The organism is Ruegeria sp. HKCCD7628, assembly GCF_057221005.1.
Window position 1 is genome coordinate 56,783 of the sequence record NZ_JBWVBA010000012.1, and the last position, 55,647, is coordinate 112,429.

Below are 55,647 nucleotides of genomic sequence, written 5' to 3' on the forward strand. Positions count from 1 at the left end.
CGCAGGCCCCAAATGTTTAGGACCCCGTCAGACCACCAGGCTTGATCCAGATGCTTTGATCAGTGCTATAAGCACATAACCGGACAATTGTTCGACGTATGCGTCGGTTCAGGATCGGAGGCGCTCCAAGTGCTCAACCAAAACGCTTCATTTTGGGGCCCTAACGGTCTTCTCTGCACTTTCCGGGGGCGTTTGATCCGGTTTTCGAGTCTGACCCTATTGGTCATCGGCGCATTTCTGGCGGCAATTTCGTACCCTCACTCTGCGCACGCCTGCCCGGTTTGCGTCACGTTACCAAACGCATCGCTTGCCGATCATTTGATCGGGGCCGAGATCATCGTATTGGCTGCTCCGTCCGCCGAAAATCCATTTAGTTTTGCCCCGGTGAAGCTGATCAAAGGGACCCAACAGCGCCTCGAACGAGCGCCCGAGATTCCGTTTCTCATCGACAGCACAACCCGGGCGGCCTTTCGCACTGATCCGCAAATGCGCATTCTCTTTACCTACGGAGCTGTCAACAAAGATGCCGCGGGCCGCAGTTTTTCGCGCAGTTGGAAGAGAATTTTCACACTGACCCCCGAAAGGGAGAAATTTCTGGAAAGCCTTGAAGCTGCGGCAAAAATTTGGAAACCTGACGACGTAAGTTCTCCGGAGCGTGCCGCGTTTTTTGTTCACCACATAACCTCCGATGACCCCGTACTGCGCGACACTGCGTTGATTGAGATGGATCGAGCGCCATATTCTGTAGTCCAGTCACTTCGCCCAAGGGTGCCAAAAGATCAGCTGCTGAACGAGTTTCGCAATATTTACCGTATCAGTTTTGTTCCTGTCTCGATTCGACTGTTGGGTCTGCAGACAGGAGATGCCGAGGCGGTTTCAGTCGTTAGGTCTCGGTACCCACGCGCATTGCGTTCCAGTGGAGGTTACGTATACGAATGGGCGCTGGCCGGAATTGAAGTCGATCGATCGCAAGCAGTGGAAGCCATCGATAATGCGCTGAAAATGAAGAACCGGAATTTGGAAAGCAAGCGCGGTCTTATTCGGGCATTAGCGGATGGCGGCACGGCTCTCCCAAGCCTTCGAGGCCAAATTGTTAAAGTCTTTTCCACTGAGTTGAATAGCAGCGGCGACTTGGCGTTGGATGTCGCTATCGTCGCTCGTAACTGGAATATCGCAGAATTGGATGATCAGCTTTTGGCGATGCTGGAGAACGAAGACACCGATCCAGTGACCCGATTTGTTATTGAAACCAATATCTCTTCAAACCAGTGAACCCCGAGGCTTTGGGGTGGCCAGAGAACCAGCAGCATCGCTTAAGCCTTACGGCTTAGCCAGTCCAAGACCCTCTGCGCCGTCGCCTGCCATGTGTGGTCAGACTGAGGGCAATGGCGGCCACAAAGCACGTTTTCGACGATCCCAGGGTCATGGGCGGGATCTGTTGCGAAGTCTCTGACTGAACGAAGATTTTATACCTAAACTGCCACTTGTACTGTCAGTTATGCAAATTGAGCGATCGGACAGATGCCTGACTCAAGTTGAGCTTTGTAAACCAAGTGCATCACTTCAATGTCGCCCACTGTAGCAGGCGCTGAAGCATAGGCCTTGATCGAAACGTCCGATTACTTGGAAACGACGATCCATTTGCCAAGCGCAGAGAAGGTTAGCTTTCCGCCCGATTAACTAGAATAGCAACGCGTCCTGGCGCAAAAAGTACCGGCGAGGTCTGCACCGCCGCGATTGTTTTTGGGGCTGCAGGATTTGGACAAGCCACCCCCCTGGCCATCAGGGATAAGACGCTGCCTTCCCCCTCGGGCAGCCGCAGGCGTTTTTGTGCTGTCTGGTGCATACAGTGTACCCGGCCTGTCCTCATGCATCGTCAAAGACTTGATCGACGGTCTGGATGAGATCGACCTGATCGACATTGCAATTCTGCCGGGCATGGCCTATTCCGCACTCCACCTGCTCTCTAAGGCGCTCTATCCCTTCGGAAGCGATCGCTGCGGCATGGAGGTGAGTGATTCCGGGAAGCTCGATGGGCATCTTATAACCCACACATGGAAGTTGATCGCGGAGAAAGGGCACGGACCGTTTGTGCCTGGCGTTATGTGTCGCGCAATCTTGCGGGAGCATGCCAACATCTATGTCGGTGCGCGCCCTTGCCTGGCATAGCTGCCAAGGCCGATAGTTGAACGCGCGATGGGAGATATGGAGATTCGAACCGGGTTGGTTGAATTGCCTGATCAACACGCTTTTGTTCCGCGACGCGCTGACAAGGCGGGCAGATACCTTGGGCAGCCAGATAGATCTGGAGATAAAATCTAGTATGGACAACTACCCAACCTTTTGGACGTTTCGTCGATGCCCTTACGCGATAAGAGCCCGGCTCGCACTTGCGAGTTCAAGTGTAAAAGTCGAGCTGCGCGAAGTTCTCTTGCGGGACAAACCAGAAGCTTTCTTGCAAACATCTCCGTCCGGCACAGTGCCCGCGCTTCGACTTCCAGACAAAGTCATAGATGAAAGCTTGGAAATCATGGTTTGGGCGCTCCAACAAAATGACCCGCAACGGCTTTTGGACATGCCCTCTGAAGGCTGGGACCTAATTTCGGCAAATGATGGCCCGTTCAAAACTGCACTGGATCACACAAAATACGCTACGCGTTATCCGGATCTAGACTTCAATGAGGAACGCAAGAAAGCGATGGGATACTTGCTCGACCTCAACGAACGGTTAGTTGGGCGGGCCTGGCTTTTTGGGGAGAGACCCACCCTGGCCGATGTAGCGCTTCTGCCATTTGTTCGCCAGTTTGCACATATAGACAGGGCTTGGTTTGATGCACAGAAGTGGCCAAGTTTAATCGCTTGGTTGGATCAGTTCCTAAACAGTGAAGCTTTTTTGCTGGTGATGAGAAAGTATGCAACTTGGTCAGAAGACGATGCGCCGATTTGGTTTAACGGCTGAATGCAACAAGTCATATTCGGCCCAAACTGGGCTTTGAGTGGGGTCTGGGTCGCCGCGATGCGGTATTCGCTGAAGCTGACATTCGCAGCAGGTATTGAGCTTCCCCAACTGAACTGGTCCACCACTATGCTTGCGCCATTTATAGCGGTAGCAAGAAGCTTTTCATAAATCGCATGATCCCTGTCCCCGGACCATCTCCACGGCGGGTTGAACTATCCCAGACGACTGCATCTTTTGGCGCTGTTTTGAGATTGTATCCACTTAAGAAAGTGTCCATCGTTGTAAGAGCGGCAAAAATGCTGAATCTTGTACTGCTACCCCAGGCGACCAGCTTGGGCATTGGAGCAGGTTTTTCCGCCTCAGATGAAGGCGTAAGACGCGCAGCCGCGGTGGTTCGAAGGATCAGGGTTCCTGGACCTTCTGCATAATAGTAGATCATACGCCCCAGTATCAGCGTCGAAAGACCCAGACTGGCAATGCGTCCCATTTTCAATGTTTCGCTCATTCCGACGAAATCTGAAAACCTTAAAATCACACGCTCACCAGGTTGAAGGGACCAAGAAACAAGTTCTGCAGGCTCGTCGACTTTCAGTTCCGCGTCAAATTCATCGGGTTTCTCTGCGCGGTTGCCCTCAATCCGATTCATCGCCCATGTACCGCTGGCAATGCGTGCGACAGGCATTCGAAACCCAAGCGGGCGGCGTCGGGCGGGCGGAGGCCCTTCCAACGTTACGCCCCAACGCGCTACAAAATACGCATCTTTTTCGGTAATGGGGATGCGGTAGTGCTGCCCATGGTTAGCCAAAACAGACGCTGAAGATGGGGGGTCATCTGGCAGAAACTGTGCATGCAGACTGGCGGCCCCGTTTGGCGCAAATATCACGCGCGAGAAAACAATAAGGAAAGTCTTGAGCAGAATAATGACACTGTACAACGTCAAAAGCAGCGATACGTTGCGCCAGGTTCTAAAGCCGCCTGTTACGGTCGATGTGGTTGTCGTGTGCGTGGTTAGATAAACCTGTTGGTAGTAGCTTTGAACCCGGGTTGAAGCATCTGACACGTCATCAGCCAGAGCGACATCGCTGGGGCAGTTTCGGGGCCTGTTCGGGTCAGACGATGCCAGAGTAATGCATCCCGCAAAATCGGTGGTGCCGTCTATCATTCCGGTCCGCGCATCCACCATCATCTGGTTGGCCCCTTCGACGATCCATTCCTTTGTCTTGCAGACAGGATCAAGTGGAAAGCACCAGCCCGGCTTTTCCAACAAGGGCAAAACCTCTTTGGGAAAGGCTGTATTCATCTGGTCTTTTACAGCTAGGGGTACACGAGCAAGGTCGTTCTTTGCGTCCCGTTCAACCGTCTTAAGGTTGAGACTCACACGTTTATGCACCGAAATCAGATACAGATCCGACCACTGATTGATAGCGCGTTCCAGCGGGTCCGCGCTTGGATAGCTACGGGACCAAGATTTGACGTACGGAACATGGCTGTCTTGCGCCATCGGCTCGTTTTCGATCACCCAGATAATTGCCCGGTTTTCTAACTCGGCCGTCCGGCGTTCAACATCGGCAACCATCTGTGGTTCGATCCACAAATTTACGAGCGCCCACCAAAACCCACCGAAAAAAACAAAAACAGCCAATGCAGGGCTCCAGAGTCGTAATGTCTTGCGACTGGCGGAGCGTAGATCCGATTTAGAAAGTGTTGTGACAAACTGCCAGTTGTCACGGACCATCATCCACAGCATTCGAACCAGCACCGATATCGTCAGGAACAACAGTGCGTTCACCGGTTTGGGTTGATAGCCAAAAAACATCATACCCAGCAAGCTGGTACCCGGCGCTGTACCGAAAAGTTGCGTAATCTGTGACCCAGCTACATCCAGAAACAGAATAGTGGTAAACCCTATGAATGACGTGGAAAGCAAATGACCGTGGCGCAGAAAAAGATAGGTGCATGCGGCAGCAAGAGCGGCATAAATCACGTGCGTGGTCATCTCAAATGCGCCGCCGGCCCCCATCGAATTGAACTGATAAATCAGCGACGACCACAACAAAAAGGCCGGAATTGGCCAAAGCGACAAACGCCCGAGCCGGATGACTAGGCCCGCGGAAACAAGCCCTGCCAACCCCAAAATACCAATGGCCGGATGCCCCCAACCACGCTGCTGATAAAGCGTTATTTGATCGGTAATCGTCGTCAGAACACCCGTCTTGCCAGTGGCCACCGGGTCCAGCACAAATGCATAGGACGCCAACATAGGGACCCAGCCAATAAACAGCAGGAACCAGAGGAGTTCTTGAAAAAACCGAGATTGTTGCGTTTCGATTTTGTTCAGCTCCTTGCAAAAGCGCTTCAAAAAATAATCGAATACATAAATTTCTAACGGCAACTATGGCGTCTGTGCTTAATTCTGACAAGATGGCATCCAAAGCACACTGAAAATGGCCTAGCTCACCGTGGGTTGGGCATTAAATACCCTGTTCTAAGGCCAAGTCTTGAATACCAGAGTCTGTGACGCCGCCCGTGCCTTCGATCAGAGCGTTGTTTACTTTGGCCCTATGGTTTGCATACGATTTCGATGAATTTTCCTGAAGTTTTTACGAAAGGTTTATTGTCATGACCGAGACGCTCAACTTGCACAAATTTGAACATCTTAGCCCTTTTCAGATCAAAGACGAACTCATCAAGCTGGCTCAGAAAGAGTCGCATCAGATGGCCCTGCCCTATCTGAATGCAGGGCGTGGGAATCCCAACTGGATCGCAACCAAAGCACGCGAGGCGTTCTTCCTGCTGGGCCAGTTTGCGATGACCGAGGCAAAACGGCACCGCAATGAACCTCAGGTCGGGTTGGCCGGAATGCCTCAAGGCAACGGTTCTTACGTGAGGTTGAAAGCCTATTGCGCCAATTCTTTGGAACAGAATGGACCTCCAGGTGCCGACACGCTGGCGGCAATGGTGGATTACGCCGCTGAAAAATTTGGTTTCACGCCTGACGACTTCGTCCTTGAACTAACCGATGGCATTGTGGGCGACCACTATCCAATGCCTGACCGATGCATGAAACACAACGAAGCCATTGTGCACGAATACATAATGTGGGCGATGTGCGCCGGGCATCGGCCCGAGGCAAAATTCGACATATATGCTGTCGAAGGTGGTACCGCCGCGATGTGCTATATTTTCAAGGCGCTTAAAAACCAGCGACTGCTTAACGCAGGCGATACAATAGCTTTGGGCACACCTATCTTTACGCCCTATTTGGAAATGCCGCTTTTGGAAGACTACGGGTTGAACGTGGTCGACATATCGTCAGAGGAAGAACACCATTTTCAGTTGACGGATGATCATCTGGAGCTCTTGGCCGACCCGAAGGTCAAGGCACTTTTCCTTGTCAATCCAGGCAACCCTTCGTCGGTTGCGATCAGCCCCGAGGTCATGGCCCGGCTGGTGCATTTCGTCAATACCCGACGTCCGGATCTGATTATCCTGACCGATGATGTCTATGGCACCTTCGTGCCAGACTTTCAGTCGGTGATGGGACATTTGCCGGAAAACACGATCGGCGTTTATTCTTTTTCGAAGTATTTTGGGTGTACCGGTTGGCGTCTCGGCGCAATCCTGGTGTCTGAAAACAACATCTTCGACAAAATGATCGCCCAAGCCCCAGCGGATACGCGTGCAGTCGTTGAAGCGCGATACGAAACGCTGACCCCTGATCCGTCCTCGTTCAAATTCATCGATCGAATTGTGGCGGACAGCCGAGATGTCGCGTTGAATCATACTGCGGGTTTGTCTCTGCCACAGCAAGTTATGATGACGCTGTTTTCACTTGTTGAACTAATGGACGAAGAGAAAAAATATCAGGCGTTTTGCTGGGGTATTCTCGATCACCGTTTCAATGAGCTGGTCGAAGGTTTGGGGATCGAGGTTTCTGACAATCCGCTTTTCGACAAGTATTACGGCATTATCGACTTTGAATTCTGGCTAAGGAAATATGTAGGTGAAGAGGTTGTGGAGTGGATTAAGGAGAACGTTCACCCTCTGGATATCTCATTCAAACTGGCGCAAGACCATGGGATTGTTCTGCTCAATGGGTCGGGCTTTGACGCACCAAACTGGTCGGCACGTGTCTCTTTTGCCAATCTAGATGACAGCGCCTATCGCCAGATCGGCCGGGCAGTTCGGGCGGTCGCGGTTGGCTATGTGCAAGCCTACCGCGCCGCGAAAGGCCTGCCACTTCACGGTTAGTTTGCGACTACGAACGCTTTGATCAGGGAACAAAGGCCACAACAAGCGGGCCCCAGAGCGTTAAAAAGATATTGGCGACCGCGTAAGTCATCGTAAACGCGGGGGTTGGCGTCGCGTTTCCGGTTTTTTCCAACAACGTCGCAAAGCCTGGGTTGCCTGAGCGGGATCCGGTTACGACCGCGCATGCCTCGACCGGGTTTTTTATGCCCAGAATAAAGTAGTTGATCGTGAACTGCACAATCATCGGCATCAAGGTGACGACCACACCCAGCAGGAGCAAGGTAATGCCGTATTGCTGGATGGCTTCCAGCGCCGGTTTGCCAGCATTCAAGCCAACAACGCCGACAAATACCGCCAGTCCAAAGCTCTGAAGGAAGTTTGCAGCGCCGTGGTTGATGCCACCAATCTTGGGTCGACGAATGCGCAGATAGCCAATGATCAATCCGGTCACAAGACAGCCAAGCCCCGACCCAAGTGCGACCTTCGTTCCAGCAATGACAAAGCTGATCTCACCAATCAGGTAACCGATGGCAACACCAATACCCAGAGCGATGAAGTTCGTAGCCGAGGCCGAGGGCGGCACGTAGCCTGCCAATTTGGCCACCCGGTTCAGGTCATCTTTGTGGCCAACGATGCTGATCTCGTCACCAGCGTGGAGTTCCGTATTGTGCAGTACCGGCACGTCATGACCCATACGCGTGATCTTTGAGATGTGAACTCCACGACGCTGATCGGCGGTCAATGCAGCCCTCAGTTCTGCCAGAGTTTTTCCTGTCAGTTTGCGATTGGTGATGATCACGTTGCGGCGTTCCGCCACGACAACCAATTCCGGTGGATATTCCCCGATTTCGCCGCTTGCGGTGTCTTCGAAACTGGTAAGTGAGGCGACAAGGCCCGAGACAACGATTACATCACCTGCCCCGACAACGGTTTCAGGTTCAGGCTCTACCGGAATTCCGTTCTGCATCAGCTTCTCGACAATCAGATCGCCGCCATACCGTTCCTCGATGGCCTTGACAGATTGCCCGGCAAGTTGCGCATCAGCAGTCACTTGATAGGCGCGCGCCTCAAACCGGTTCATTGGAAGAAACTCACCCTCCTCCAGTTTGCGACCGCCGCCGCTGAGTTTGCTGGCCAGTTTGATCGCTTCTTGCCGAAGATCGCAGCGCAGAATGATAGGAATGACGCTGACGGCCAGAATCGGCCCAATTGAACCAAAGATATAGGTAACCGAGTAGCCAACCGCGATATTGGTTTTTAGCTTTTCCGCTTCATCTGCCGCGAGCCCTAGCAAATCAATCGCGTTGCCCGCTGTGCCGATGATCGCCGACTGCGTCAGCCCTCCGGCAGCCAGTCCAGCCGCAAGCCCTTTGTCCAGCCCCGCCATGCGAGCCACGACGATCACGAAGAAAAGCCCCCAAGCCGTCATCATGAACGCCGCCAACAGTTTTGTCAGAGCCGAGCGGTTAAGGGCGGCAAAGAATTGCGGCCCGCCGTTATAGCCAACCATAAAAATAAACAGGGAAAAGAAGACGTTTTGCACATCAGTGCTTAGGGTAATGCCGCCGATCTGGCCTACAAAAACCGCGACCAGAAGGGTTCCGGCAATTCCGCCCAGTTCAAACTTTCCAACCCTGAATTTCCCAATGCCGTATCCTAGACCCAGGCAAAGGAAAAGCGCCATAATCGGAAACGCGCGGAGTTGTTCTGCTAAAATATCCATATCGAAATCCCCAGAGCTTCACACTGGTCAACTTAATTCAAGATACAGGGACTGATGATTTATAAAATACTAAATTTTGATTTCGACCACAGGCACAAGGTTACATGTGGCGCAGTGCTTAATTAACTGCGCCACGAGCTACAGACTTACCCCTTCGATCGGAAGGCCAGAAAAGCCATCACTGCAACGCCAGCGAGGATTAAGAAAACCTCACTGCCATGTGTGTGAAACGCGTGATCGGTGTGGGCCATCGCGGGCGTTGCGGCCAATGCGGCTAATGATGCGAGTCTTACAGATTTCATGCTTCGATCTCCTGTTTGCGTTGGTGAAGAAAGTCGCGGATGTCTAAAGTGGATTTATCATCCATAGAGACATAGATCAGCGACATATTGGTGCGCTCCTGCACCATCTGACCGGGGAAGGGCAGATAGCTCAGCTCGCGCGAGCCGAATGAAGGCGAGGCGGTGCCCACCTGCCATTCGGTCTTCAATTCGATGTCGATCAGTTTCAGCGCCTTGGCGCCGTCCTTGGACGGGCGTTCAAAGGGGACACCGGCCAGTTTCAGATAGCTGGTTTTGTCACCGGCCTGCAGGAAACCGTCAATGAATTGCGTGGCTAGAACCTGCAGGTCCGCTGCCTCATCCTCGTGATGCATGTGGCTGTGCAGGTGGTCGCCATGGGCGTGGTTGTGGCCATGCCCGTGATGGGCATGGTCATGATCGTGGTGGTAATTGTGTGGGTGATCATGTGGCATTCGACCACCTCCGCCCTTCAAATTCGCCGTGAGGGATGGCGACGGGTTTGTCGATGAACTTCTTATGCGCGCCCATCTTGCCGTTCGACACCAACGCGCCGAGAACATCCACGATCACGCGGGTGCCCATCAGGGCGGTGATATCGGATGTGTCATAAGGCGGTGAGACCTCGACCAGTTCCATGCCACAGATGCCTTCGGCAGCGATGCCCGAGGCAAGCGCCAGCGCTTCACGCGGAAGGAAACCGCCGGGTTCAGGCCAACCGGTGCCGGGGACAAAACCGCAGTCGATGCTGTCGATGTCGAAGGACATATAAACCATATCGACACCGTCCCACGCCATCTCCAACGCCATCTCGATGGTTTTGTCGACGCCCATCTTCTCCATATCGCCCATGGTGATGATGTTGGTCTCGCGCTCGCGGGCGACCTTGACGGCCTCACGCGGGACTTGCCAGCCGCCGATGCCGATCTGCACAAGGTTCTTGGCGGGCACATTGGGCAGGTTGGTGGAGTGAAACCACGGAGTCGTGTGCATCCTCTCATCCAAGTCTTTTTCCTGAATATCTGCGTGGCGGTCGAAGTGGACGATGCCGATTTTCTTCGAGGTGCATTCGGCGATCCCGCGCACACAGGGGAAGCCAATGGAATGGTCGCCCCCGATCATGATCGGCAGCGAGCCCGAGCTGAACACATGGCTGACCGCGCGGCTGATCTGGTCAAAGCTTTTCTCGATATTGGCCGGGATGGTGAACACGTCGCCCGCATCGCACAGGGTCATCTGTTCGCGCAGGTCGACCCCGATCTCGTAGTTGTAAGGCGTATATAGCGCCGAGATCTTGCGCACCCCCTGCGGCCCGAAGCGGGTTCCGGGGCGATAGGTGGTGCCGCCGTCAAACGGGATGCCCAGCACAGTGGCGTCATAGTCAGCAACCTCCAGCACGTCTTCGGCATAGGGGGCCTTGAGGAAGGTGTTGATGCCTGCGAAATGCGGCAACTCACCCCGTGCGAATGTGGGGATCGACTTGTCCTCGATGCTGTCAGCGCCGGTCAGGCCCATGCGCAGGGCCCAGCGGCGTTCCTCGTCCCAGCGGCCTTCGGGCAGGTCGGCCTCTTTCTGCATGGCCTTCCAGCCCGCCAGTTTGGTCAGGTCAGGGTGGTGTTGGCGCTTTTCGCGGCGTTCAAGATGAGTGCGCAGGTCCATCGGGTGATGGGACTGCGTGCGCTTTGGATCCGAAAACACGGTATGTCTCCCAAATCAGTGTCCCGCTGTCGGGCGGGGAATCTCCGGGCTTTGGTGAACGCAGCATGCGGAGCCCGGCGGCGCATGATGCGGTTGTTCAGGCCCCTGCCAATGAGGGGTACTGATCGAGAATGTCCTGATACGGCATGCCCTTGTTACGGGCGTCGAAATCATAGGTGATCGTGGCTCCGAACAGGCCCGGATCGTCCGGGTCCCAGCGGGGTTTGTCGAAGACCAGAACCCGGTCGCCCAGCTTGAACCCTTCTTGCAGGTCATGCGTGACCATGAAAACGGTCATGTTGGTTTCGTCCCGCAATTCCATCAGGAAATCATGCATTTGCAGGCGGGTGCCCGGATCAAGCGCACCGAAGGGTTCATCCAGCAGCAGGATGCGCGGCCGCGCCGTCATGGCCTGACCGATGGCCAACCTCTGCTGCATCCCGCCCGACAGCGCCGCCGGGAATTGATCGGCCACATGGTTCAGGCCGATCCGTTCCAGCATCGCGTCTGCACGCGCTGCGGCCTCGGTGCGTGCAGTCCCGCGCAAACGACCAAAAGGCTGTTCAAAGCTTTCGCCCGCGATCAGGTTGTCGCGCACGGTCATATGCGGAAAGACCGAGTATTTCTGAAACACCACGCCGCGTTCGCGGTTCGGCTCGACTGCCGTGTCGCCACCATCAATACTGATCTCGCCCTTATAAGGTCGCTCTTCAGCCAGCAGTATACGCAGGAAGGTGGACTTACCGCAGCCTGACGCGCCGACGATCGAGATGAACTCGCCTTCATCGACCGAGACACTGACCCGCTCCAGAATGGATCGGTCGCCGTAGCGTTGCCAGACATTGCGGACGGATACAAAACTCATAGTCCGGCCTCCATCCACGGGAATGCACGGCGCGAGGTGGTTTTCAGCGCCCAGTCGATCACGAAGGCCAGCAGGGTGATCCAGATGACGTAGGTCAGGATCACATCCATCGCCAGATAGCGGCGCACCAGAAAGATGCGATAGCCAAGGCCAGCGTTCGAGGCCACCGCCTCGGCCGCGATCAGGAACAGCCAGGCCGAACCTAAGGACAGACGCATATTCGAAATCAAGCGCGGCAGAATCTGCGGCAGCGCTACACGCAGAGCAATCACCGAGGTCGAGGCCCCAAGCGTTTGCGCCTTGACGATCTGTTCCTTTGGGATCTCCATCACGCGCTGCGCCAGATCGCGAGTCATAAAGGGGGTGATGCCGATGACGATCAGAACAACCTTGGACAGCTCGCCCAGCCCGAACACGATGAACAGGATCGGCAACAGGGCCAGCGGCGGCACCATCGAAATCACCGCAACAAAGCTGGACAGCAGCGACCGCGCATAGGGCAGCAAACCGATGGCCAGCCCAAATACCAAAGACAGCGCCGCCGAAATCCCGACCCCGCCCAGCAAACGCGCCAGACTGGCGAACGTGTCATTCCACAGCAGGATCTCTTTTGACCGGCGGTCAGGTTCCGTGAACAGCCGGTGCGCCGTGTCCAGAATGGTTGAGGGCGCGGGCAGCAGCTTGTCCTGCGGGTTCGCTGTCAGCCGGATATCCGAGGCAACCGCATAGGCCACAAACAGCACCACGAAGGGCAGCGCGGCCAGCAGCAACGCTCCGGGGCGTCCGGGTTTGTGATTGATCAGGCGCATGAGTGGGCGATCCTTGGCACGTCGGGGGATCGGGGCAGCCGCGCGGGCCGCCCCGAAGCTTGCTTACAGGTCGCCGTCAGCGGCCATCTGCATGTAGGTCGTGTCAAAGCGGAACTTGACGTTACCCGCGTCGCCCGTGGTCGTGCCATCGGGATAAGCGATGCCCACGAAATCAGCGCTGGGAGCGCCTTCGCCCAGAATGCCTTTGTCGAACAGGAATTCGGCGACATTGGTCATGGTCTCCGGCAGATCCCCGGCGCTAGCCTGTGCGACGGCGGCGGCCGGGTCAAAGAACATCTCAGTCGCGGCAAGCTGCGCCTTGTAGCCTTCCAGATCGGTGCCCGAGGCTTCGGCCATGGCGGTCAGAACCTCTTCGTCGCCCGCAGCCATCAGCGCCATGACCTCATACCAGGCGCCTGCCACGGCTTTGCCGAATGATGGGTTGGCTTCAAGCGTTTCAGTGTTGACCACCATCAGGTCCAGAATCTCACCGGGGATTTTCGAGCTGTCGAACAGGTTCACTGCATCAGGGTTGCTGCCCATGATTTCGGACACAAGCGGATTCCATGTCACCACTGCCTCGACATCAGGCGTGGCGAAGGCAGCGATCATGTCAGCGTCCGACGTGTTGATGACTGAGGCCAGATCAGATTCCTCAAGCCCCACGGAATCCAACCCCCGCGCCAGCAAGTAATGCGACACCGAAAGTTCCACCAGATTGACCGGCTTGCCTTTGAGGTCTTCCAGGCTGCCTGCGCCCTTCATGATCACCGCATCATTGCCGTTGGAATAGTCACCCACGATCAGCGCGGTCGTATCAACCCCGCCCCCTGAGGGGATCGACAGTGTGTCCATATTGGTGGCCGAGACACCGTCAAAGGCACCGGCGGTGTATTGGTTGATCGACTCGACATAATCGTTGAACTGCACGATCTCGACATCGATGCCGTATTTTTCGGCCCATTTGTCCATGATCCCGCTGTCTTCCAGATACCCCCAGGGCATCCAGCCTACATAGATTGACCATGCCAGCTTGAACTCGGTCTTTTCCTGTGCGGCCAGCGGCGCGGCCATAACACCCAAGGCAAGGGCGGTCGCGGACATCAGCTTAGTCATTTTCATGTCATTCCCCGTTGTCACGTCCCGCCAAAATCGTGGAGGGTTTCCGGACCGCTGGCGGAACAATGAGATCGGGCGCGGACGAAACCAGCGCAGTAACCTCCCGGGATTTTGGCCCGCCGTGTGCCTTGTCGGAGTTTGCCGACAAGGTGATGCTTCTTGGACCTGACCTGACGATGCCAGCGGAACCCTAAGCACCCTGCTCGTTCAAAATGCTCAGAGGTTTTGATCCTGACAACAAAGGTGCCATCGGTTTCTCGGATGCTGATCTGGTTGCTTAAAAATTAAACTAAATCCTGAACGCTTGCTGCATTGCAGGGCTCAACTGTACTTTGAGTTGGCGCGAGCCGAAGCATTACAGTTGCAAACTTAGACTACCCAGCAGCAAAATCATCGCGCACATCGGCGAGGCTGATTCTCAGCAAATTTGTTCTGAGCCTAGGCTGGATTCACAGCACAGAGTCCACAATACTCAAGTTGGATTATGCCGACGATGGTGAGTTGTGTCTGATTTGAGAAAATATGGTTTCAGCTGGATGGCTGCTCTGCTCATGATGACCTTCATGGCTGACGCAATGCCTGACGAAACGCTGGATTGGGCCGAGATGCCGGACCCAGCCGCGCAAGTCTTTGAAGACCCGTTTCGGATACTCGGCACTGAAGAATTTGACGATCTGGTTTTTGCAGTACGATTGCGCGGTAGACTGCAGCAAGAAATCGGCACCCCGGACGAGAGATTGAAGTGGCAGGAGCTTCTGGCAGAAACCGAAAACGCCTTGGCGGCGAAAGGCGTGGACATTGATTGGCTTCTGGATCAGCGTGAGGCTGTGACCGCACGGCGCGAGCGTGCTGCCACGGCTGGAAACCCCAAACTGGATGGTCGGTCCTTCACTGTATCAGGGTATGCTATCCCCGCTCCGCCTGACACTGATGGTCAGCCCGTGGCTTATCTTGTGCCCCAACTGGGGATGTGCAGTCATTTTCCTCCGCCACCACCAAATCAGATGATCCGTCTGCAATTGGATTCAGACTGGGTGCCGCGTTATATGCACCAGCCCATCCGGGTGACCGGAACTTTGGCCATCGCTCCATCAGATCAAATGGTAATGGTCGTCGATGGATTTGTGCCCATGCGCGCAACATTTCAGATGACTGCCGAAAAGGTCGAGGTTTTGGAAGACGCACAGGACGCTCAAAGCCGGATCGAAACCCTTGCTGATCGCATGCGGGCGGCCCGCCACCGTAAATCCGGCGGTGCCGACCAGCTGGATTGACGGTGCAAGCCGAGGGGGGTTACCGCGCTCGTTTTATTGACAGCGCGTTAGAACCTCTTGCAGAGTTGCAAACATGGGAATCGTGGTAGTTTCAGACATACCTACTATGGCCAAGGGCTCACAGCTGGGGCGCCGCGCGACTGGCTGTGACTTGGTCGTGTGACCGTCACTAGGTGAAACGTCGTTGGGTCCGCTGTCAGCGCGACACAGGCTCAAAATCCCTTAACTCAATCCTTATGGCTTTGAATGAAACCTGAAAACGGCCTGCGTGTTGCAGTCGATATTGGTGGTACATTTACCGACACGGTCCTGGTCAACGCACATGACCAGATTTTGGCAACGACCAAAACGACCACGACACCCAGCAACCCCACTTTGGGCGCGCTGCAAGGTGTCCGGCGTGTTATGTCAGATGCCAACGCAAATTGGCGCGACATCACCGGATTTATTCACGGCACAACCCTTGCCACAAATGCGTTGATCGAACGGCGCGGTGCTCGGGTCGCGACCGTGACAACAGAAGGGTTTCGGGATATTCTGGAAATCGCCTATGAGCGCCGTTACAGCCAGTATGATATCAACCTGGTCAAGCCAGACCTGATCGTGCCGCGCACGCGCGCCTTTACAATCCGAGGGCGGATGGATGCGCGTGGCCGCGAACTGTCCGGGCTTGCAGAGGAGGATGTCACACGGCTTGTTCGCGACTTGTCCGACTGTGGCGCCGAGGCTCTCGCGATTTGCCTTTTGCATGCCTACGCCAACCCGGCGCATGAGATCAGGTTGCGGCAGCTTTTGTCCAAGGCTTTGCCAGAGGTGGCGATTTCCTTGTCGCATGAGGTCAGCCCCGAGGCGCGAGAATTCGATCGACTGTCGACAACCATTGCCAACGCGTATGTCCAGCCGCAGATGGCAGACTATTTGTCAGACTTTCAAACACGGTTTAACGCCGAAGGCTTAGATTGCCCTATTCTAATGATGACCGCAGGCGGAGGTATGACGACGCTCGAAACAGCGGCGCGCCTGCCTATCCGTTTGGTCGAGTCCGGCCCGGCCGGAGGCGCAATACTTGCGGCGCGGGTTGCCGCCGAGACGGACGAGCGGGAAGTTCTGAGCTTTGATATGGGCGGTACGACGGCCAAACTCTGCCTGATCGACGCCTTTCGCCCACAGACCGCGCGTAAATTCGAGATCGCCCGCGCGGCGCGTTTTATCAAGGGATCGGGTATGCCCGTTCGTATTCCGGTTATCGAAATGATCGAGATCGGCGCGGGCGGCGGTTCGATTGCCCATGTAGATCGTTTGGGGCGCCTGCATGTCGGCCCGCAAAGCGCTGGTTCTGAACCAGGCCCAGCGGCGTTTTCCAATGGCGGCACGCAGCCTACGGTCACTGATGCGGATGTGGCGCAAGGGTATATAGATCCGGACCGGTTTGCCGAAGGGCGTCTAAAAATAGACACGCACGCTGCGCACTGCGCTTTGGACCAGAGCATTGGAAAATCGTTGGGATTGGCGGCAGATCAGGCGGCGCTCGGTATTAGCGAAATCGTTGACGAAAACATGGCCAGCGCAGGCAGAATGCACGCTGTGGAGTCCGGCAAGGATTTAACTGCGCGCGTTATGATCGCCTTTGGCGGCAACGGGCCGTTACATGCCACCCGAGTAGCTCGGCGCGCGCAGGTCGACCGGATCGTTATTCCACACGACCCGGGCGTGGGCTCAGCGGTCGGGTTTCTGTTCGCACCGGTGTCATTCGAGATCATTCGCTCGCGTTACACAACACTCGATAAACTCGATTTGCAGGATCTCAACGCGTTTTTTGACCTGATGTTGCAAGAGGCCCGGTCTGTTGTTCGCAGCGGCGCCCCAACTGGCGCGCTAGTGCAACGAAGGCGGGCCTACATGCGGTATCACGGACAAGGTCACGAGATAGAAATTCAGCTGCCCAATAGGTCACTGCAAGAAGAAGACATTCCAGAACTGCACCATAGTTTCGAGAATGAATACATCAGACAGTTTAGCCGCGCAGTTCCGGGCATGCGCATCGAAATCATGAATTGGGGGCTTGAAGTCTCATCGCTTCCTCCCGCTTTAACACCCGCTGCGGCTTCGGCAAAAAAACGTCAAGCCAAGCCTCACGGCTTTCGGTCAATCCTGTGCGACGTCACTGGTGATTGGCGAAAGGCAGGTCTCTATGACCGCGCCACTCTGAAACCGGGTGATCATCTTGCAGGACCGGCTTTGATTATGGAACCGCAAACAACAACCTTGGTCAGCGCTGATTTCTCGGCGCGGTTGGACGAGGCCGGGAACATCTGGCTGGCCCGTAACGCTGGAGGATCATGATGAATCTGTCAGAAACAAGGTTGCAGGTCATGTGGAACCGCCTGTTGGCGGTTGTAGAAGAACAAGGACAAGCGCTGATCCGCGCCGCGTTTTCTCCGATCGTGCGAGAGTGTGGCGACATTTCGGCCGGGATATTCGATGTGCAGGGGCGGATGCTAGCGCAGGCCGTTACAGGAACCCCGGGGCATATCAACACGATGGCCGAAGCGGTGAAAACCCTGCGTGGCCGCTTTGCCGTGCAAGATATGCAGCCCGGCGACATCTACGTGACCAATGATCCCTGGATCGCATCTGGGCACCTGAACGATTTCCTGCTGATGATGCCTGTATTTCTGGATGATACGGTGATTGGTTTTACGGCCTGCACGTCTCACCTGGTCGATTTGGGCGGTCTGGGTATGGGGCCGGAAGGATCGGATGTTTACGACGAGGGGTTGCTTATTCCACCCTGCAAACTGGTAGAGGCCGGCACTGTCAACGCTCTGCTGATCGAGATCGTGAAGGCAAACTCACGTGAACCTGTTGCAAATGAAGGTGACATTTACGCCTTGATTGCATGCTGCGAGGCCGGAGCGGTTAGATTGTCTGGCATGATGCAAGAGTTCGGCATCAATCGGCTGGATGAATTGGCAAACTATATTATCGAAACATCGTATCGCGGCACGCTTGACGTCATCGCTGGATTGCCGAAAGGCACATGGCATAACGTACTGAAAGTAGACGGGTACGAGCGCGAGATTGAACTGCGCGCCGCCCTGACGATTGAGGCGGATAAGATCGTTCTGGATTTCAAGGGTACTTCGGGACTGTCCAGCAAGGGTATCAATGTACCCCTGAATTACGCGACCGCCTATTCGGTCTTTGCCCTGCGGTGCTTAATAGGCCCAGATATTCCCAACAATGCAGGATCATTGGCGGCTTTCCTCGTGTCGGGGCCGAAAGACTGCATTCTGAATGCGCAGCCGGGTGCGCCTGTTGCAATGCGCCACACGCTGGGCCAGATGACGCCGGATCTGGTGTATGGGTGCCTCGCGCAGGCCCTACCCGATCGCGTACCTGCCGAAGGCGCGTCGTGCATGTACGACCTGCCTTTGCGACATGCGCCCGAAGCGCCGCAGACCGGAGGCGAACAGTTCGCGCTTGAGTTGGTGTTCAGTGGTGGTACTGGCGCGAGACCCGGCTTGGATGGCCTCTCGGCAACTGCGTTCCCATCTGGGGTTTGGGGATCGCAGGTCGAAACGACCGAAGCGGTCGCACCAGTATTGATAACCCGACGAGAATTAAAACCAGATTCCGGCGGGGCGGGTCAAAGGCGGGGCGGTCTAGGGCAGCATATCGAGCTTCGATCCGCTTGTGACGCAGACCTGTTGCTGTTCCTTTCAGTGGAACGGGTTAAAAACCCAGCACGTGGGCGATCAGGTGGATTAGCAGGTGCCAATGGGCGCATTCGGATGGGCCACAATAGTTCTGACTTGCCAGGAAAAGGTCAGGTCCGAATACAGGCGGGTCAGACTCTTGTATTCGAAACACCGGGCGGCGGAGGTTTTGGATTACCCCAGGACCGTAGCCGAACCGAGGTTCTGCGTGACTTAGAGGCGGGTCTGATCACGGAGCAGTTCGCGCGTGACGTCTATGGGGTGGAAACATGATCCAACCAGTGTCGCATGTTTCAAGACTGTCGCCTTACGCGCTTGCTGAATTGAGCGATCTTGAAGGTAGGCGCTTAATATCCCTGGCGCAAAATGAAAGTCTGACACCGCCCAGTCCGCTGGCAGTTTCTGCCGCTGCTGGCGCTATGGAAGCAGGTCATCTTTATCCTGATCCCGATTGGCGTGATCTCCGCTCGGCACTGGCCGCGCTGCACGATCTGCCAGCCGCGTGGATATTATGTGGCAACGGGTCTATGGAGTTGATCTCATGTCTGGCCCAAGCCTACGCAGACGAAAACTGTTCGGTACTTGCACCGGCACATGCATATCCGTTTTTCAAAACCGCCGCACAAGTCGCGCGTGCACGTTTTGACACTGCCCCAGAAAAGTCGCGCGGAGTATGCGTTGATGCGCTGATCGACCATGTTCAACCCGACACACGTATCGTTTTTGTTGCCAATCCGGGAAATCCGACTGGTACCGTTATCCCGAAAGCAGATCTTGTGCGTTTGCGTGAGGCTCTTCCAGATCAGGTGTTACTGGTTGTTGACGAGGCTTACGGCGAATATGCGGACCATCTTAACGAGCCTATCTTTGATCTGGTCGAACGCGGTGACACGGTTGTTTTGCGGACGTTTTCCAAGGCCTACGGATTAGCGGGTATGCGGATCGGTTGGGGCGTGTTCCCTTTGGATATCGCGACACAGACCCGTAAGATTATGAATCCAAACAACATATCAGTGGCGGCTCAGGCTGCGGCGATAGGCGCGTTGAATGATCAGGACTATATGAAGGCCACTCGGTCAGCAACGATCCAACTGCGCGACGATTTCGCGACAAGACTACGCCGTGCGGGTTTCGAGGTTCCAGAAAGCTTCACCAATTTCGTGTTGATCCGCTTTGCAAACCCCCAAGATGCACGATCGGCCAATGATGCGCTTCGGGCCTACAGCATCATAGCACGTGGTCAGGCCGGGGCCGGCTTACCCGAATGCCTGCGGATCACTGTCGGCCAATCCGCCGAAATGGACCGCACGGCCCAACTGTTGGAAGCATGGATCGAAGGGGACACACCATGAAGCATTCCCGAGGGCTGGCTCGTTTCGGCATTCTTGTGCCCTTCACGAACACCAACCTTGAACCTGATATGTATTTGTTGCGCCCCGACGGAGTGTCGCTGCATTTCGCGAGAATGGGCGGTTATGATCAGGATAAGATTCCTGATGCCGAACAGATGCACGGCCTTGGAGCCGCAAATCTTGAAGAGCCGCTTCGTTTGCTCCAAGGGGTCCGGCCCGAGGTCATACTTTATGGATGCACATCTGCAACCCTGACCCATGGGTTCGCCTTTGACCGCACACTTGCGGCCCGGATTAAAGCCGAATGCGGAGCCGAGACTGTAACCGCTGCCGGAGCAATCGTGTTTGCACTGCGATCACTGGGCGCGAAAAATATCGGGTTTGCTTCGCCGTATGTCCCCGCAATCAACGACCTTGCCGTCAGTTTTTTGACCGAGGCCGGAATCCACACGGTCAACCGCTCGGAAGTCGCAAGTACGTTGGACAATTATGGACAGGGCACGATAGGCCCCCAAGCCGTGTTCGAACTTGGACGAGCTGCAGACCACCCGAAGGCTGATGCGATTGTTCTTTCCTGTACCGATATGCGCAGTGTCGAAGTTATCGACCAATTAGAACAGGCATTGGGCAAACCAATTGTCACGTCAAACCAAGCAATGATGTATCAGGCTCGGCACATCATGGGTCTTGCCAATTCTGTGCATGGGTATGGAAGGTTGCTGCAAACGACGGCGTCCGATCGCCCAGACACTAGTCACGAAATGCCTTCGCAAAATAGTCTGCCATAGGTTTGACCAAATACCCCAAAGGGCTGCGATCCGCGGTTCGGATGAAAGCTTCAACAGGCATGCCAGGTACAAGAATCGATCCTTCTGGCAGCCTTCGCGTTTCGCCTTCGTTCAATGTGATCTCGGCCCGGTAATATCGCAACTGACTGGTGTTATCCTCGAAAGCGTCTGCCGAAATTGTCACAACGCGACCGCTAAGTTCAGGTGTTTTGCGCTGATCCAGCGCTGGAAAACGCAGGGTGACCAGTTGGCCGATACTCAGCTTGTCAATATGAATAGCCTCAACTTGTGTGTTGATCACCAATGGTCGGTCCTGCGGCACAATGAACAGAACCGGATCCGCCTGTTGGACAACGGATTGCAGTGCAAAGACCTGCAGACTATACACTACGCCTGCGACCGGAGCCTTGATGTTAAGGCGAGCCAGACGATCCAAAAGAGCCCGGCGTTCTTCCCGCAAACCCAACTCACGAACCGTCAGGTCGCGCAACTGGGATATAGCATCTTCGCGCTGAGCAGTGGCGAGCTTGAGGATTTCGATTCCAATCTCGGTGATCCGCACCTCGGCTTCTGCCTTACGCGCCTTGAAGTCACCCATCTGGCCCGACAGGTTGGCATCTTCTCTTTGCAAGGCCAAAACACGAGACGCCTGCGCCAGGCCGCGATCCAGCAGCTCTTGCTGCCCGGCCAACTCTTGTGTGATTAATTCAAGCTGCCGGGACAGCGCCGCCTCCTGTGCCGCCAGACCATCTATCTGGTTCTTTATCTGATTGGCGCGCTTCTCAAGTTGGGCGATCTCGTTGCGCGTCGATGCCGCGCGCGCGGAAAACAGCCGCTTTTGACCCGCAATCAGATCCGCAGCATCTGAGTCTTTGGCCGCAGCTTCCGACAGAATAACGTCAAACCGGATGGATTCGCGCCCATCCCTTTCAGCTTCTAGCCGTCCGCGGCGGGCCATCAACTCATAGAGCTGGTTTTCAGCGATGGCCAACTCGGACTCCAAAGCGCTTGGATCCAGACGAATTAGGGTCTCACCTGCCCTGACCACGTCTCCTTCATCCACCAGAATTTCTGCCACCACGCCACCATCGGGGTGCTGAACCACCTGACGGTTCTGATCGACCTCAATCTGTCCGCTAGCGATGATCGCGCCCGAGATACGGGCAAGTACCGCCCAGGCGCCAAAACCTCCAAGTAACAGAAACAGTGTCAAAACGCCCAGAATTAAGGGCCCCTTCGCGGACCATTGCCCGTTGTTTTGCTGAACCGGTCGGGTCACTGGACACCTCCCTGCGCATCTTTTCGGGCGACATCACTGCTGTTCCTGACCACTTTTCGCAAAACCTCGTCTCGGGGTCCAAAGGCCCGTACAGTTCCGCCATCCAACATCAACAACAGATCGCATTCTGCCAGAACCGCGGGCCGATGCGCGATAATCAACAGGGACTTGCCATCAGCCTTGAGCCCCCGGATCGCCTTGTTCACTGCATCGCTTCCCTCATTGTCCAAGTTCGAGTTCGGCTCATCCAGAACAAGAATGACAGGATCGCTATACATCGCTCGGGCCAGACCAATGCGTTGAATCTGACCACCAGACAGACGATTGGCCGTGGCCCTGACAGGCGTGTCATAACCCCTTGGCAACTTAATGATCATTTCATGCGCATCCGCCTTACGCGCAGCTGATACCACCTTTTCAGCTTCGGGGTCCGGGGCCAGTTTAGCTATGTTCTCGGCGATTGTTCCGTCAAACAAGGTCACCTCCTGCGGAAGATACCCGATATGCGACCCCAGAACATCTGGCGTATACTGATCAAGACTGGCCCCATCCAACCGGATGTACCCCCCTGCAGAAGGCCATACGCCGGTTAACGCCCTTGCGAGGCTTGATTTACCAGCACCTGACGGACCGATCACCCCCACGGCTTGCCCTGGTGAAACAGCGAAGTTGACAGCTTTTAGGACGGCTTGCGTTTCACCGGGTGGAACAATGGTGAGGTTACGTATTTCAAGTCGAGCTTTCGGCGTTGGCAGCGGTGTTCGCTTTGTTTCGATTGGAACCGTTCCCAAAAGCTCGGCCAGTTGTCCCCAGCCTCGCATAGCAGCCTGAACCATTGGCCATTGACCGACGATCTGTTCGATAGGTGCAAGGGCACGGCCCATCAGGATCGAACCTGCAATCATTGCCCCTGGCGTCATCTGACCCCGTAGCACAAGCAGTGCGCCAAGCCCCAGCATTGCAGATTGTAAGAACAGTCGGAATGTCTTTGTCGTGGTGGTGAACGTCCCTCCAAGATCGGCCGAGCGCATATGTTCGGACAATGCGTTGTCACGTGCTTTGCTCCACCTTGTAAAGGCTGCGCCACGCATTCCCAGCGCCTGCACCATTTCGGCCTCATTTTGCATTTGGTCCGAGATGACTTGCGCCTCGACCGAAGCCCGGTTGGCCGCTTGACTAGGTGCGCGCGTGGTGACCTGGTTGATGACGGTTACTGCAATAAGAATGACCCCACCGACGAGGGCCAGTATGCCCAGCCAAGGGTGGAAAACCCAAATTCCAAGGAAAAATACCGGGGTCCAGGGCAGATCAAAAACCGCTCCGAAAACTGGTGACGAGAACAACCGCGAAATGGCAACCAGATCAGCTGGACCGGCAGTGTTATCTGATTTCCCCGGACCTGACGCCCTACGCAGCGCCGCATCAAAAACACGAGGATCAAGGTCGGATTGGAACCGCGCGCCTATTCGGCCCAAAAGTCGACCTCGCGCGTAGTCCAGTAATCCCATCATACCGTAGAGAAAGACCACCAGCACAGAGAGGGCGACCAGTGTCTCGACCGAGCGGCTACCCAAGACGCGATCATATACCTGGAGCATGTATAGCGGGCCAGTGAGCATCAACAGGTTCGCAAAAAAGCTGAAAATGGCGACACACCAAAACAGGCTGCGGCTTTGACGCCGTGCACAGCGCAATTCGACGCGCCCCGCCTGAATCTGCCTGGCCTCTGAAGGTGCCATTTTTTGCCTCGTCTTTTCAGCGCCTTAAGCCAGAAGTATCTTCCTGGTTTTGCCAGAGCCCGTTGCCTGAAAGCCTATGAGAATCCAACTCAGCCTAGGCATCGGTTTCGGACGTTTTTTCCACGTGTTTGTAGATTTCTTTCTCTTCAAGCACCTTGATCATGGTTGAAATCTGCGCATGGCATTGCAGAAGCGCATGAAGCGACATGTTGATCATCAGGGTGTTTTCGCTTGCCGGAGCTTCCCCCTCGGTCGCGGATTTTTTCAGACACCCACAAGTGACACGTACCACTCCGTTGATCGTCGAGATATCCGTGATGCCATCAATATAAACGTGTTGCATTTAACGCTCCTTACGCAGAGGGATGTTAGTGGCCCGGCGCAGGACAACGCGCCGAGCCGGGGGGATCAGACAAAGACCAGATTGTCGCTACTGAGGATCGACAGATCGTCGTATATTGACGAAACTTCCTGGAAAGCACCGTTTTCGATACTGCGTGTTGCGGAAGTGTTACTGGCTGCAAGATCGGCCACGCCTTCACTGAGATACGCGATCGTTGCATCAACTCCGGACTGGATTGCGGCAACAACATCAAACTCGGTGAAAGGGTCTTGCGCATCAGTCGAGTTTGAAATGAGCTGCCCGAACGTGATCTCTGAGGTGCTGTCATGATCCACGACGCGGATTATGTCGTCACTGCCGAACTGGTTGATCTGCACCTGACCCAGCGAGGCCCCGTCAACCACAACGTCAATCGTGTCATCCGCATCCGAGAAGACAAGGTTGTCGGTAGCGATATCGGTGGTATCCCCGTTGGCAGTACGGAAGATCAGCACATCGACAAAAGCATCGTTGCTGAGAACCGATGCGGCGGACCCCGAGGCATCTCCTAGCACCCCGTTTTCGACGTCGTCGAAATAGGTGCCGAATGCTGCGTCATCGCCGTTGGACAATTGCGACAGACCTTCGCCTGTTGTCGCCGTCAGAGCAGATGCGCTGTCCTGCAGGTTGGTCTGAATCTGGTCGCTAACCACAAAGCGCCCGCTGCCCAGCGTATAGATATATTGGTCCGCGCCGCTGCCACCAAAGGCCACCGAGTTCCCAAAGCCCGCCACGAACACATCGCTATCCGCGCCGCCGTTCAGTACCGAGTTTTCGACAAAGCTGAAGACGCCGCCCAACGCGGCTGATCCGCTGACTTCGAAGGATTCCAGCACTGTATCCAGGGCGCCAACCACATTTGCCAGCGCTTCCGACACAACCGAAATCCCCGCGTTGAACAGGAAGTCCAACGTCCCGGTCCCGAAGTTCAGGAAGACGTCCTGATCGTCGCCACCATCCAGATATCCGTTGCCGATACCAAGGAACACATCGTTCCCAGAACCCCCAAGGCTAGCATAGCGCGCGCCGACGTTGATGATGGTGTCATCCCCAAGACCACCGGTTGTCAGGCTGGCCACACCTATGGTGATGCCGATATCATCACCCGACCCCAACGAGGTCAGGTTGCGCGATCCAGTGCTGACCACAAGATCATCGTCTCCGCCGGCCAATACTGTGTTATAGAGACCGGCAACAAAGATGCTGTCATTGCCTCCGTTGCCTTCGATCTTGTTGCGGCCACCCAAGTCAAAGATGATGTCATCGCCATTTAAGTCAGTCTGTTTGTCACCGTTGATTTCGGTTTTGACCCCCAACACAAGGGCAACGTCGCTGCCGCGCCCCAGATCGACGGTGTTCTCTTTACCAATGCTGACCACGATGTCGTTGCCGCCACCGGTGCCGGTGTCGTTTTTGACCCCGACGCTAAGAACTGTATCGTCACCGCCGCCGGTGCGGACCTTGTTTTCCGAGCCGATCGCGATGGCAATGTCGACGCCACCATTCAGATCATTGCCATTGTTGGACGAGTCGATGTCGTTCTTCTTGCCGATGGCGATCAGAATGTTGTCGTCGGTCACGCCGGGTTTGGGATCAGTGCCGCCGCGGACGGTGTTGGATTCCCCAATGGCAAAGACAATATCGTTGCCCGCCCCGCCATTCAGGCTGTTGGTCTTGCCCACGGCTAGCAGGATATCCGCACCAGCGCCTGCGTTGACAAAGTTGCGCTCGGTCCCGAACACGGCGGCGGCGTCATTGCCCGCGCCCAGATAGACACTGTTGGCTTTGCCAAGAACCAACGCCGCGTCGTCGCCTCCGCCGGTGTAGACACGGTTTTCGCGTCCACCGACCACTGCAATGTCACCTTCGCCGCCATCCGCATCGGTTTGCAGGAAGTTGTACGTTTGGTTAAAGCTGCCAAACCGTTGTGCCCAGTTGACGCCAGCAACCGTGGGCAAGGCCAGTTCCGGGATCGTGAAGGTCTGTGCGCCCAGCGTCACCGCATCACGGCTGGCGAAGTCGTCCAGATCAAAATCGGAAATCTCCAGATACTCGGCCGGAATGTCGAATTCGGGGATCGACAGACCAAAGAACTCGCGTCCTCCCAAAATGGTGTCGATATCCGACAGGCCCGACAGATCTGCTCCGCCGATGGCAAAAGAGGGCACCGAGATTTCAGGCAGCGTAAAGGTTGGCAGACTGATTGTCGTGGGTTGAGCGGTTTCCGGCGCGGCTTCGGCAGGATTGACCTGAACGTCAAACTCATCCCCGGTCTGCAGTGCCTGATACCCACCATTGGCACTGCCCGTGAACGAAGGCGAATTGGTCAGATCGGTGCCGGTAAAGAAGGTGTTGTTGCCCCCGCTTGCAGGCCCGACATCGCCGCGCTGTTCGGTGTAGGCTTGGAATTCCGCATTGCCGCTGTTGGGGCTGAGGCGAATTCCGTTGGACGAGTTGAAGATGCCCGCCTTCCCGTCCGCGCTTTCGACGCCAACAAGGTCTTTGTAGACATTGCTGATTTCGGCGTAAGCGCTGGGGTTAAAGTCGATATCCAACGTGAAGTCGAAATCCAACCCGTCATCGCGGAACCCGAAATCTGACACATCGGGCAGCGACAAGCTGGGCAGAGCCTGCCCGGCGACCGTCAGGTCGGGGATCGTCAGGTCCGGCAGGCTGATTTCTGGCAGACCATAGGCGCCCAACTCACCATATTGGTAATCAGGCCGACTGCGCAGTTCCGGAATATCGGGAATATCCAGATTGATCTGCGGCGTGCTGAACCCCGGGATGTAGACATCCGGCACCCCTTCTGTCGAGAATTCGAGATCGGGAAACAGCACCGAAGCCGACCCCGATACCGCGATACCGGCTGTAAAGCTGGCTCCGATATCCTTGTCTTCGTATTTGGTGCTGACACCCGTGGCATTGGTCGTGTTGGTGGTAGAGCTGGTTGGTGTTTCCTGCGCAGTTTTTTCCGGCAGGCCCTTGGCTTTTCGATCAGCCGCATCCGCTGCGGCCTTGTCGGCCTCTTTCTTGTCTTTGACGCGCTTTTGGTAATCGGCGATCTCTTGCGGGTCGATCGTGATTTCGTTGTCGGTCACAACAAAGTTGGTCTGACCAAAGGCAATCACAACGTCCGAGCCGCTGCCTGAAGCCACAAGGTTGAACTTGCCAAAGGCCGCAACAGTATCGTCACCGCTGGCTGTCAGCACGAAATTGTCCTTGCCCGCAGTCAGAACGGTATCGTCCCCGGCTTCGGTCAAAAGGATATTGTATTGGCCGACCGAGACGACAACGTCATCGCCAGTGCCTGAAAGGGCAAAGTTGCGCTGGCCTGCGATGGTGACAAAATCGTCATCGGCACCGGACAGAACCACGTTGGCCTGACCCGCGGCAATGATCGTGTCTTCGCCTGCCGCAGTCGAGATCGCGTTGTACCGGCCACCTGCATAAACCGTGTCGCTGTGCGATCCGGTGAAGACCACGTTGCTGTAGCCCAGCGTGATCACATCGTTGTTGCCATTGCCCAGCAACGAGACGTTGTTGCCACCCAGGATCAGCGCCTGATCGTTGTCGTCGCCACCCAGCACATAGTTGGTGACACCGGCCACTGCGATGCTGTTTGTGCCGCTGGCTGCGTTGACAAAGTTGAAGTTGCCAAGTGCAAAGATCGTGTCCTCGCCGTCGCCGCCCAGAACGATATTGCTCTGGCCAATGGTCAGCACGTTATTGGTGCCGCTGCCCAGGAACAGGAAGTTCGAGCTGCCGGTGATCACGATGTCATCGGTATCCCCTGCATTGCCGCCGCCCACGATCAGGTTTTGCCCCAGCGCCAGACCAGTCACGGTATTGTCGCCGGTGCCCAGCAGCAGGATGTTGTTTCCGCCGATCAGGTCGATCTCATCATCGCCGCTGCCGCCCCAATACGCGTTGAGCGAGCCGACAAGCTGCGCATCGTTGTTGCCATTACCGGCCACCACAAGGTTGGCATTGCCGATCGCGGTGATGTCGTCATCGCCTTCTCCGGCCTGCACAAGGTTGTGGCCGCCATAAGCCTTGATCTGGTTGTTGCCATTGCCCGCGATGACCACGTTGGCCAGGTTGGTCACGCTGGCCAGCGCGTTGATCAGAATGGACCCGGCCTGATCTTCTCCAAAGGCCGTGCCATCCTACGTTCCGAACAGGCCGCCGACCAGCCCGCTATCGTCGCTGGCGGCAGCGGCATCCACTGCAACAAGCGCTGCCAGGTTCAACAGGCTACCCGCAACGATGCGGTCACTGCCGCTACCGCTAACCACAAGGTTACCAACGCCGTAAGCCTGAATGTCATTGCCGGGCTCATCGGCTGCAGGCTGCGCTCCTTCGACGATACGCTCGACCCGCACATCGTCGATCAGCCCGCCCAGATGGGTGCTGTCGGTTGTGCGCAGCTCCAGCCGCGACGTATCCCCGGCCGCGCCCGAGACTTCGAATGTATAGGTCCGCCAATCCGTATGCGCCTCGGAAATCACTCCGACCTGTACGCCGTCCCACCAGACCTCGATCGCGTTATCCGCCCCGTTTGCGCCATCCCGTCCCCGGAAATTCAGCGAAATCTGGTAGGTCTCGCCCGAGCTGGTGTCGACATCCTGATAAACGCCCGAGCCAAATCCGCCGTTGACTGCACCGCCGGCCAGTTCAAGAGCAAACTCACCGTCGGCAGCAGCACCCAGACCAATTGTACTGGTTTTCAGGAACTCAGGCGTGCCAAAGGACGAGGACCAGCCATAGGGCAGAGACAGTCCGAAATTGGCATCGCCGTAGTTGCCGAACTCGAAATTGCCATTGGTAATCAGATTGTCACCCGCGCCCGGATTGCTCAGGCCAGCGGTCAGGTTTGCGTTCAGCTCGCCGGTCTCGACGACGCGCACATCGTCGATCAGCCCGCCCAGATGAGTGCTGTCATTTGCGCGCAGTTCCAGCCGCGACGTATCCCCGGCCGCGCCGTTCACGTCGAACGTGTAAGTCCGCCAGTCCGAATGCGCCTCGGAGATCACTCCGACCTTTGCGCCGTCCCACCAGACCTCGATGGCGTTGTCTGCCCCATTTGCACCATCCCGTCCCCGGAAATTCAGCGAGACCTGATAAGTGCTGCCCGAATTGGTGTCGACATCTTGGTAAATGCCCGAACCAAAGCCACCGTCGACCGCACCGCCGGCCAGTTCGATGATATAGTCGCCGTCGGCGGCATCTCCGTACCCTGCATTTGCCAGTTTAATGAACTCGGGTGTGCCGAAGGACGATGTCCAGCCGTCTGGCAGACCAAGACCGAAATTGGCATCGCCATAGTTACCTTGTTCAAAACTGCCGTTGGTCAGAAGGTTACCGTCGGTTGCTTGCGAATTCGCAACAACCCGTACGTTGTCAATGGCTCCGCCCAACAGGTCGGATGTTCCCGCCGCCCGGAATTCAAGACGTGATGTATCCTCCCCAGTGACCCGGAAAGTGTAGTCGCGCCAATCAGTGTGGGTATCTGCAACCGTCCCAACCAGTTGCCCGGCCCACCAAACCTCAATCGAGTTGCTTTCCGCAGACACCGTTGTCGTTCCGCGATAGCTGATGGTGATATCATATTCGAGACCAGCCCGCGTGTTTAGGTCCTGGTAAATTCCTGAATTCTCGGTTCCGTCCAATTCCAGAATGTGGTCACCATGGCCAGATGCGCTGTGGCCGAACTGGTTAATGCTGTCATTGATCAAGTTGGTGTTGTGGACTTCGAGTCGCCCAAAGGACTGTGTCCAGCCCGTCGGCACATAAAACGAAATGGCGGTATCTGCCTGTGTGCCCAGCTCGAACGACCCGTTCTGAACGATGTTTTCCGACAGGTCCTGCACGTTTTCAGCGGCGGTTGCATTGAAATCCGCATCCAACACGCCGTCACCGATGTCTCGGGTGCCCAGGATTTCATTCACGCGCACGTTGTCAACGGCTCCGCCCAGCAGATCCGAGTTGCCCGCTGCGCGCAGTTCCAGCCGCGAGGTGTCGCCGCCGGTGACCGCAAAGGAATAGTCACGCCAATCGGTATGGGTCGCGGCGATCTCGCCAACCTTTTCGCCATCCCACCAGACTTCGATCGTGTTGCTTTCCACCGACACGGTGGTCGTCCCGCGGTAGCTGAGCGTGATCTCGTAGGTCGCCCCGTCACGGGTGTCGATATCCTGGTACACACCCGAGTTCCGCGTGCCGTCCAGTTCCAGAATGTGCCGTCCGCTGCCCGAAGCCGAGAACCCATACGGGCTGACCTGATCGTTAAAGATCGAAGTGTCGTGAATTTCCAACTGGCCGAAGGATTGCGTCCAGCCATCAGGGACGCGGAAAAAAATACCGGTTCCGATATCGGTGCCAAGCTCGAACGAGCCGTTCTCGACCAGATTTGCGCCGCGATCCGAATTGGTGACCACCTGCGCGCGAGTGTTCAGGCTGGAATCTCCGTTGCCCGCGAGGTTGATGTTCAGACCCCCTGCGGCTAAGATGTTGTTTTCGCCATCCCCTACCGCGATGATGTTGAGGCCACCGTCGGCGACGACTTCGTTGTTTCCATCCCCGAGGAAAACGGCATTGGCGCCGCCAAAGGCGTCTACATCGTTGTTGCCGTGGCCCGACAGAACCACGTTTGCGCCGCCATAAGCGTCGATCACGTTGTTGCCGTAGCCTGCTTGTACGACGTTCAGGCCACCCGCGACCTCGACCTGATTGTGGCCATGCCCGGCATGGACCACGTTGACCCCGCCATAGGCGGTGACAATGTCATTGCCATCACCGCTGTCAATTTCTTGTCCGCCTACGCCCAAGGACCAGATACGGTCATTGCCTGACCCGGTTTCCGCCGAAAAGCCAAAGCCCTTTGCGGTGATGATATTGTCACCGTTGCCCGCGTTCAGATCCGCGCCCAAAGCGTTGACCACGAACGTGTCGTCGCCATCGCCCACCGTGATGTTGCCACCAACTGCATTCAGTTCGACAACGTTGTTTCCCTCGCCCAGGTTCAGCAAGCCAACAGCAGCCCCAACAAACGCGGTGTCATCGCCATCGCCCGCAGTCAGGCTTGCGCCTGCGGCTTGAACGTCAAAGAGGTTGTTCCCATGACCTGCGTCGATCGAGGCTCCGACCACCCGCGCAAGGATCGTGTCGTCGCCAGACCCGACTCGGATAGATCCTCCGATGGCGTGCAACTCGATCGTATTGTTGCCCTCACCCAAATCCAGAACACCAACAGCGGCACCAACATAAGCGCTGTCATTCCCGCTGCCTGCAGTCAGGTTTGCCCCCAACGCGCGCACGTCGAAATGGTTGTTGCCCTCACCGGCGTCAATGCCGACACCCACAGCGTTCACATAGATTCTGTCGTTGCCCCCACCAACGGTGATATCGCCTGCAAACCCGTTGAAATGGATCGAGTTATCCCCTTCGCCAGCATTCAGGCGGACACCCGCTGCGTTGACGTGAACCGTATCATTGCCGCTGCCCACCGATATATCCCCGGCAAAGCCGTTGAAACGAATGGTGTTGTTGCCTTCGCCCGCGTTGATCGCAGCACCTGCCGCGTTGACGTTGATTGTATCGTCGCCGGACCCAACCGTGACCGAGCCAACCCCCACGTTGAAATTCACTGTGTTGTGACCATCGCCAAGGCTGGCGTAACCGATGGCAGCATCAACTGTCAGCGTATCGTTGCCCGACCCGGCAACAACGCCCACACCGACCCCACTGGCGGTAATCGTGTTGTGGCCGCTGCCTGCATCAATATAGGCATCCGCTCCACGGGCAATGATCGTGTCGTCGCCTGCCCCTGCATAAACATTGATCTTAAACGCTCCGGTCGAGTCGATATAGTCGTTCCCGCCATGCGTGTAGATATAAGATCCACCAGCCCCTGCAATGACAGTATCATCGGTGTTGCCATAGGTGTTGACTGTCGCCTCGAACCCGCCCGCAGTGGTGATGTGGTTGGTTCCCGTGCCGCCATGCACGGTGATATCGGCGCTGAACTCGGCCGTCGAGTGAATACGGGTGGTGTTGCGTCCGACCAAATGCAGCGCCACGTCATCCACATCGGTCAATGTGATATTGTTTTCGCCATAGCCATGGGTGTTGATGTCTATATCAGTGGCGTTGTTGACACTGATGGTGTTGAACCCGCCGCGAATATCCAAGTCTAGGTCAAAGATATCGTCTACGTTCAGGGTGTTGCTGCCGCCGTAGATATCAACGTCAGAATTTGCGAACGAGATCCCGTTCTCAGCGACGTTAAATAGATTCAAGGTGTTGTTGCCGCCGCGAATATCGACGGTCACAAACTCTACATCGTTGAGGTAAACATAGTTGTCACCGCCCGAGATATAGAGGCGTTCGATATCGAAGGCGTCGATGATTGTGATCGTCTGACCACCCCCATAGGCATCCAGCCATACATCATCAACGTCGTAAGCATATAGAGAGTTATAGTTGCCCCAAAGGTCGACATCGATATTCCAGAAGTCGACAATACTGATATTGTTGTTCCCATTGACGCCATTGTCATGAAACCACAACTCCAGGTTGAAGCCGTCCACAAGGTTAACGTCAGACCCGGATGTCCACAGCTCGATATTGGCGTCGGCCTGCGAGATATTATCTTCACGAATACGGCTGATATCAATGTCCAGGTTGTTGCCCCGGGCGTCAAAATTGTAAATGTATTCAACATCATCCAGATAGATGATGTTGTTGTCACCATGGATGATCAGGTTCTCGATGTCGAAAGTGTTGGTGATCCTGATGGTGCTGTTGCTGCCGTAGTGTTCAACATAAATATCGCCCACGTCGTCGATATGCGCGTAGCGGCCGTTGTCGTAGGTCGTGCTGTAGAATGACTCGTAGGAAGAACCCATTATACCGTATCCCTTTTCTTAACGCTCTGGACGGGTGAGCAGCATCACCGCAGCCAGGCCGTGTCCGTGGTGTGTTGTTTAGTTTCGAATGATGTGGAACTTGGCGACGCGGATATCGCGCCCTTGATTTCTAACTCTGTGCGCCAAAACAAACTGAACGTCGGGAAACGTGTCGCGCACGAAGTCATGCATCACCCGAGTCATTTTTCGAGTACCCCCATAAGGCGCTGCGAATTCCATAAACCAAAGGTTACTGCCCGAATTCCAATCCTCAGGCCGCAGCTCAAACGGCCCCTGGTGCCTCATTTTTTCGCTCAACTCGTCGGACAACCAGGCGTAACTCAGAATGCCAAATGGCTTTCCATTCCGATCCTTAAAAATACGACCTTGACCAATGCTTATCGGAAAGAGGAAACGTTCACCCAAGTGCCGAAGGGGCATCCGTGCGTAGTGGGGCGAACGGGACAATACCAAGCAAATCTCTCCAATTTGCTGGCATTTAAATCTCTCGTTCTCGCCGTATTTTCCCGCCGCATTCGAATTGGAACCGCTAATTAAAGACGGTCCTTCATTTGAAGAATAACCAGTTATTTCACCATCTCTGTGCTGGTTCATATTCTGCATAACCGTCATCTTCTTCTCCACCCAGGTGACCACATATGCTCTCCACAACTTTGTGAAAGAAAAGTGGCGTAGATTTTAGGCAAGACTTTACGAAGCAACTGCAGCAGTCAAATTCGAAAGTTGAATGAGGTATTGAAAAAACTTTAACCCAGCCCCAGACATCAAAAACTTTGCTTGTCTTTGCTTTCCGGCTCGGAGGAGTTGCAGTCTAACTATATGATAAGTTTATGTTTATAATTATTTTGAATTTTTTTTCGATTGCACGTGAATATATATTGGTTCTCGCGTGTTTATTTATTTGCGCAAAGTAGTTTGATCTGTTTTAGGGCTATATTGACCGCTTCCTTGAAAAGAAAAAAGGATCATTTTGGAACTATATTAGCGTAATTGGGGTGGAGAAAGACATGAACACAATACCGCATAGTTTTACTCATAATATCCAAATGTTTTTTTATTCGTCTTTTTAGATCACATCCCTATCAGGAAATAAAAAGATGCCAATATCGACTGACCTCGTAAAAGCGTTTGTGACCTTGTGTCAGGTGAAGTCATATTCAGAAACCGCAAAGATGCTCCGACGGTCTCAGCCTACGATCAGCAATCGGATTCGCTTGCTGGAAAATCAAGTTGGATTTGCACTGTTCAAGGATAAGACACCGCACTCGGGGCTGACCGCGCAGGCCGAGCTGTTGTATCAACGATGCCTTTCGATCCAGAATGAGTTGGATCAGATCTCGGTTCTGACGCAAACCCAAGTCGGGAAAGTCATCCGGATCGGTGTGTCCGCCAGCCTGGAAAACTTGTGCTCGAGCTCAGCGATCGCAAGCCTCGGTTTGGGCCGGGCTGACACGACACTTTCAATCTCGACAGATGACACGGAAAACCTGCTGGCTTCCGTGGAAAAGGGCAATTTGGATGCGTGCTATATTTGCAATCGTGAGGTGCCCAGCCCGCTGACCCAAAAAAGTTGGCCATTTGACGTTCGCTGGGTCGCGGCCAAGTCTGTCGATGTAGATGACCTTCTGGCGCGTCCCATTGTCCCTATCGTTGGTTGGCACGAACAATGGCAGCCGGCGCAGATTTTCTCGGCGTATTTCGAAAAATCATCATACAGGTTTCGGCCGATCTACCAGACTCAAAACCTGAGCAACTATCTGAATGCGGTGCAAGCTGGCGTTGGGTTGGGGTATGTAGGGGATATATTTCTTCACAATCTGCCTGTGGCCAGTGACCTGCACTACATTGACGATAGGCTCAAACCTTTCGGTCAATTCTATATTCATCGCCTAAACCAAGCTGAGCCTGCGGCAAATCTGCGTCGAGTGCTAAGCATTATTGACAGCCATCTGGATCGTCTAGCCACAACCACGCTGTGAATTCTCAGGAGTACAAGCGCCACGGAGCGCTTGGGTATTCCGTGGCGCGTGTCTGGCAACTAGCCGCGTCCGCGATAAGGAGGCACGCCTTGATCGGGAATCCAGACATGGTTTGGAGTGGCTCCGGTCTGCCAGAATACGTCAATGGGGATGCCGCCGCGCGGATACCAGTACCCACCAATCCGCAGCCAGCGCGGGTTCAGAAAATCAACCAAACGACGTGCGATGGATACTGTGCAGTCTTCATGAAACGCACCGTGATTGCGGAACGAGCCCAGAAACAGCTTCAACGATTTTGATTCAACCAGCCAATCACCAGGCACATAGTCGATCACCAAGTGCGCGAAATCCGGCTGCCCCGTCATCGGACACAGCGAGGTAAACTCGGGCGCAGTGAACCGCACGCAATAGTCGATATCGGCCTGCGGGTTCTGTACCCGTTCCAGTTCTGCCGCCTCGGGCGAGGTAGGCAGTTCGGTTTTCCCGCCCAATTGGGTCAGATCGCTGTAGATGGTTTCCATTGTCTTCTCCTGATGGGGTTTCAGACCCCGCGTTTGTTGCCCCACAAAAGGACATGCAGTTGCGGCAGCACCCGAGGGGTGAACCAGCCATCTGCGGTGACTTTATCGACCAGCCACAACAGCCGGTCCGACAGGATTTGCGGATCGACAGGCTGAGTGGGGTCGACCGTCTCATTGCCCGGCTGTAGATACAGTGGCAGCGCCGGATAGCGATCCGCCGCGGCACGGGCCCAAGCGTAGTCACGCTCGTCAAAGATCACGATTTTCATCACTGTTTTGGGGCCGTTTCCAGCAGCCAACAAGCAGGCATCGAACGCAGCCCAATCTACCGTCTCCCCACTGGAGGGCGGTTTGGGACTAAGAACCAGCGTATCCAGTTCGCTGAACCACGGTTTTGCGATGGAGCCCTGCGTCTCGCAGGCGAACCGATAACCCTCTGTCCGTCCCAACGTGATCAGAGGGGCAAAGTCCTGAATGGCAGGGTTGCCACCCGACAGCGAAACGGTCAAAGGCCGCCCGCCCGACAGGTCGCGCACCCGGCTCCAGACTGCATCCGTGGTCATCGCCGCCCAGTCATGACGATAGGCAGTATCAACCGCATGCAGGCTGTCGCACCAGCTGCACCGGTAATCGCACCCGCCGGTGCGCACGAATACAGTTGGTTCACCGATCAGCGCGCCTTCGCCCTGAATCGTGGGGCCGAAAATCTCGGCAATGCGTAGGCGGGTCATGGGCGATACTCGGCCCATGTTTTCGGCGTTTCGCTGACCCGTACGGCGGCGGTCTCCGGCCAGCGGGCGGCGCACCAGTCATAGAAATGCCGCGCCATGTTTTCAGCCGTGGTCAGGATGTTCATCACATCGTTCAGATGGCGATGATCGAACGTCTCGTCGATATAAGCCTTGAGCGGCTTCAGCTCGCCATAGTCGCGGACAAACCCGTCGGCGTTCAGGTCCTTGGCAGCCAGTTCAACCTCGACGATGTAATTGTGACCGTGCATCCGCGCGCATTGGTGATCGTCGGGCAGATGGGTCAGCTGGTGCGAGGCAGAAAAGCGGAATTCCTTGGTAATCCGGTACATCAGGCGCTTTCCTTCTGTGCCGTGGCGGCCACCCAGAAATCGGGGTCGTCATAGATGGTTGGGTCGGGGATACCCGCCAGATGGAACGCCTCGCGCCGTTCGACGCAGGTGCCGCAGCGCCCGCAGTGATTGTCACCACCCTTGTAGCAAGACCATGTCTGCGCAAAGGGGGTGTTCACACGCGCGCCCTCGGTCACGATGTCGGCTTTACTGCGATGCACGAACGGCGTGAACAGCGATACATCGGCATAGCCGTCCAGCGCCAGTTTCTGCATCGCTTCAAAAGCCTCGGTGAAGGCGGGGCGACAATCGGAATAGATAAAGTGATCCCCACCGTGCACTGCAGTGGCCACGGCATCCGCCCCACGGGCGGCGGCGGCACCGAATGCAACGGTCAGCATGATGGCATTGCGGTTGGGCACCACGGTCACTTTCATGCCGTCTTCGGCATAGTGCCCGTCAGGCACATCCACATCATCGGTCAGCGCCGAACCGGTCAGAACCGCCCCAACGGGGCGCAGGTCGATGATGTCATGGGGAACGCCAAGGCGCAGCGCGCATAGCGCAGCATAGTCCAGCTCTTTGCGGTGACGCTGGCCATAGTCGAAAGAGATCAGGCCCGCCAATTCGTGATCCTGCGCAACCATATGCGCCAAAGATACCGAATCCAGCCCGCCCGAGCAGATTACGATCGTTTTCATATTTTGAACCCTTGTTTTGTTACCCGGGTAGGCTGCGACCGGGATGTGCCCTGTTATACAGGGGCCTTAGACTTGGCAAGCGGCAACGAAACACCCAATCCACACTGTCGCACACGTTTTCGGCATAGCTATTGGTCGCGTCGTCTACGCCGGGCGGAATGCCCGAATGTAATCGATAGCAAAGCCCTCAGTTCTTCACACGACAGTGAGCAAAGCGCTAATTGGAAAAAAAATATTACCAATTTCTGGCTCACAGGTTATGCTATCCTCGCATCGACATGGCCTGACATGTGCATGGCGATGATCAATGGGAGGAAGAAATGACCAAAAAGCTCATCACGCGCCGCAGCGCGTTTAGAACTATTGCAGGTGCAAGTGCGGCCACGCTGGCGGCCCCTCATATCGCGACCGCAGCGGGTGAAACCACCACCTGGAAGATACAAACATCCTGGCCCGGGGGCATCGGGTTGCAGACGTTCAAAGACTGGTGCGCTACGATCGAAGAAAAAACCGGCGGTGAGCTGGCCTTCCAGGCCTTTGGCGCCAATGACGTGGTTGGGGATTTCCAACTGGCCGACGCGGTGAAGAACGGTGTGCTGGACGCTATCAACCCGTTCACCATCTACTATCAGGGCATCATCCCTGCCGCCGTTTTCCTCAGCTCATACCCGCTGGGGTTGCGTCAGCCGCATGAATATGACACGTTCTATTACGGTCTGGGCGGCATCGACATCGCGCGCGAGCTGCTGGGCCGTCAGGGTCTGCACTTTGTGGGGCCGGTGCATCACGGGCCGAACATCATCCACTCGAAGGTTCCGATCCGCTCGGTTGACGACTTCGCGGGCCGCAAGATGCGCCTGCCAGGCGGTATGGTTGCCGAGGTTTTCTCGGAACTGGGTGCTGAGACAACCGTTCTACCGGGCTCGGAAATCTTCCCGGCGCTGGAAAAGGGCACTATCGACGTGGCCGACTTTGTGGGCCCCGCCGTGAACCACGCCTTGGGCTTCAGCCAGGTGACGGACTATATCGTCATGGGCCCTCCGGGCTTTATGTCAGTTTATCAGCCGGTCGACATCATGGACATCACCGTGGGCAAGGCCGCGTGGGACAAGCTGAGCCCACAGATGCAGGAATTCGTGGAAATGGAAACCCACGTCTATTCGGATTTGCACCACGCCGCCATTCAGGCCGCCGACCAGGAAGCTTGGAAAAAATTCGAAGCGGAAGGCACCGAGATCACTCGCTTGTCGCAGGACGATGTCGAGCTGATGACCGAGGTCGCCGTGCCGATCTGGTTCAAATATGCCAACCGCGACAAAGATGCGGCGCGGGTCTTCAAGATCCAACTTGACTACATGATGTCGGGTTCCTTGGGCTATGTGACGCCTGAAATGATCGAAGGCTATACGCTGGACCTGTAGTCCGCTGAAGCCTAACCAAAAGTCCGCGCGAATTTCGCGCGGGCATGCCTTTTCCTTGGAATTCGGAACGTACTATGCCGAGCGTCGATTTCACGCTGCCGCACTGGCTATATTGGGTCGGGCTGATCGCCTTTCCGGCCCTGGCCATGGTGCTGGCACGCAAAGCCCAACCTGAACAGCGCACCTACGGGTTACCGTTGGGCTATCTGATCCTTGTCACCGGAGGAATGCTGGGCCTGCACCGCTTTTACTTGCGCAGCTTGCTGGGGTTGGTCTATCTGCCAGTTTTCCTGCTGATCCTCTACGCCAATGGCGAAGAGCGAACGGCCCGCAACGAATTCTCGAATGCGGTCAATATCGTCCGTCAGGCCGAGCGTACGATCACGCGCGAAGCCGAACGGGTTGCAACCGCCGAGGAAGGGCTGGAAGAACTGCGCGCCGCCGCCGAGTCTGCGCAGGATGGGACAGCATTGCAAAAACGCCGAGCCGAGCGTGCTCTGGAGCGGGCCGAGAAGGCCATTGAAACCGGGCGCGAACGTCTGGCCGAATCCGAAACCGCCCTAGCCGAGGCGCAACCTCTGGCCGAGGCCAGCGGTGCAAACCGCGCTTTGTGGAGTTCGGTAGCACGTTATGCGTTCTATGCAATTCTGGCCTTTATGGCGATCGATGCTCTAATGCTACCGCGACTAGTGGCAAGTGCGCGCGCCAAGGCTGCTGCGGATCCGCATGAGCCTGAAATGGAGATTGATGAAGAAACTGCTGCACGGGCTGCAGAAATGGACCCCGGTGCACGCAAGGCGGACCAGGATTATGCCGAGAACTGGATTGACCGCCTGTCTCTCTATGCAGGTGAGTTCGTCAGCTATTGGGCCGTAATCGCGGTATTCGTCTACTACTACGAAGTGATCGTCCGCTATGTGTTCAACGCCCCCACAAACTGGGCGCATGAATCCATGTATCTGATGTTCGGGATGCAGTACCTGATCGCCGGGTCCTATGCGATGCTGACCGAAAGCCATGTGCGTGTGGACATCTTCTATGCACCGCTGACCAAGCCGAAACGGGCGTGGGCGGACCTGTTCACCTCGGTCTTCTTCTTCATCTTCGCCGGAACCCTGCTGGTGACGTCCTACATCTTCGCGATGGATGCGATTGCGGTTCCGACCGGCAACTCGGTCGTCTCGGACTGGGCGCGCGGAGAGATGAGCTTTTTCCAGATGTTCGGAGCGCTGACTTTTGGCGATTGGACCGATCCGAATATTCGCTGGGGTGAGATCAGCTTTAACGAATGGGAAATCCCGCTGTGGCCAATGAAATGGATGATGGTCGTGGGCGCGGTTCTGTTGATTTTGCAAGGGGTGTCGAAACTGTCCAAAGACATCCGAACGATTGCACGGGGGTACTGACCGATGGGTCTTGATATGTCCATCGAGCTGTTGACGCTCGTTATGTTCGGCTCGCTGCTGGTTCTGCTAATGGCAGGCCTGCCGCTGGCCTTTGTGACCGGAGGCCTGGCCTGTGTCTTCCTGTTCGTTCTGGGGGATGCGCGTGCACTGAACATTGTGCCCAGTCGGATTTTCCCGCTCATGACGAACTATCAGCTATCCGCAATTCCACTTTTCATCTTTATGGCCTCGATGTTGGAAAGGGCCGGGATCATCAACGACATGTTCGATGTGATCTACAAGGTGCTCGGTGGGCTTAAAGGTGGTCTGGCTGCGGCAACAATCATCGCCTCGACCGTTCTGGCGGCGATGGTGGGTGTGATCGGCGCAGCTGTGGTGACGATGGGCATCATCGCCCTGCCCGCCATGCTGAAACGCGGCTATGACACAAAGATCGCCATGGGTTCGATCATGGCCGGGGGGACGTTGGGCATCCTGATCCCGCCCTCAATTCTGGCCATTATCTACGCCGTTGTTGCCGAACAATCGGTTGGGGAGCTGTTCATCGGCGCGGTCATTCCCGGCCTGATGCTGTCGGGTATGTACATCATCTATGTGGTGGTGCGGTCCTATATCAACCCGGTTCTTGGCCCGCCAATCCCGGTTGACGAGCGTATCTCGAACCGAGAAAAAATGCGCCTGCTGGGCAAGATGTCCGCGCCCATTGCGCTGATCGTAATTGTTCTGGGCGTGATCTTCTCGGGCGTTGCAACCCCGGTTGAGGCGGCGGGTATCGGCACCTTCGGCGCCTTCATCGTGGCCGCGATCCACAACAAACTGGACTGGCCCACAGTGCGCGAGGCATGTCTGACCACGCTGAAAGCCTCGGCTATGGTGATTTGGATCATGTTCGGTGCAACGATCTTTGTGGGACTTTACGTTCTGGAAGGCGGTCAGCAATTCGTCCAAGAGACGATGCAAGGCGCGGGTCTGGGCCCTTGGGGTATCCTGATCGTGATGCAGATTCTGCTGGTGGTTCTGGGCATGTTCTTGGACTGGGTCGGCATCCTGTTGCTGTGTGTCCCGATCTTTGTACCGATCATCAAGGCGCTGGGGGCGGCTGCCTTTGGGTTTGATGACCCCAATGATTTGGTCTTGTGGTTCGGAGTTCTGTATCTTGTGAACATGCAGATGAGCTTTTTGTCACCACCTTTCGGCTATGCGCTGTTCTACTTGCGCGGTGTAGCGCCACCGTCGATCCCAATGACGGACATTTTTAAAGCCGCCTTGCCGTTCTTGTTCCTTCAAATTGTCGGGTTGGTGATCTGTATGCTGTTCCCTTGGGTGGTGACCTGGTTACCAAGCATTGTTTACGGATAGACGTCAGGCGCGGGCAGAGTAAAATCTCTGCCCGCGGGCGTTAAACCTAGGCACAATCAAGCGGCGGACGCGCCTTTCAGTGCGCTTTCGATAATTGATTTCAGGTGCCGAGCGTCAATCGGCTTTCGCAGCAAAGGCAGACCCACTTCCTCACAATACTCGGTCAATTCTGGCGAACGATTGGCCGAGATCACACAGGCAGGTAATGGACCGAATTCCTGCCATAACACGTCTATCGCCTCAGTTCCGGTCATACCTTTGTTCAACTGGTAGTCGGCAACCACAATATCCGGAAGAATGCCAATTTCCTGCAGCAAGCCAACCGCTTGTGCCTGACTTTCGCATTCCAAAACCTGCACGCCCCAGGATTCCATTGTCATGGTCAACGCCGTGCGCAGATTTTCGTCGTTCTCAATCAACAAAACAACCGCGCGTGTCAGAACCTTGGTGTCTGGCGAAGCCAAATCAGCAGACCGGCCATAACAATGAGACGCCGGTTTAGCCAAAGGCACCTCTACCGAGAAGACCGACCCCTTTCCCAATCCGGAACGTAACTTCATAGGATGTTTCAACAGGACACACGCGCGCTCAACGATAGCCAGCCCAAGTCCCATTCCTTCGGCAGCGCTGGCATCCGAATGAAGCCGTTGGAATTCCTGAAAGATGATATCTCTCTGATCCGGTGCAATTCCGATACCGGTATCCCAAACCTCGATCACGATAGAATCTTTTCGACGCCGGGCGCCAACCAGTACCTTGCCTGCTTCAGTGTAGCGAATGGCGTTTGACAGAAGGTTCTGCAGGATGCGCCTCAAATAACTTGCATCGCTTTGAACCAGCGCGCCGCAAGAGACGACGCACAGCTCCAATCCCTTGGCCTGTGCGACCGGACGAAAGGAATCTTCGAGCTGCGAAAACACGTCATCTATTGGCAATGTCGACAAATGGACAGTTGCCCGTCCTGAATCCAGTTTAGAAATATCAAGCAGCGCATCCAAAATATGTTCAACGCTGCTAAGTGCACTTTCCGCCTTGGCGGCCACGTCCCTCGCGTCTGTTTCGTTCAACCCACTTCCAAGAGTGGCAACGTAGAGCTTAGCCGCCGACAGCGGTTGCAGCAGGTCGTGACTTGCTGCGGCAACAAAGCGCGATTTCGAAGCATTTGCCCGTTCCGCGTCCTTAAGCGCATCCGCAAGCTCTTCGGTGCGGGCTGCGACGCGCTGTTCCAGCAAGGCTTTCGAGTCGTACAACGCCTGGGCAGATTTACGCTCAGCGGTCACATCGGTGAACGAAATCACAAATCCCCGGTCGGACATTTCCTGCGCGAAAACAGACAGGATCTTTGCCCGACCGCTATGCATCTCGAACCTCAACGGTGGCCGTTCGGACGTTCGGTTAACCCACGCAAGCAGGTCGGCGTCACTTACGCCCTGTGCAAAGCGGATTGTGGTGCTCAGGCGATTGAACAGAGTTTTGAACTGCGCACCCATCTGGAACTGCGCATTTGGGATTGCCAACAATTCACTGGCCCGGTTGTTCCAACCAATAAGCCTCAGCTTACTGTCAAAGATACATACACCCTGATCGATATGTTCCAGAGTAGCACGGATAAGTCGGGCCTTGTCGTCAAGAATGCGGTCCCTCTCCTGACGTTCGATACGCATGATATCCGTGACATCAGTTTGCAAGATCACTGTGCCACCGTCGGGTGTCCGATGTTCAGAGACTTGCATCCAACGATTGCCATTCAACCTGACGTTAAAAACAACGTGGTCATCCGCATGGCGCGCGATACGACGTTGTGCCCAGTCCCACGGCGACACTGCCTCGGGGAGTGACAAAAACCGCGAGCGACTAACCAGTTCAACGTACTCGGTAAATTGCAAACCAGGCACCAGATGAGGCTGGATATCGGGCATGTGTATACCAAAGCGGCTGTTGCACAGCACAAGCTCTTCTTCCAAGTTGAACAGGGCAAAGCCCTCTTGCACCGTTTCTATTGCATTCGCGAGGTCCGCCCGCGCCGCCTCTGTTGCCTGATTGGCTTGAGCCAGACGAGCATTGGAGTCGTTCAGTAGATCCAGCGCACGTTCAAGATCGAATGTACGAGCGCGGACCTCCTGTTCCAACACTGCAGCCCTTTGAAACTGTGCGTAAGCCGCGCCGCTTGCATCAGTCGATTCCTCAACCCTGCGCATCAGTGCCTCGGCAATCTTCAGCAGCTTTTCATTCTGCCGGTCTGGCGGGTCGTCCGGGTTGATCAGGGATTCAATCATGTCGATCCTCTTCCGGCGGGTAAATCGCAACCCCCGTCAACGTTTGGTTGACATGGATCGAATTGAATTGCTCGCCATAAGTAGAAAACCCAACCACGTGATTGTCGGCGAGGATTGCAGACAAAGCACCCGTCATCTGTTTTTCCTGCGCTTCCAGACGCCTGAGGATACAGTCGCACCCAAGAATAGTATCCGGAGCCTCGGCTTCTGTTAGGCCCTCGATCTCTTGCTCGAGATGCTCGACCATGTCGCGAGGTTCAGCCAAAGTCAGAACCAATCCTTCGTCGATGGCCGAGAAAAACACCAAATCCCCGTTCTCATCCACGCGCTGAATGGCCCGAACGTGATGCTGCCCGCCAATCTGTACGACGACCGGATGCGCAGCAAAGGTGAAGGTCGTCAACTGTTCGGGGTCTTTGCCCAGAATACGGGCGTATTCGCGCGCGGCAGGTTCTGCGTTGATCTCACGAACGATCCGCCGGGCGGGGTCGGCTTTGGTCACGACCATCCGTTGCGCTGTTGGCACCAGATGATCTGTCTTGAAAACCTTGATCGGACATCGAGTTCGTATTTGCGCCAGGATTGCAGCATTTTCCAATGCCTGCCCGTCGTGCAGGACGTAAGTTGTTTCGAAATCCGTTCCATCCCCGGCGGAACCCCCAAACAACGGAACTGGCCCTAACCCCAACGCGAGTTCTGAAGTCAGCGCGTCTTCTTTCGTTGAAAGCCCGTCAATCAATAAAAAGGTGAATTCGTGGTGCCAGTCAGGGTTTGCCTCCGTCATTTCATTACGGTTTCGGATCATCTGATGAATCAGATCCTTAGCCAGAAATGTATCCAGATCAGGTACTGGCAAGATGCGAGCGTCGAAATGTGATGCAGGCAAGCCGATGGCCACGATCTGGTTTTCTGTATAGCCGGCCCCCGCCAATTCACCGGCTGTTGTACAACCAACCACTGGCGCGGGCGCAAAGGCTTCGGTTGCCTGTGCAATAACCGATGCAGCGTCAGCTCTATCCGTCACAAAAAGAATGACCAGAGATAACTCTCCGGCACCGAAAGTCTTCAATAGTCCGGTGACCGCGTCTTCGGTGTCGTATGGCACACATGCAGTTCTTACGATACCTGGCGCGCGGGTCGGAGCCGTTGCCCACCCGACAGCTTGGTCCATCGAGCCTCCTCCCTAAAGCGCGACGATTTTCTGTGAGTATGCAGCTTAACTCGACTCTTGCAAGACACTGGCAAAGGACGCTTTCTTTGCTATCAAAACGGCCTGCGTACGACTTTGGACACCCAGCTTGCGCATGATTGCAGTGACATGCGCTTTGACCGTGGTTTCGGCGATCGAAAGGTCATAGGCAATTTGCTTGTTCAGCTTGCCTTCACAGATCAGCTGAAGAATACGGGACTGCTGATTGGTCAACGTTGCAAGCCGCCCGACTGCATCGCTTTGTTCATCTGCGCCGTCCAGATCGATCAGAACGCATCCATCCGGCAAAAAGACATTGCCCGCGTGAACGGTTTCAAACGCGGTTCGAAAGACGTCACGCTGGCTGTGTTTTGGAACGTACCCAGACGCACCCGCGTGAATAACCTGGCTAATCACCCGATTGTCCGTCATTGAAGACACAACGATCACAGGCGCATTTGCGACGGCCTTCAGACGGACAAGCCCATCCAATCCGTCAACGTCAGGCAAGTTCAGATCCAGCATTATTGCGTCAGGCTTCAAACCTCCTGCAATCATCTCAAGCGCATCTTCCAGACGGTCGGCGGTGTGGATTTCACGGATATGAGCCACGCTTTGTAATGTCATCGACAAAGCGTCACAAAACAAAGGATGATCATCGACGATCAGCACATTCTCGAAATCGTTTTGCCCGACGGCATTTGCAAGCATTCGCATTGGCCTTTGCAATCATGTTGCCCAACCTACCAAAGCGTAGCAAGAGAACAGAGTCACGCCAACTGGCGGAAAGTCGTATAAAAAACGCGCGCCCAAGCGAGGCGCGCGTTAAAGTCATGAGTTGCGAAGAAGATCAATTTGCCGACGCTAGCTCCTTGGGCAATCGGAAAGTCCACAGCGTGCCGCCCTGGTTCAGATAGTTAACCTTCTTTGCCACTTCGCCACCCCAAAGCGGAACTGCGCCACCCCAGCCAGAGATGATCGAGACATACTGCTCGCCATCCTGTTCCCATGTCACAGGCTGGCCGACAATCCCGGACCCTGTTTGGAACGACCAGAGTTTCTCGCCGGTCTCATCATCCAGCGCGATGAACTCGCCTTCGGGTGTGCCAAAGAACACCAAACCACCGGCAGTGGTCATCACACCTGACCATAACGGCGCGTCGTTTTTGTACTCCCATTTCCACTCCCCGGTATCCGGGTCGATGGCTTTAAGAGAACCGATGTGGTCTTCGTAATTGGGCTTGATGGTAAAGCCCGCGCCCAGATAGGCGGCACCTTTCTTGTAGGTGATCGGCTCGTTCCAGATATCCATACCCCATTCGTTTGAAGGCACATAGAAATTACCGGTGTTTTGAGAGAAGGCCATTGGCATCCAGTTCTTGCCGCCCAGGAAGGACGGCGAGGCAAAGATAACCTCACCTTTCTTACCATCGGCTGCTGCAGCCGGGTCACCGGGACGATTGTTTTCGACAAAGATCGGGCGACCCGTGTCATCCACGCCATCGGCCCAAGTAATGTCTTTGACAAAAGGCGTCGCCGAGACGAAAGCACCGTCTTCGCGGTTCAGAACATAGAAGTAACCGTTGCGATCCGCTGTGGCAAAACGCTTGTTGCCATCACGGTCTGTATAGGCCACGACTTCGTTGACACCGTCATAATCCCAACCCTCGCGCGGGGTGGTTTGAAAGTGCCACTTGATGTCGCCAGTCTTTGGGTCGATCCCAATACGGCTGGCGGCATAGAGGTTGTCGCCTTTGTTGCCTTCAGTCGGAGTTCCAGCGTCCCGCAGCCACGAGTTCCAAGGCGCTGGGTTGCCCGCGCCAAAGACCAGCGTATCCGTGTCCGCATCATAAGACCCACCCAGCCAGGTCGCCCCGCCACCGGTTTTCCACATGTCACCGGGCCACGTTGCGTTCAGCTCTCCGGTCATAGTGCTTTCTTCACCATTCAACGTGCCCATGTGGCCTTCAATCACCGGGCGTTCCCAGACCAGATCACCAGTGTTCACATCGCGCGCTTGAACGGCCCCGACGATGCCAAACTCGCCCCCGGAATTGCCGGTGATCACCAGTCCATCTACGATCAATGGAGCAGCGGTATAGGAATATCCCGCCTTGTAGTCGGCAATCTTATCACGCCAGACAACGTCTCCAGTGTCCTTGTTCAGCGCCACAATCCGTGCATCCAACGTTCCGAAGATTATCTTGTCGCCGTATATTGCGGCCCCGCGATTAACCACGTCACAACAGGGCAGGATACCTTCGGGTAGACGGGCATCGTATTGCCAGACCTCTTTACCGGTCTCAAGATCAATCGCATACAGGCGAGAGTAAGAGCCGGTGATATACATCGTGCCGTCGTAGATCAGCGGCTGGGTTTCCTGTCCGCGTTGTTTTTCCCCTCCAAGGCTGAAAGCCCAGGCCGGCAGCAGGTTTTTGACGTTGTCCTTGTTAAGCATGTCCAGTGGGCTATAGCGCTGAAGGTGCCGCCCCATACCGTTGGTTACGACTTGCGTGGTGATCGTTTGGTCATTGGCCAGATCGTCTTCGGTAACTTCTGCATAGGCCGCGCCTGCTGCAATCACACTTGCAACAGTTGCCATGATAAACCGGCTCATCTGTGTCCTCCCTAGACTTATGTCTTTCCTCCGCGCCGAATCTCCGACGCATCGGGATTGCAGGCGAGAGTATTATTGGCGGGCAGAACTCGTGGTGAAATTGCACAATGGTCGTAGGGCGGAAATCATGGCTTTCAAGCGCGATCGTCAATTATTCTGGACAAACCAGTTTTCCTGACCAGCTTCGGCCAACGCTCGGTTCTAGTCTGAGATGCTGCTTAGATATGCCAGAATAAAGTCTTGAACCGTGCGATCATCGATGCCGACATGCCGCATCTTGGTGCCCGGCATGAAGCCGTCGTTGTCTTCCATCCATGCCCGCAGAGCGGCCGGTGTCCAAACGATACCGGAACCAGCCAGAGCATCCGAATACTGATAACCTTCTACAGTCCCTGCTCTGCGCCCAACGACACCGTCAAGTTGCGGACCATAACTTGGACCAGTTGCATCTGGCGCGTGGCAGCGTCGGCATTCAGAGAAAAAGAGCGTCTCGCCCGCCTCAATCTTGACTCGGTCGAATGTGGATTGAGCAAGTGTTGGCGCTGTCGAAACGGAACTGACGGCGAGGCCGAGTAGCAGGGTAAGATGTTTCATGTGGTCCTCCTAACGTTGGCCGAACTGTAAATCCGCGTCCATCGATACCGGCTTGACGTGGGTCAAGAAAACCGAGGAAGAGCATCATCCTTTAGTCGTAGTTCTCAGAAAAAAAACTGGGTTCAGAATAGAGGTGCGTATTTCCACTCGTCAGCGTCGGGTGTGACTTCGTTAGGATCATAGCCCGAATCCCTTAGGCGTTTGGCGATCCTGAGGCCGTCCTGTGCGGCCTCGTCAACATAGGCCCGACCCAGTTCCTCGTTCCTTGTTACACCGTGACCACGCAAAAGGTTGAGACCATAGTTGAACTTGCCCACCGGATCGCCCAGATCGGCGGCGCGCTTGTCCCATGCGGCCGCTGCATCAGGGTCATAGGGTCCGGCCAGCCCATTGTTATCCAACTGACCCATCCAGGTCATTGCACCGGTGTACCCTGCTTCGGCACAGGTGCGAAACAAGCGTCGCGCCAGATCGTGGCGGCCTGACTTTGTCATGTAGTAACCCGAAGCGCAGGTGGTCATGTCGGTTACGCCATTGTCGATGTTGCTGAGGATTTTGCCCCAGCCCGTGTCCTGCGGGTTAAGCGTTCCGTACTCGTCCTCAATGGTCTGCGCCGTGACTGCAGACGCCAAAAGCAGAAAAAACGCAGCAATGCGGATCATGGCAGTACCCTCCGGTTTTCGACAATGTACAGTAGTCGGCCCACGATTTCACCGTGGTATTGGTCGTAGATGCTTAGCCGCGCTTCATGCCACGCGCCGGATCGTAGCCCCAAAAAGCAAACCCAAGAAAAATAATACCCGCCAATATCGTCCACCCCAATGCCACAGCATTAAACTGCCCATAGAGCGCGAAACGGATTAGCTCGACCGCGTGCGTAAAAGGGTTAAGCGCGCAGATATCTCTTAATAAGGCCGAACTTTCTGCCATCTTCCAAAGTGGATAAAGTGCTGAAGACAGAAAAAACATTGGAAAGATCACAAAGTTCATGACGCCCGCAAAATTCTCAAGCTGCCTGATCGCCGAGGACAAAGCCAAGCCCAACGCGCCCAGCATCAATCCAGCGACGATCAGCGCTGGAAACACGTAGGCGTATCCGATCCAGGGCATGTCGATACCGTAAACCGCAGCGACCGCCAGAAAAGTATAAACCTGCAGGATCGATATCGTCGTGCTTGCCAACAAGCGACAAAACAGCAACCACCACCGCGGCAAAGGGCTGGTGAGCAGTAGCCGCATCGACCCCATTTCACGGTCGTAAACCAGGCTGAGAGAGCTTTGCATGCCATTGAACAACATGATCATGCCGCACAGGCCGGGGACGATGTAGATCTCATAGGTGATATAAGTCTGGTACGGCGGAGTAATCGACAAACCCAATGCTGCGCGAAAACCAGCAGCGAAGACCACTAGCCAAACCAGAGGACGTACAAGCGCCGCAACAAACCGGCTGCGTTGCCGCACGAACCGCAAGGCTTCTCGGATCAAGATTGCGCGCAAAGCGATCATTGCATCGATCATGAAGCCGCTCTGGTCATCAACAAAAAGGTATCCTGCATCGGAGCGCCGCCAGTGATGTCTCGGCAAATACCCTGATCCAGCAACTTACCACGATGAAGGATCGCCACTTGGTCGTCTGGCCCGATCTCGTCGGTCAAGTGGGTAGCCCACAACACCGTCAAACCGTCTTGCGAAGACAGGTCATGCACATGTTTGGTGATGGCATGACGCGACGCAGCATCAAGCCCAACGGTTGGCTCGTCCAACAAAAGGACCGAAGGCACATGTATCAGGCATCGTGCTATTTCCAACCGTCTGCGATGACCTCCATTCAGATCACGCGCACGTTCAGTAGCACGTTCAGCCATATCCAGACGCTCTAGTACGGCCGTGATGCGGCCCTCAGCTTGGCGGCCGGACATACCGTGCAAAGCGGCAAAATAACTGAGGTTTCGATGAACCGTCAGGTCCAGATCAAGCGTAGGCTGTTGAAAAACGACCCCTATCTTAGCCAAGGCTTTCCGCGGGTGTTTCGCGATGTCAATTCCAGCTATTTCAATCTCACCCTGCCTGGTGGTGAACAATCGTGTCAGCAGGGAAAACAGCGTTGACTTACCTGCCCCATTCGGGCCCAGCAACGCACAAAACGCGCCCTGCGGGACGTGAAAACTCACATCATCAAGAGCGCGTTTATCGCCATAGGCATAGCTGACGTTTCGGACCGTTAGCCCTGTCACTTAATGGTAATCTCCAGCCGCTGTGTCTCACCGGTGCTTCCCGGCACTTTCAGATAGTAGCTGCCCGGCTTGATCGCGACAAAGCCTATTTCCATTTCACCGGCTTCGTCGAATTCGATCGAATCCAAACCCAGCGGCCGGATCTCTAAACCTTCTACCACGATCTCATCGACCCAGATGGCACGAAAGAACTCGGGGCCGATGATGGCAAGCTCCTGACTTCCGTCACCTTGAATTTCGAACTCGTAGTAAGTGCCGGATTTTAGTTCCCATGGAGAATCGGCCAAGGGTTCTCCGGCTGAAAGGATGATGGGCGGTAGGTCTTCTTTGTTTTTGGCCGACAACAACCCGGCCAGACCGAACCCCGAGTCATCGTCGGCATTAACGACGCTGGGTAAGGTCATCGCGGCAGCAATTGCCAGCGTGGATAAACGCTTCATTTGAATTCTCCCTGATCAGTTTGTCGGGCGGAACGCTGCGCCCCATGGGAACCGCCCGACCTTGATGGTTTTGATTGGTTCACGTTTTGCAACATCGATGACGGTCACATCGCCGGACACACCATTTGTGGTGAACAAGAGTGATTTGTCCGCGTTGAAATCCACGTGCCAAACCCGACGACCGACGAGGATGTAATCCTCAACCTCATAGGTGTAGGGATTGACCGCTGCGACGTGGTTCGAAGGTCCAAGCGCGACAAAGGCAGTTTTGTCTTCGTTGGACAGTTCAAACCCTACGGGCTGAACTCGATCAGGATGCACACCTTCGACTTCAAATTCAATCTTGGCTTTTTCGGTCTGGGTTTCCACATCAAAGACAGTGATCGTACCGCCAATCTCGGAACTCACCCAAAGCTCGGTTCCATCCTTAAGGAATTCGGCGTGGCGTGGGCGGGAATCGACCAGAGTATTGGCGAAAAGCTCCTGCGTTTCCGTGTCGATCCAATGAGTCATATTGGTGGTTTCAGAAGTCGTGATTGCGATTTTTCCATCCGGCGACACCGCCATGCCTTCGGGTTCGATCCCGACGTCGATCTGCGCGATAACCGTTCGCGTTTCAGTATCGACCACAGTGGTGATCGCGTCATCCTCGTTGGCGATGTAAAGATGACGATCATTGGGATGTAGAACGAACTGCTCAGGGTCTTCGCCAGATGGCAAGTCGTGCAGTATCTCTCCGGTTTCGGGATCCATGACCTGAACCGAGTCGCTGTCGGAGGCGCAGATGTACAGCACCGAGAAATCCTTCGAAAACGTAATTCCCCTCGGCCGCTCACCAGTTTCAATCGTGCGGATGACCTCAAGAGTCTCGATGTCAATCACGCTGAGCGTGTCGTCTTTTTCGTTGCTGATCCACATCTCATCCGCTGCTGCGGGAACGCACAATGCAGCAGAGGCCAATAGTGTCGCTAGTCTCATGCCCGTTACTCCTTGAATGCCTGACACTGACTTTCCGCCTCATCAACTCCAAGCGTATCCAGTTCTGTACTCTGATGTAGAAAGCCTTCCAGTGGCGCCATGGCGACCACCGCGCGGTCTGTGACCAAAGGAATTGGTTGCCGCAATTGCCCATTCCAAAACCTGAAGTTCATCGCCCTACCCTTGAACCCGGCAAGTTCGAATTCATCCGACAAAATATAGTCACGCAAGACCGCAGGGTCGTCGGACTGGGTACGTGTCACGGCTTCGCCCAGCGTTCGGTATGCCGCCCATGCGGCGTAGTCTTTGGACATCATGGTTCGGCCCGACTGCTCAAAGAACCGATTCTGCATCTGGGCCGCACCCCATTGTTCGACCACACGCGACCATGTGACGGGCTTAAGACCATCGGAACCAGCAACAGGGCGCGCCTTCCAGGTGTTGAATTCGACGTAGCGGCCGAAATCGTCCAATTCATCGGCCAATAACAGGACGTCATAGTCGCCGAATTCCTGCGTGAACAACGGAACTTCTTGCGCTGCGTTGCGACGCAGGTCAGCATCAAAAACCCAGGTCTTTTCAGCCCTCAGATCAAGACGGAATTTCTGCAATGACCGTTTCAGCGCGTCGGCAAAAGCTTGATCTTCTGGGTGGTTTCCAGAGATCAGAACGAGATCCTGCCAGCGGCGTTTGACCAGAAATTGAGCCAATGCGTCCGTGCGCATTAGCCCAGACGGCAAAGTGTGCAGCAGGTTCGGCCGACAGTCCTGCTCGCGTATGGAAAGTTCAGGGGAAGATGCATTGAAAAGCACCGCACCATCGGCCTCGGCCAAGTCCGCAACCTGCAACTGAGCAGAGGCAGGCGCATCAAGAATTAGAAACGGACTGTCCGACAATGCCTTACGCGCTGCTGTAATCCAATCCTCACCGTCAGAAACGGTAGTGACTGAAAGCGTGTAGTCGTGTCCCAGAAACTTAGCGGTCGTCAGATTGTCTTCCAGCGCCAGTTTGGCACCCGCCGAACCAAGATCATCTGGAATCGGATCAAGGTTGGATAAAACGGGTGGACGCGCGACCTGCTGTTGTAGGTAAGTCACTGAAATACCAATCTCTGCCAATGCAGTGCCAGGCAGAAGTATCAGTGCCGCTACCGCACGGAACATCTTAATCATTTTCGCGCCTCCTCCTGCGCCGCCTTAGTAAAAACGGCCAAAATGCAGCCCACCATAAGACCTTAGTCGCAAACCTGCACGGATGTGCAACCAAGGTCGAATTTCACGCTGAGTCCTGCTGCGGTATGACCGTGAAAAGCATCGTAAAGGAGGAGAAGATGCGTCTTGGATTTCACAGCACATTGCTGGGCGGCCTTGTTGCCGGAGGTATGGCGCTGGCCCATGGCGATGTCGCCCCACAACCAGTCAACACAGACATCCTTCCAGATGTTGGAGAAGATTGGCTGATTGAAAACCCCTATCGCGACCAGGGCGAAGAGGTATGGCAGGCTGCAATCGAAATAGGCGATTCCGGCTATAACCAGAATTGTGCCCGCTGCCATGGTCTTGGTGTCGTATCGGGAGGGTTAGCCCCTGATTTGCGGTATCTTGAAGCCGAGGAATATGGCGACGAATGGTATGTAGAGCGGTTCCGCGAAGGTTATACGCAAAACGGTATTACTAAGATGCCCGCCTTTGGCGAATTGTTAGGACAAAAAGCAGCGTGGGCCATTCGAACCTATATCGAAACGCGTCCGGATGACGGCGCGCTGGACGATCACTCGGACCGCCTGAAGGAAATCAGGGATCTTCTGGCAGCAATGGCCGGCGGCGCCGAGGGGGACACGGCAGCGCTTCAATCGGAATTGACCCAGATCGCCGAAACTATCGAAACCGGATCCGGCGCGCCCGTGGCCGACAGCGTGGCTCTGCGTGCGGCGGTATTGATATCTGGGAATGCACCCAATTTCGCCGAAGCCGCTGAACAACTTACCATTGGATTGTCCGCCGCGCAGTAGCGCGGCAGAATGGGGCGCATGATCAAGTACGTTTTCGTTTTCTCCCTGTTGGCCACCACCCTGTTTTCAGGACCGGTTTTGGCCAGGTGCGAAGATCATGTGCCCCAGCCCAAACCTCAGAACGCAAGCCGAGATATCGTCGGTGCCGATCTCGATACCATAATCGACCGCGGTTATATTGAATTCGCAGCCTACGAAGACTTTCCCCCTTGGTCGTTTGAGAGAGACGGTACTATCCAAGGTGTCGATATTGAGATTGGAAAACTCATCGCCAGTGATCTAGGGGTCGAAGCTCGGTTCAATCTGGTCGCTGCCGGAGAGAACCTTGAAGCCGACTTGCGCAATTGGATCTGGAAAGGCCCGCTGATTAACGGCCGAGTTGCAAATGTGATGTTGCATATCCCCTACGACAGCGAGTTCGCGTGCCGGGTCGAGCAGGTTGTTTTTACTGGCCAGTACCACGACGAAGAAATCGCAATTGCCTATCGTTGGGATGCCTACCCCGAGGATCCTCCGGTCCCGGCTTATTTCCGGTTCGATTCGGTAGCGGTCGAAAATGACTCAATCGCAGATTTCTACCTATCCGCCTTTCCGGGGGGGCAACTTTCGCGCAACATTCGTCGGTTCAAGACAGCCGAAAAAGCTATGGAGGCATTGGCGGCAGGCGAAACCATGGCTGCTATGGGACCTCGGGGCCAGCTTGAGACCGGATTGACGCCTGACTTGGGAGTCCATGCGCCACCGCTTCCTGGGTTTGCTGTCAGCACCTGGACGAATGGTGTCGCCGTTCACTTTGCGTATCGCGGCCTCAGCTACGCCGTGGATGACGCCATTTTTGCAGCGCTTCAGGACGGGCGTATTGCTAATATCTTTGCGGAATATGGCCTGACACATTCGCCCCCGAAACTGCGGTGACTACACCCAAGGTCTTATAGGCACCGGGCAGATCACCGCGTAGCTTAACCGAAAATACTGGAGGGAGTGACATGGAACTACATGACAGCCGCGTCATTGCGGCCCCACGTTCCAAAGTCTGGGAGGCACTGCTATCGGCCGACATTCTGAAAGAATGTGTCCCCGGCTGCAAAGAAATGTCGGGAACAGCCGAAGATGGGTTTGCCGCGACAGTGGTGCAGAAGGTCGGACCCGTAAAGGCGACCTTCAAAGGTGAAGTGACCCTTTCGGACATGGTGGATCAGGAAAGCGTCAAGTTATCTGGGGAAGGCAAAGGCGGGGCCGCCGGATTTGCCAAGGGTGCAGCAGATGTCACCTTGTCGGATGCGCCCGAGGGAACATTGCTGGCCTACAATGTCGATGCGCGTGTGGGCGGCAAGCTGGCTCAGCTAGGGGGGCGGGTCATTGATGGTGTGGCCAAGAAAATGGCCGACCAGTTCTTTGAAAATTTCCAGAATGCGGTCGAGGAAGAACCTCAGCCCGTGCCTACCGAGGCTGCGCCCGAACCGGCAGCGGCCGCTGCTGTGTCCGAAGTGTCGCCTGAGCCAGCTCCGGCAGCGCCGCCGCCGGAAGAGAAAAAAGGATGGTTCAAGCGCCTGTTCGGTGGTTGAACCGAAAATTAAAGGGAGGAAAATCTGATGAAGGTTTCGATGACTGTGAACGGCGTAGCTGTGAGCGGTGATGTTGAGGGTCGGAC

Annotated in this window: 45 protein-coding genes and 1 riboswitch; of the genes, 16 read left to right on the forward strand and 29 right to left on the reverse strand. The window is 55.5% G+C overall.

The window, feature by feature from the left end; translation table 11 throughout:
* The first annotated feature begins 129 nt into the window (after window positions 1-129).
* The 3 genes from AC2TAD_RS19235 to AC2TAD_RS19245 all read left to right on the forward strand — a co-directional run bounded on the left by AC2TAD_RS19235 (window position 130) and on the right by AC2TAD_RS19245 (window position 2,959).
* Complete coding sequence (locus AC2TAD_RS19235) at window positions 130-1,272, forward strand: hypothetical protein (protein WP_480869693.1); 1,143 nt, start codon at window positions 130-132, stop codon at window positions 1,270-1,272.
* Window positions 1,273-1,830: 558 nt separating this feature from the next.
* A complete protein-coding gene (locus AC2TAD_RS19240) occupies window positions 1,831-2,169 on the forward strand; it encodes a hypothetical protein (RefSeq protein ID WP_480869694.1) in 339 nt (112 codons plus the stop codon).
* Between the two features lie 58 nt (window positions 2,170-2,227).
* Window positions 2,228-2,959, forward strand: a complete 732-nt coding sequence (locus tag AC2TAD_RS19245) for a glutathione S-transferase (RefSeq protein ID WP_480869695.1) — start codon at window positions 2,228-2,230, stop codon at window positions 2,957-2,959.
* A 139-nt stretch (window positions 2,960-3,098) separates the two neighbouring features.
* Here the strand turns inward: AC2TAD_RS19245 and AC2TAD_RS19250 are convergent, their stop codons facing one another.
* Window positions 3,099-5,351, reverse strand: a complete 2,253-nt coding sequence (locus tag AC2TAD_RS19250; RefSeq protein WP_480869696.1) for a hypothetical protein — start codon at window positions 5,349-5,351, stop codon at window positions 3,099-3,101.
* A 227-nt stretch (window positions 5,352-5,578) separates the two neighbouring features.
* Here AC2TAD_RS19250 and AC2TAD_RS19255 point away from each other — a divergent pair, with 227 nt between their 5' ends.
* A complete protein-coding gene (locus AC2TAD_RS19255; protein WP_480869697.1) occupies window positions 5,579-7,210 on the forward strand; it encodes a bifunctional aspartate transaminase/aspartate 4-decarboxylase in 1,632 nt (543 codons plus the stop codon).
* A 22-nt stretch (window positions 7,211-7,232) separates the two neighbouring features.
* Here AC2TAD_RS19255 and aspT read toward each other — a convergent pair whose 3' ends face one another.
* From aspT to AC2TAD_RS19290, 7 genes are all read right to left on the reverse strand, one after another.
* Entirely contained in the window at window positions 7,233-8,933 is a 1,701-nt protein-coding gene (aspT, locus tag AC2TAD_RS19260; protein WP_480869698.1) for an aspartate-alanine antiporter, read from the reverse strand.
* A 146-nt stretch (window positions 8,934-9,079) separates the two neighbouring features.
* Window positions 9,080-9,235, reverse strand: a complete 156-nt coding sequence (locus tag AC2TAD_RS19265) for a hypothetical protein (protein WP_480869699.1) — start codon at window positions 9,233-9,235, stop codon at window positions 9,080-9,082.
* Complete coding sequence (locus tag AC2TAD_RS19270) at window positions 9,232-9,687, reverse strand: hypothetical protein (protein WP_480869701.1); 456 nt, start codon at window positions 9,685-9,687, stop codon at window positions 9,232-9,234. Before AC2TAD_RS19270 ends, AC2TAD_RS19265 begins: the two co-directional genes overlap by 4 nt.
* Complete coding sequence (locus AC2TAD_RS19275; RefSeq protein ID WP_209196120.1) at window positions 9,677-10,930, reverse strand: agmatinase family protein; 1,254 nt, start codon at window positions 10,928-10,930, stop codon at window positions 9,677-9,679. The genes AC2TAD_RS19270 and AC2TAD_RS19275 overlap by 11 nt, the downstream gene beginning before the upstream one ends.
* 97 nt (window positions 10,931-11,027) lie before the next feature.
* Complete coding sequence (locus AC2TAD_RS19280; RefSeq protein WP_480869703.1) at window positions 11,028-11,795, reverse strand: ATP-binding cassette domain-containing protein; 768 nt, start codon at window positions 11,793-11,795, stop codon at window positions 11,028-11,030.
* Window positions 11,792-12,604, reverse strand: coding sequence for an ABC transporter permease (locus AC2TAD_RS19285; RefSeq protein ID WP_480869705.1), 813 nt, complete (start codon window positions 12,602-12,604; stop codon window positions 11,792-11,794). Before AC2TAD_RS19285 ends, AC2TAD_RS19280 begins: the two co-directional genes overlap by 4 nt.
* A gap of 63 nt (window positions 12,605-12,667) precedes the next feature.
* Window positions 12,668-13,726 carry a putative urea ABC transporter substrate-binding protein gene (locus tag AC2TAD_RS19290; RefSeq protein ID WP_480869707.1) on the reverse strand — a complete coding sequence of 353 codons (1,059 nt, stop codon included), beginning with the start codon at window positions 13,724-13,726 and terminating at the stop codon, window positions 12,668-12,670.
* A gap of 95 nt (window positions 13,727-13,821) precedes the next feature.
* Window positions 13,822-13,928: riboswitch (guanidine-I (ykkC/yxkD leader) on the reverse strand.
* Window positions 13,929-14,259: 331 nt separating this feature from the next.
* Between AC2TAD_RS19290 and AC2TAD_RS19295 the strand changes: the two genes are divergently transcribed.
* The 5 genes from AC2TAD_RS19295 (at window position 14,260) to AC2TAD_RS19315 (ending at window position 20,856) form a co-directional block, all read left to right on the forward strand.
* Window positions 14,260-14,997: a DUF3299 domain-containing protein gene (locus tag AC2TAD_RS19295; RefSeq protein ID WP_480869709.1), complete on the forward strand. Its 738-nt coding sequence runs from the start codon at window positions 14,260-14,262 to the stop codon at window positions 14,995-14,997.
* Between the two features lie 246 nt (window positions 14,998-15,243).
* Window positions 15,244-17,340 (forward strand): hydantoinase/oxoprolinase family protein, encoded by a 2,097-nt coding sequence (locus AC2TAD_RS19300; protein WP_480869711.1) that lies wholly within the window; start codon window positions 15,244-15,246, stop codon window positions 17,338-17,340.
* On the forward strand, window positions 17,340-18,989 hold the full coding sequence (locus tag AC2TAD_RS19305; protein WP_480869713.1) for a hydantoinase B/oxoprolinase family protein: 1,650 nt from the start codon (window positions 17,340-17,342) through the stop codon (window positions 18,987-18,989). Before AC2TAD_RS19300 ends, AC2TAD_RS19305 begins: the two co-directional genes overlap by 1 nt.
* Complete coding sequence (locus tag AC2TAD_RS19310) at window positions 18,986-20,068, forward strand: pyridoxal phosphate-dependent aminotransferase (RefSeq protein ID WP_480869715.1); 1,083 nt, start codon at window positions 18,986-18,988, stop codon at window positions 20,066-20,068. Before AC2TAD_RS19305 ends, AC2TAD_RS19310 begins: the two co-directional genes overlap by 4 nt.
* The gene (locus AC2TAD_RS19315; protein WP_480869717.1) at window positions 20,065-20,856 is read left to right on the forward strand and encodes a maleate cis-trans isomerase family protein; all 792 of its coding nucleotides are present in this window, start codon (window positions 20,065-20,067) and stop codon (window positions 20,854-20,856) included. The genes AC2TAD_RS19310 and AC2TAD_RS19315 overlap by 4 nt, the downstream gene beginning before the upstream one ends.
* Here AC2TAD_RS19315 and AC2TAD_RS19320 read toward each other — a convergent pair.
* From AC2TAD_RS19320 to AC2TAD_RS19345, 6 genes are all read right to left on the reverse strand, one after another.
* Window positions 20,819-22,135 (reverse strand): HlyD family type I secretion periplasmic adaptor subunit, encoded by a 1,317-nt coding sequence (locus AC2TAD_RS19320; protein ID WP_480869719.1) that lies wholly within the window; start codon window positions 22,133-22,135, stop codon window positions 20,819-20,821. The genes AC2TAD_RS19315 and AC2TAD_RS19320 overlap by 38 nt on opposite strands.
* Window positions 22,132-23,874 (reverse strand): type I secretion system permease/ATPase, encoded by a 1,743-nt coding sequence (locus AC2TAD_RS19325; RefSeq protein WP_480869721.1) that lies wholly within the window; start codon window positions 23,872-23,874, stop codon window positions 22,132-22,134. Before AC2TAD_RS19325 ends, AC2TAD_RS19320 begins: the two co-directional genes overlap by 4 nt.
* A 94-nt stretch (window positions 23,875-23,968) precedes the next feature.
* Window positions 23,969-24,217: a hypothetical protein gene (locus AC2TAD_RS19330; protein ID WP_170356233.1), complete on the reverse strand. Its 249-nt coding sequence runs from the start codon at window positions 24,215-24,217 to the stop codon at window positions 23,969-23,971.
* 65 nt (window positions 24,218-24,282) lie between these two features.
* Window positions 24,283-28,365: a beta strand repeat-containing protein gene (locus AC2TAD_RS19335; RefSeq protein ID WP_480869723.1), complete on the reverse strand. Its 4,083-nt coding sequence runs from the start codon at window positions 28,363-28,365 to the stop codon at window positions 24,283-24,285.
* A gap of 60 nt (window positions 28,366-28,425) precedes the next feature.
* The gene (locus tag AC2TAD_RS19340; RefSeq protein WP_480869724.1) at window positions 28,426-33,165 is read right to left on the reverse strand and encodes a beta strand repeat-containing protein; all 4,740 of its coding nucleotides are present in this window, start codon (window positions 33,163-33,165) and stop codon (window positions 28,426-28,428) included.
* 78 nt (window positions 33,166-33,243) lie between these two features.
* On the reverse strand, window positions 33,244-33,798 hold the full coding sequence (locus AC2TAD_RS19345) for a toxin-activating lysine-acyltransferase (RefSeq protein WP_480869726.1): 555 nt from the start codon (window positions 33,796-33,798) through the stop codon (window positions 33,244-33,246).
* Between the two features lie 485 nt (window positions 33,799-34,283).
* Here AC2TAD_RS19345 and AC2TAD_RS19350 point away from each other — a divergent pair, with 485 nt between their 5' ends.
* Window positions 34,284-35,165, forward strand: a complete 882-nt coding sequence (locus AC2TAD_RS19350) for a LysR family transcriptional regulator (RefSeq protein ID WP_480869728.1) — start codon at window positions 34,284-34,286, stop codon at window positions 35,163-35,165.
* Between the two features lie 59 nt (window positions 35,166-35,224).
* Here the strand turns inward: AC2TAD_RS19350 and queF are convergent, their stop codons facing one another.
* From queF to queC, 4 genes are read right to left on the reverse strand one after another with little or no spacing between them, the layout of a single operon-like run.
* Window positions 35,225-35,686 carry a preQ(1) synthase gene (gene queF, locus AC2TAD_RS19355; RefSeq protein WP_170756028.1) on the reverse strand — a complete coding sequence of 154 codons (462 nt, stop codon included), beginning with the start codon at window positions 35,684-35,686 and terminating at the stop codon, window positions 35,225-35,227.
* Window positions 35,687-35,706: 20 nt separating this feature from the next.
* Window positions 35,707-36,417 (reverse strand): 7-carboxy-7-deazaguanine synthase QueE, encoded by a 711-nt coding sequence (queE, locus tag AC2TAD_RS19360; RefSeq protein WP_480869730.1) that lies wholly within the window; start codon window positions 36,415-36,417, stop codon window positions 35,707-35,709.
* Complete coding sequence (gene queD / locus AC2TAD_RS19365; RefSeq protein ID WP_480869732.1) at window positions 36,414-36,767, reverse strand: 6-carboxytetrahydropterin synthase QueD; 354 nt, start codon at window positions 36,765-36,767, stop codon at window positions 36,414-36,416. Before queD ends, queE begins: the two co-directional genes overlap by 4 nt.
* Window positions 36,767-37,468 (reverse strand): 7-cyano-7-deazaguanine synthase QueC, encoded by a 702-nt coding sequence (gene queC / locus AC2TAD_RS19370; protein ID WP_480869734.1) that lies wholly within the window; start codon window positions 37,466-37,468, stop codon window positions 36,767-36,769. The genes queD and queC overlap by 1 nt, the downstream gene beginning before the upstream one ends.
* Window positions 37,469-37,788: 320 nt before the next feature.
* On the opposite strand from queC, the gene dctP reads away from it, so the two are divergent.
* From dctP to AC2TAD_RS19385, 3 genes are all read left to right on the forward strand, one after another.
* Window positions 37,789-38,889, forward strand: a complete 1,101-nt coding sequence (gene dctP, locus AC2TAD_RS19375) for a TRAP transporter substrate-binding protein DctP (RefSeq protein WP_170356225.1) — start codon at window positions 37,789-37,791, stop codon at window positions 38,887-38,889.
* A 74-nt stretch (window positions 38,890-38,963) separates the two neighbouring features.
* Window positions 38,964-40,295 (forward strand): TRAP transporter small permease subunit, encoded by a 1,332-nt coding sequence (locus AC2TAD_RS19380; RefSeq protein WP_480869737.1) that lies wholly within the window; start codon window positions 38,964-38,966, stop codon window positions 40,293-40,295.
* A 3-nt stretch (window positions 40,296-40,298) separates the two neighbouring features.
* Complete coding sequence (locus tag AC2TAD_RS19385) at window positions 40,299-41,654, forward strand: TRAP transporter large permease (RefSeq protein WP_480869739.1); 1,356 nt, start codon at window positions 40,299-40,301, stop codon at window positions 41,652-41,654.
* Window positions 41,655-41,710: 56 nt separating this feature from the next.
* On the opposite strand, the gene AC2TAD_RS19390 is transcribed toward AC2TAD_RS19385, so the two are convergent.
* The 11 genes from AC2TAD_RS19390 to AC2TAD_RS19440 form a co-directional block, all read right to left on the reverse strand.
* Complete coding sequence (locus AC2TAD_RS19390) at window positions 41,711-43,930, reverse strand: hybrid sensor histidine kinase/response regulator (RefSeq protein WP_480869741.1); 2,220 nt, start codon at window positions 43,928-43,930, stop codon at window positions 41,711-41,713.
* Window positions 43,923-45,101, reverse strand: coding sequence for an FIST N-terminal domain-containing protein (locus AC2TAD_RS19395; RefSeq protein WP_480869743.1), 1,179 nt, complete (start codon window positions 45,099-45,101; stop codon window positions 43,923-43,925). The genes AC2TAD_RS19390 and AC2TAD_RS19395 overlap by 8 nt, the downstream gene beginning before the upstream one ends.
* Before the next feature lie 45 nt (window positions 45,102-45,146).
* The gene (locus tag AC2TAD_RS19400; protein WP_170756021.1) at window positions 45,147-45,836 is read right to left on the reverse strand and encodes a response regulator; all 690 of its coding nucleotides are present in this window, start codon (window positions 45,834-45,836) and stop codon (window positions 45,147-45,149) included.
* A 133-nt stretch (window positions 45,837-45,969) separates the two neighbouring features.
* Window positions 45,970-47,736, reverse strand: coding sequence for a PQQ-dependent methanol/ethanol family dehydrogenase (locus tag AC2TAD_RS19405; protein ID WP_480869745.1), 1,767 nt, complete (start codon window positions 47,734-47,736; stop codon window positions 45,970-45,972).
* Window positions 47,737-47,937: 201 nt separating this feature from the next.
* Window positions 47,938-48,330, reverse strand: coding sequence for a c-type cytochrome (locus tag AC2TAD_RS19410; RefSeq protein WP_480869747.1), 393 nt, complete (start codon window positions 48,328-48,330; stop codon window positions 47,938-47,940).
* Between the two features lie 122 nt (window positions 48,331-48,452).
* The gene (locus tag AC2TAD_RS19415) at window positions 48,453-48,992 is read right to left on the reverse strand and encodes an SEL1-like repeat protein (RefSeq protein ID WP_480847336.1); all 540 of its coding nucleotides are present in this window, start codon (window positions 48,990-48,992) and stop codon (window positions 48,453-48,455) included.
* Window positions 48,993-49,065: 73 nt separating this feature from the next.
* Entirely contained in the window at window positions 49,066-49,851 is a 786-nt protein-coding gene (locus AC2TAD_RS19420) for an ABC transporter permease (protein ID WP_170356217.1), read from the reverse strand.
* Window positions 49,848-50,567 carry an ABC transporter ATP-binding protein gene (locus tag AC2TAD_RS19425; protein ID WP_480869750.1) on the reverse strand — a complete coding sequence of 240 codons (720 nt, stop codon included), beginning with the start codon at window positions 50,565-50,567 and terminating at the stop codon, window positions 49,848-49,850. Before AC2TAD_RS19425 ends, AC2TAD_RS19420 begins: the two co-directional genes overlap by 4 nt.
* Window positions 50,564-51,007 carry a cupredoxin domain-containing protein gene (locus tag AC2TAD_RS19430; protein ID WP_480869752.1) on the reverse strand — a complete coding sequence of 148 codons (444 nt, stop codon included), beginning with the start codon at window positions 51,005-51,007 and terminating at the stop codon, window positions 50,564-50,566. The genes AC2TAD_RS19425 and AC2TAD_RS19430 overlap by 4 nt, the downstream gene beginning before the upstream one ends.
* 15 nt (window positions 51,008-51,022) lie before the next feature.
* Entirely contained in the window at window positions 51,023-51,985 is a 963-nt protein-coding gene (locus AC2TAD_RS19435; RefSeq protein ID WP_480869754.1) for a YVTN family beta-propeller repeat protein, read from the reverse strand.
* 5 nt (window positions 51,986-51,990) lie between these two features.
* Window positions 51,991-53,157 carry an ABC transporter substrate-binding protein gene (locus AC2TAD_RS19440; RefSeq protein ID WP_480869756.1) on the reverse strand — a complete coding sequence of 389 codons (1,167 nt, stop codon included), beginning with the start codon at window positions 53,155-53,157 and terminating at the stop codon, window positions 51,991-51,993.
* 158 nt (window positions 53,158-53,315) lie between these two features.
* Here AC2TAD_RS19440 and pedF point away from each other — a divergent pair, with 158 nt between their 5' ends.
* The 3 genes from pedF to AC2TAD_RS19455 all read left to right on the forward strand — a co-directional run bounded on the left by pedF (window position 53,316) and on the right by AC2TAD_RS19455 (window position 55,561).
* Window positions 53,316-53,996 carry a cytochrome c-550 PedF gene (gene pedF, locus AC2TAD_RS19445; protein ID WP_480869758.1) on the forward strand — a complete coding sequence of 227 codons (681 nt, stop codon included), beginning with the start codon at window positions 53,316-53,318 and terminating at the stop codon, window positions 53,994-53,996.
* A gap of 18 nt (window positions 53,997-54,014) precedes the next feature.
* Complete coding sequence (locus AC2TAD_RS19450; RefSeq protein WP_480869760.1) at window positions 54,015-54,911, forward strand: substrate-binding periplasmic protein; 897 nt, start codon at window positions 54,015-54,017, stop codon at window positions 54,909-54,911.
* Between the two features lie 71 nt (window positions 54,912-54,982).
* The gene (locus AC2TAD_RS19455; RefSeq protein WP_480869762.1) at window positions 54,983-55,561 is read left to right on the forward strand and encodes an SRPBCC family protein; all 579 of its coding nucleotides are present in this window, start codon (window positions 54,983-54,985) and stop codon (window positions 55,559-55,561) included.
* Window positions 55,562-55,647: the final 86 nt, after the last annotated feature.

Coding starts and splice junctions, on each gene's coding strand:
- AC2TAD_RS19255 (WP_480869697.1), top strand. CDS start 5,579: ATGACCGAGACGCTCAACTTGCACAAATTTGAACATCTTAGCCCTTTT.
- aspT (WP_480869698.1), bottom strand. CDS start 8,933: ATGGATATTTTAGCAGAACAACTCCGCGCGTTTCCGATTATGGCGCTT.
- AC2TAD_RS19265 (WP_480869699.1), bottom strand. CDS start 9,235: ATGAAATCTGTAAGACTCGCATCATTAGCCGCATTGGCCGCAACGCCC.
- AC2TAD_RS19270 (WP_480869701.1), bottom strand. CDS start 9,687: ATGCCACATGATCACCCACACAATTACCACCACGATCATGACCATGCC.
- AC2TAD_RS19280 (WP_480869703.1), bottom strand. CDS start 11,795: ATGAGTTTTGTATCCGTCCGCAATGTCTGGCAACGCTACGGCGACCGA.
- AC2TAD_RS19285 (WP_480869705.1), bottom strand. CDS start 12,604: ATGCGCCTGATCAATCACAAACCCGGACGCCCCGGAGCGTTGCTGCTG.
- AC2TAD_RS19290 (WP_480869707.1), bottom strand. CDS start 13,726: ATGAAAATGACTAAGCTGATGTCCGCGACCGCCCTTGCCTTGGGTGTT.
- AC2TAD_RS19295 (WP_480869709.1), top strand. CDS start 14,260: ATGGCTGCTCTGCTCATGATGACCTTCATGGCTGACGCAATGCCTGAC.
- AC2TAD_RS19300 (WP_480869711.1), top strand. CDS start 15,244: ATGAAACCTGAAAACGGCCTGCGTGTTGCAGTCGATATTGGTGGTACA.
- AC2TAD_RS19305 (WP_480869713.1), top strand. CDS start 17,340: ATGAATCTGTCAGAAACAAGGTTGCAGGTCATGTGGAACCGCCTGTTG.
- AC2TAD_RS19310 (WP_480869715.1), top strand. CDS start 18,986: ATGATCCAACCAGTGTCGCATGTTTCAAGACTGTCGCCTTACGCGCTT.
- AC2TAD_RS19315 (WP_480869717.1), top strand. CDS start 20,065: ATGAAGCATTCCCGAGGGCTGGCTCGTTTCGGCATTCTTGTGCCCTTC.
- AC2TAD_RS19325 (WP_480869721.1), bottom strand. CDS start 23,874: ATGGCACCTTCAGAGGCCAGGCAGATTCAGGCGGGGCGCGTCGAATTG.
- AC2TAD_RS19330 (WP_170356233.1), bottom strand. CDS start 24,217: ATGCAACACGTTTATATTGATGGCATCACGGATATCTCGACGATCAAC.
- AC2TAD_RS19340 (WP_480869724.1), bottom strand. CDS start 33,165: ATGGGTTCTTCCTACGAGTCATTCTACAGCACGACCTACGACAACGGC.
- AC2TAD_RS19345 (WP_480869726.1), bottom strand. CDS start 33,798: ATGACGGTTATGCAGAATATGAACCAGCACAGAGATGGTGAAATAACT.
- AC2TAD_RS19350 (WP_480869728.1), top strand. CDS start 34,284: ATGCCAATATCGACTGACCTCGTAAAAGCGTTTGTGACCTTGTGTCAG.
- queF (WP_170756028.1), bottom strand. CDS start 35,686: ATGGAAACCATCTACAGCGATCTGACCCAATTGGGCGGGAAAACCGAA.
- queE (WP_480869730.1), bottom strand. CDS start 36,417: ATGACCCGCCTACGCATTGCCGAGATTTTCGGCCCCACGATTCAGGGC.
- queD (WP_480869732.1), bottom strand. CDS start 36,767: ATGTACCGGATTACCAAGGAATTCCGCTTTTCTGCCTCGCACCAGCTG.
- queC (WP_480869734.1), bottom strand. CDS start 37,468: ATGAAAACGATCGTAATCTGCTCGGGCGGGCTGGATTCGGTATCTTTG.
- dctP (WP_170356225.1), top strand. CDS start 37,789: ATGACCAAAAAGCTCATCACGCGCCGCAGCGCGTTTAGAACTATTGCA.
- AC2TAD_RS19380 (WP_480869737.1), top strand. CDS start 38,964: ATGCCGAGCGTCGATTTCACGCTGCCGCACTGGCTATATTGGGTCGGG.
- AC2TAD_RS19385 (WP_480869739.1), top strand. CDS start 40,299: ATGGGTCTTGATATGTCCATCGAGCTGTTGACGCTCGTTATGTTCGGC.
- AC2TAD_RS19390 (WP_480869741.1), bottom strand. CDS start 43,930: ATGATTGAATCCCTGATCAACCCGGACGACCCGCCAGACCGGCAGAAT.
- AC2TAD_RS19395 (WP_480869743.1), bottom strand. CDS start 45,101: ATGGACCAAGCTGTCGGGTGGGCAACGGCTCCGACCCGCGCGCCAGGT.
- AC2TAD_RS19400 (WP_170756021.1), bottom strand. CDS start 45,836: ATGCGAATGCTTGCAAATGCCGTCGGGCAAAACGATTTCGAGAATGTG.
- AC2TAD_RS19405 (WP_480869745.1), bottom strand. CDS start 47,736: ATGAGCCGGTTTATCATGGCAACTGTTGCAAGTGTGATTGCAGCAGGC.
- AC2TAD_RS19410 (WP_480869747.1), bottom strand. CDS start 48,330: ATGAAACATCTTACCCTGCTACTCGGCCTCGCCGTCAGTTCCGTTTCG.
- AC2TAD_RS19415 (WP_480847336.1), bottom strand. CDS start 48,992: ATGATCCGCATTGCTGCGTTTTTTCTGCTTTTGGCGTCTGCAGTCACG.
- AC2TAD_RS19420 (WP_170356217.1), bottom strand. CDS start 49,851: ATGATCGATGCAATGATCGCTTTGCGCGCAATCTTGATCCGAGAAGCC.
- AC2TAD_RS19430 (WP_480869752.1), bottom strand. CDS start 51,007: ATGAAGCGTTTATCCACGCTGGCAATTGCTGCCGCGATGACCTTACCC.
- AC2TAD_RS19435 (WP_480869754.1), bottom strand. CDS start 51,985: ATGAGACTAGCGACACTATTGGCCTCTGCTGCATTGTGCGTTCCCGCA.
- AC2TAD_RS19440 (WP_480869756.1), bottom strand. CDS start 53,157: ATGATTAAGATGTTCCGTGCGGTAGCGGCACTGATACTTCTGCCTGGC.
- pedF (WP_480869758.1), top strand. CDS start 53,316: ATGCGTCTTGGATTTCACAGCACATTGCTGGGCGGCCTTGTTGCCGGA.
- AC2TAD_RS19450 (WP_480869760.1), top strand. CDS start 54,015: ATGATCAAGTACGTTTTCGTTTTCTCCCTGTTGGCCACCACCCTGTTT.
- AC2TAD_RS19455 (WP_480869762.1), top strand. CDS start 54,983: ATGGAACTACATGACAGCCGCGTCATTGCGGCCCCACGTTCCAAAGTC.